The sequence below is a fragment of the Saccharopolyspora mangrovi genome (genome assembly GCF_035320975.1).
Taxonomy (GTDB): Bacteria; Actinomycetota; Actinomycetes; order Mycobacteriales; family Pseudonocardiaceae; genus Saccharopolyspora; species Saccharopolyspora mangrovi.
Map to the genome: position 1 here is coordinate 197,661 of NZ_JAWLNX010000005.1, position 57,671 is coordinate 255,331.

At 71.1% G+C, this 57,671-nt stretch carries 38 protein-coding genes (2 of these 38 cut by a window edge); 18 read left to right on the forward strand and 20 right to left on the reverse strand.

Features of this window, described 5'->3' with window-relative positions; genetic code table 11:
- Window positions 1-928, reverse strand: partial view of a PucR family transcriptional regulator gene (locus R4I43_RS09645; RefSeq protein ID WP_324265221.1) — the 5' portion only. 728 nt of this gene lie to the left of the window's left edge; the window shows 928 of its 1,656 coding nt (coding positions 1-928); its start codon is at window positions 926-928; its stop codon lies beyond the left edge, outside the window.
- Window positions 929-1,046: 118 nt separating this feature from the next.
- Here R4I43_RS09645 and pruA point away from each other — a divergent pair, with 118 nt between their 5' ends.
- Window positions 1,047-2,675, forward strand: a complete 1,629-nt coding sequence (gene pruA / locus R4I43_RS09650; protein WP_324265222.1) for an L-glutamate gamma-semialdehyde dehydrogenase — start codon at window positions 1,047-1,049, stop codon at window positions 2,673-2,675.
- A gap of 73 nt (window positions 2,676-2,748) precedes the next feature.
- Window positions 2,749-3,678, forward strand: a complete 930-nt coding sequence (locus tag R4I43_RS09655) for a proline dehydrogenase family protein (protein ID WP_324265223.1) — start codon at window positions 2,749-2,751, stop codon at window positions 3,676-3,678.
- Between the two features lie 224 nt (window positions 3,679-3,902).
- Here the strand turns inward: R4I43_RS09655 and R4I43_RS09660 are convergent, their stop codons facing one another.
- The gene (locus R4I43_RS09660) at window positions 3,903-5,594 is read right to left on the reverse strand and encodes a bifunctional metallophosphatase/5'-nucleotidase (protein ID WP_407691220.1); all 1,692 of its coding nucleotides are present in this window, start codon (window positions 5,592-5,594) and stop codon (window positions 3,903-3,905) included.
- A 241-nt stretch (window positions 5,595-5,835) separates the two neighbouring features.
- On the opposite strand from R4I43_RS09660, the gene R4I43_RS09665 reads away from it, so the two are divergent.
- Window positions 5,836-7,146, forward strand: a complete 1,311-nt coding sequence (locus tag R4I43_RS09665) for an FAD-binding oxidoreductase (RefSeq protein ID WP_324265224.1) — start codon at window positions 5,836-5,838, stop codon at window positions 7,144-7,146.
- On the opposite strand, the gene R4I43_RS09670 is transcribed toward R4I43_RS09665, so the two are convergent.
- On the reverse strand, window positions 7,139-7,972 hold the full coding sequence (locus tag R4I43_RS09670; protein ID WP_324265225.1) for a helix-turn-helix domain-containing protein: 834 nt from the start codon (window positions 7,970-7,972) through the stop codon (window positions 7,139-7,141). The genes R4I43_RS09665 and R4I43_RS09670 overlap by 8 nt on opposite strands.
- Window positions 7,973-8,073: 101 nt before the next feature.
- On the opposite strand from R4I43_RS09670, the gene R4I43_RS09675 reads away from it, so the two are divergent.
- Together R4I43_RS09675 and R4I43_RS09680 are read left to right on the forward strand one after the other, a co-directional pair.
- On the forward strand, window positions 8,074-8,766 hold the full coding sequence (locus R4I43_RS09675; RefSeq protein WP_324265226.1) for an SDR family NAD(P)-dependent oxidoreductase: 693 nt from the start codon (window positions 8,074-8,076) through the stop codon (window positions 8,764-8,766).
- Window positions 8,766-9,362, forward strand: coding sequence for a DsbA family oxidoreductase (locus R4I43_RS09680; RefSeq protein ID WP_324265227.1), 597 nt, complete (start codon window positions 8,766-8,768; stop codon window positions 9,360-9,362). Before R4I43_RS09675 ends, R4I43_RS09680 begins: the two co-directional genes overlap by 1 nt.
- 6 nt (window positions 9,363-9,368) lie before the next feature.
- On the opposite strand, the gene R4I43_RS09685 is transcribed toward R4I43_RS09680, so the two are convergent.
- Window positions 9,369-10,223 (reverse strand): helix-turn-helix domain-containing protein, encoded by an 855-nt coding sequence (locus tag R4I43_RS09685; RefSeq protein WP_324265228.1) that lies wholly within the window; start codon window positions 10,221-10,223, stop codon window positions 9,369-9,371.
- A gap of 109 nt (window positions 10,224-10,332) precedes the next feature.
- Between R4I43_RS09685 and R4I43_RS09690 the strand changes: the two genes are divergently transcribed.
- From R4I43_RS09690 to R4I43_RS09700, 3 genes are read left to right on the forward strand one after another with little or no spacing between them, the layout of a single operon-like run.
- The gene (locus R4I43_RS09690) at window positions 10,333-10,917 is read left to right on the forward strand and encodes a non-oxidative hydroxyarylic acid decarboxylases subunit B (protein WP_324265229.1); all 585 of its coding nucleotides are present in this window, start codon (window positions 10,333-10,335) and stop codon (window positions 10,915-10,917) included.
- Window positions 10,918-10,939: 22 nt separating this feature from the next.
- Window positions 10,940-12,364, forward strand: coding sequence for a non-oxidative hydroxyarylic acid decarboxylases subunit C (locus tag R4I43_RS09695; protein WP_324265230.1), 1,425 nt, complete (start codon window positions 10,940-10,942; stop codon window positions 12,362-12,364).
- A gap of 26 nt (window positions 12,365-12,390) precedes the next feature.
- Entirely contained in the window at window positions 12,391-12,621 is a 231-nt protein-coding gene (locus tag R4I43_RS09700; RefSeq protein WP_324265231.1) for a non-oxidative hydroxyarylic acid decarboxylases subunit D, read from the forward strand.
- Here R4I43_RS09700 and R4I43_RS09705 read toward each other — a convergent pair.
- Together R4I43_RS09705 and R4I43_RS09710 are read right to left on the reverse strand one after the other, a co-directional pair.
- Window positions 12,618-13,244 carry a maleylpyruvate isomerase family mycothiol-dependent enzyme gene (locus R4I43_RS09705; protein WP_324265232.1) on the reverse strand — a complete coding sequence of 209 codons (627 nt, stop codon included), beginning with the start codon at window positions 13,242-13,244 and terminating at the stop codon, window positions 12,618-12,620. The genes R4I43_RS09700 and R4I43_RS09705 overlap by 4 nt on opposite strands.
- Before the next feature lie 80 nt (window positions 13,245-13,324).
- Entirely contained in the window at window positions 13,325-14,083 is a 759-nt protein-coding gene (locus R4I43_RS09710; protein ID WP_324265233.1) for an alpha/beta hydrolase, read from the reverse strand.
- Window positions 14,084-14,153: 70 nt separating this feature from the next.
- Between R4I43_RS09710 and R4I43_RS09715 the strand changes: the two genes are divergently transcribed.
- Genes R4I43_RS09715 through R4I43_RS09725 form a run of 3 tightly spaced genes read left to right on the forward strand, consistent with a single transcriptional unit; the run spans window position 14,154 to window position 15,135 of the window.
- Window positions 14,154-14,336, forward strand: a complete 183-nt coding sequence (locus tag R4I43_RS09715; protein WP_324265338.1) for an ATP-binding cassette domain-containing protein — start codon at window positions 14,154-14,156, stop codon at window positions 14,334-14,336.
- Window positions 14,337-14,375: 39 nt separating this feature from the next.
- Window positions 14,376-14,540, forward strand: coding sequence for a hypothetical protein (locus R4I43_RS09720; RefSeq protein ID WP_324265234.1), 165 nt, complete (start codon window positions 14,376-14,378; stop codon window positions 14,538-14,540).
- Between the two features lie 40 nt (window positions 14,541-14,580).
- On the forward strand, window positions 14,581-15,135 hold the full coding sequence (locus tag R4I43_RS09725) for a GNAT family N-acetyltransferase (protein WP_324265235.1): 555 nt from the start codon (window positions 14,581-14,583) through the stop codon (window positions 15,133-15,135).
- A gap of 220 nt (window positions 15,136-15,355) precedes the next feature.
- Here R4I43_RS09725 and R4I43_RS09730 read toward each other — a convergent pair whose 3' ends face one another.
- The 13 genes from R4I43_RS09730 to eccD all read right to left on the reverse strand — a co-directional run bounded on the left by R4I43_RS09730 (window position 15,356) and on the right by eccD (window position 44,546).
- Window positions 15,356-16,255: a macrolide 2'-phosphotransferase gene (locus tag R4I43_RS09730; RefSeq protein ID WP_324265236.1), complete on the reverse strand. Its 900-nt coding sequence runs from the start codon at window positions 16,253-16,255 to the stop codon at window positions 15,356-15,358.
- Between the two features lie 26 nt (window positions 16,256-16,281).
- Complete coding sequence (locus tag R4I43_RS09735) at window positions 16,282-19,680, reverse strand: right-handed parallel beta-helix repeat-containing protein (RefSeq protein ID WP_324265237.1); 3,399 nt, start codon at window positions 19,678-19,680, stop codon at window positions 16,282-16,284.
- Window positions 19,677-20,642, reverse strand: a complete 966-nt coding sequence (locus tag R4I43_RS09740; protein WP_324265238.1) for a hypothetical protein — start codon at window positions 20,640-20,642, stop codon at window positions 19,677-19,679. The genes R4I43_RS09735 and R4I43_RS09740 overlap by 4 nt, the downstream gene beginning before the upstream one ends.
- Window positions 20,639-24,136 carry a hypothetical protein gene (locus tag R4I43_RS09745; RefSeq protein WP_324265239.1) on the reverse strand — a complete coding sequence of 1,166 codons (3,498 nt, stop codon included), beginning with the start codon at window positions 24,134-24,136 and terminating at the stop codon, window positions 20,639-20,641. Before R4I43_RS09745 ends, R4I43_RS09740 begins: the two co-directional genes overlap by 4 nt.
- Window positions 24,137-24,228: 92 nt before the next feature.
- Entirely contained in the window at window positions 24,229-36,618 is a 12,390-nt protein-coding gene (locus R4I43_RS09750; RefSeq protein WP_324265240.1) for a WXG100-like domain-containing protein, read from the reverse strand.
- A 79-nt stretch (window positions 36,619-36,697) separates the two neighbouring features.
- Window positions 36,698-37,030: a hypothetical protein gene (locus R4I43_RS09755; protein WP_324265241.1), complete on the reverse strand. Its 333-nt coding sequence runs from the start codon at window positions 37,028-37,030 to the stop codon at window positions 36,698-36,700.
- Window positions 37,020-37,457, reverse strand: coding sequence for a YbaB/EbfC family nucleoid-associated protein (locus R4I43_RS09760; protein ID WP_324265242.1), 438 nt, complete (start codon window positions 37,455-37,457; stop codon window positions 37,020-37,022). Before R4I43_RS09760 ends, R4I43_RS09755 begins: the two co-directional genes overlap by 11 nt.
- A gap of 45 nt (window positions 37,458-37,502) precedes the next feature.
- A complete protein-coding gene (locus R4I43_RS09765) occupies window positions 37,503-40,376 on the reverse strand; it encodes a hypothetical protein (RefSeq protein ID WP_324265243.1) in 2,874 nt (957 codons plus the stop codon).
- Window positions 40,377-40,441: 65 nt separating this feature from the next.
- Window positions 40,442-40,825, reverse strand: a complete 384-nt coding sequence (locus tag R4I43_RS09770; protein WP_324265244.1) for a hypothetical protein — start codon at window positions 40,823-40,825, stop codon at window positions 40,442-40,444.
- 135 nt (window positions 40,826-40,960) lie between these two features.
- Window positions 40,961-41,248 (reverse strand): WXG100 family type VII secretion target, encoded by a 288-nt coding sequence (locus R4I43_RS09775; protein ID WP_324265245.1) that lies wholly within the window; start codon window positions 41,246-41,248, stop codon window positions 40,961-40,963.
- 65 nt (window positions 41,249-41,313) lie between these two features.
- Entirely contained in the window at window positions 41,314-41,625 is a 312-nt protein-coding gene (locus R4I43_RS09780; RefSeq protein WP_324265246.1) for a hypothetical protein, read from the reverse strand.
- A gap of 65 nt (window positions 41,626-41,690) precedes the next feature.
- Window positions 41,691-43,097: a type VII secretion protein EccB gene (gene eccB / locus R4I43_RS09785; RefSeq protein ID WP_324265247.1), complete on the reverse strand. Its 1,407-nt coding sequence runs from the start codon at window positions 43,095-43,097 to the stop codon at window positions 41,691-41,693.
- A gap of 27 nt (window positions 43,098-43,124) precedes the next feature.
- Window positions 43,125-44,546, reverse strand: coding sequence for a type VII secretion integral membrane protein EccD (gene eccD, locus R4I43_RS09790; RefSeq protein WP_324265248.1), 1,422 nt, complete (start codon window positions 44,544-44,546; stop codon window positions 43,125-43,127).
- A 329-nt stretch (window positions 44,547-44,875) separates the two neighbouring features.
- Here eccD and eccCa point away from each other — a divergent pair, with 329 nt between their 5' ends.
- The 4 genes from eccCa to R4I43_RS09810 all read left to right on the forward strand — a co-directional run bounded on the left by eccCa (window position 44,876) and on the right by R4I43_RS09810 (window position 53,861).
- Complete coding sequence (gene eccCa / locus R4I43_RS09795) at window positions 44,876-48,802, forward strand: type VII secretion protein EccCa (RefSeq protein ID WP_324265249.1); 3,927 nt, start codon at window positions 44,876-44,878, stop codon at window positions 48,800-48,802.
- Complete coding sequence (locus tag R4I43_RS09800; RefSeq protein ID WP_324265250.1) at window positions 48,799-49,953, forward strand: S8 family serine peptidase; 1,155 nt, start codon at window positions 48,799-48,801, stop codon at window positions 49,951-49,953. The genes eccCa and R4I43_RS09800 overlap by 4 nt, the downstream gene beginning before the upstream one ends.
- Window positions 49,954-50,014: 61 nt before the next feature.
- Window positions 50,015-52,846, forward strand: a complete 2,832-nt coding sequence (locus tag R4I43_RS09805; protein ID WP_324265251.1) for a helix-turn-helix transcriptional regulator — start codon at window positions 50,015-50,017, stop codon at window positions 52,844-52,846.
- A gap of 508 nt (window positions 52,847-53,354) precedes the next feature.
- Window positions 53,355-53,861, forward strand: coding sequence for a sigma-70 family RNA polymerase sigma factor (locus R4I43_RS09810; protein WP_324265252.1), 507 nt, complete (start codon window positions 53,355-53,357; stop codon window positions 53,859-53,861).
- Window positions 53,862-53,948: 87 nt separating this feature from the next.
- Here the strand turns inward: R4I43_RS09810 and R4I43_RS09815 are convergent, their stop codons facing one another.
- The gene (locus tag R4I43_RS09815; protein ID WP_324265253.1) at window positions 53,949-54,944 is read right to left on the reverse strand and encodes a LacI family DNA-binding transcriptional regulator; all 996 of its coding nucleotides are present in this window, start codon (window positions 54,942-54,944) and stop codon (window positions 53,949-53,951) included.
- 164 nt (window positions 54,945-55,108) lie between these two features.
- On the opposite strand from R4I43_RS09815, the gene R4I43_RS09820 reads away from it, so the two are divergent.
- From R4I43_RS09820 to R4I43_RS09830, 3 genes are all read left to right on the forward strand, one after another.
- Entirely contained in the window at window positions 55,109-56,488 is a 1,380-nt protein-coding gene (locus R4I43_RS09820; protein ID WP_324265254.1) for a sugar porter family MFS transporter, read from the forward strand.
- Window positions 56,485-57,114 (forward strand): nucleoside/nucleotide kinase family protein, encoded by a 630-nt coding sequence (locus tag R4I43_RS09825; protein WP_324265255.1) that lies wholly within the window; start codon window positions 56,485-56,487, stop codon window positions 57,112-57,114. Before R4I43_RS09820 ends, R4I43_RS09825 begins: the two co-directional genes overlap by 4 nt.
- Window positions 57,115-57,438: 324 nt before the next feature.
- Window positions 57,439-57,671 carry the 5' end (the start) of a PucR family transcriptional regulator gene (locus tag R4I43_RS09830; RefSeq protein ID WP_324265256.1) on the forward strand. 1,222 nt of this gene lie beyond the right edge of the window, so the window shows 233 of its 1,455 coding nt (coding positions 1-233); its start codon is at window positions 57,439-57,441; the stop codon falls past the right edge of the window.

Genomic DNA, 57,671 nt, shown 5'->3' on the forward strand with positions numbered 1-57,671 from the left:
CGGCCACCGAACGCGCGTCGACGCGCCCCTCCAGCAGTCCGGCCAGCAGGTTCTCCCGCAACCGCGGTCCGGCGGTGGCCTCCGAGCGCTGCCGGATCAGCTGCAGCGCGGCAAGCCGGGCGGCACCCAGCAGCGCGCGCTCGGAGCGCTCCGACAGCGGTCGTCGCCCTTCCTGCACCCAGATCGAGCCGAGCGGCTGGCTGCCCGCGTGGATGCCCACCGCCATCCGCCGCCGGATGCCCAGGTCCGGTCGATCGTCGATGCGCACCACGTCCTCACCGGCGCGAAGACGCTGGTAGACGCCCCACTCGCGGAGCATCGCCAGGTACGGCTCGGGGCCTTGGCGGCCCAGGATCGACAGCCGTCGCAGCTCGTCGACCTCGTCGTCGGAGCGCGAGTAGGCCAGCACCCGGCTCGCGGTGTCCTCGATGCTGACGATGCCGTCGGTCATCGCCGCGACCGTCTGGGCCAGCGAGAACAGGTCGCCCAGCGCCTCGCCGACATCGGCGTCGCTGGTCAGCCGGACGTTGTCGATCGCGGTGTGCGCGTAGGCCTCCAGTCGCTCCCAGCGAACCTCCGGCCGCACGCCCAGCAGGGCGACGCCGCCCGCGATCGCGGTGTCGCGCAGCGCGCGGGCCTCCGGCTCCGAGCCGACCTTGACCGCCACGACCGGGGCGCCGTCGCGCGCGGCGGCACGCACCAGCGGCGCCGCTGCCCGGCCACGTGCGCCGATGACCAGCACGAAGTCGCCATCGCGACCGCTGCCGGACTCCTCCTCCGGGTCGACAATGACCACATCGCACACCTCGACGTCCAGGCCTCGTGGCGCGGCGAGCACGTCCACCAGGGGGTCGCCGACCGCGGCCAGCAGCTGCCGCAGCGGCACCCCCACCCCAGCCACTCCGACCGAATCGACATCACGCGGCATTTGTCCAACTCCACAAACCGGACACTTCAACGGTAGCCAACTGGACAAGCTCCAGTCGTCGGACAAACCCTAACCTCCAATCAACACACTCTCGGCGTCTCAAGGAGGCGGAACAGGCATGGACGCGATCACCTCGGTGCCGGTGCCCTACAACGAGCCGGTCAAGGGCTACGCGCCCGGATCGCCGGAACGTGAGTCGCTGCAAAAGCGCGTGGCCGAGCTGGAGTCCGAGCGCATCGAGCTCACCCAGACCATCGGCGGCCGGCAGCGCATGGCCGGCGGCGACCCCTTCGACGTGGTGCAGCCGCATGACCACGCCCACGTGCTCGGCACCGCCGCGCAAGCCACCGGAAGCGACGTCGCCGACGCGGTGGCCGCCGCCAAGCACGCCGCCGCGGACTGGGCCGCGACCCCCTTCGACGAGCGGGCCGCGGTCATCCTGCGCGCCGCCGACCTGCTGGCCGGCCCCTGGCGCGACACCATCAACGCCGCCACCATCCTCGGCCAGTCCAAGTCGGTGCAGCAGGCCGAGATCGACGCCGCCTGCGAGTTCATCGACTTCCTGCGGTTCAACGTCCACTACGCCCGCCAGATCATCGCCGAGCAGCCCCGCTCGGTGCCCGGCGAGTGGAACCGGATGGACTACCGCCCGCTGGACGGGTTCGTCACCGCCATCACCCCGTTCAACTTCACCGCCATCGCCGGCAACTTGCCCACCGCGCCCGCGCTGATGGGCAACACCGTGGTGTGGAAGCCGACCCCGTCGCAGCAGTTCGCCGCGCACTTCACCATGCGGCTGTTCGAAGCCGCCGGGCTGCCCCCGGGCGTGATCAACCTGGTCACCGGTGACGGACACGCCGTCAGCGACGTCGCCCTGACCGACCCGGGCTTCGCGGGCCTGCACTTCACCGGCTCCACCGCCACCTTCAAGAAGCTCTGGCGCACCATCGGCGAGAACCTGGACTCCTACCGCAGCTACCCGCGCATCGTGGGCGAGACCGGCGGCAAGGACTTCATCGTCGTGCACCCCTCCGCCGACCCCGCACCCCTGGCCACCGCCTTCGCCCGCGGCGCCTTCGAGTTCCAGGGCCAGAAGTGCTCGGCGGCCTCCCGCGCCTACGTGCCGCGCTCGATCTGGGAGAGCGGACTGCGCGAGGAACTCGCCGACCTGACCCGCACCATCCGCTTCGGCGACGTCACCGACTTCTCCTACTTCGGTGGCGCGGTCATCGACGCCCGCGCGTTCGCCAAGCACAAAGCCGCACTCGACCGCGCCCAGGCCACCGACACCATCGAGGTCCTCGCCGGCGGCGGCTACGACGACTCGACCGGCTACTTCGTCGAGCCCACCGTCCTGGTGGGCACCGACCCCACCGACGAGGTGTTCACCACCGAGTACTTCGGGCCGATCATCGCGGTGCACGTCTACGACGACCCCCAGTACTCCCAGATCCTCGACGTCGTGGACTCCTCCAGCCCCTACGCGCTGACCGGCGCGGTCTTCGCCACCGACCGCTCCGCCATCGACGAGGCGCACCGCAAGCTGCGCGGCGCGGCCGGCAACTTCTACGTCAACGACAAGCCCACCGGCTCCATCGTCTCCCGCCAGCCCTTCGGCGGCAGCCGCGCCTCGGGCACCAACGACAAGGCCGGTTCGCTGCTCAACATCCAGCGCTGGACCAGCCCCCGGGCCATCAAGGAGACCTGGGACGCACCTACCGGCCACACCTACCCCCACATGGGATGAGCGTGACGGGGCGCCCCGGCCCGGTCGGGGCGCCCTCGGTTGGATGAATCAGCTTGAGCGTGGGGAGATTTCGGTGTTGCGCAGTGCTTTGCTGGCCGCCGGTCGCTCGCCTTCGGTGCGGCGGCTCGTGGAGGCCAACCCGTTGACCAAGCCCGTGGTGCGGCGTTTCGTGCCCGGCACATCGCCCGAGGACGCCGTCCGCGCGACCCGGGAGCTGAGCGAACAGGGCCTGTTCGTGACGCTGGACCGGCTCGGCGAGGACACCCTCGACGCGAGCCAGGCCGACGCCACCGTCCGCGACTACCGGCGGGTGCTCGGCGTGCTGGCCGAGCAGGGACTGGCCGACCGGGCCGAGGTGTCGGTGAAGCTGTCCGCGGTGGGCCAGTTCCTGTCCAAGGACGGTGAGAAGATCGCGCTGGACAACGCCCGGCTGATCTGCGAGGCCGCGAGCGCGGTCGGCACCACGGTCACCTTGGACATGGAGGACCACACCACCACGGACTCGACCCTGGGGATCCTGCGCGATCTGCGCGTGGACTTCCCGTGGGTGGGCGCGGTGCTGCAGGCCTACCTGCGGCGCACCGAGCAGGACTGCCGGGACCTGGCCACGGCCGGTTCGCGGGTCCGGTTGTGCAAGGGCGCCTACGCCGAGCCGGAATCGGTGGCCTTCCAGGACAAGTCCGAAGTGGACCGCTCCTACGTGCGGTGCCTGAAGGTGCTGATGCGCGGCGAGGGCTACCCGATGGTCGCCACGCACGACCCGCGCATGGTCGCCATCGCCGGTGACCTGGCGGCCCGCTTCGGCCGGGCGGAGGCGGACTTCGAGTACCAGATGCTCTACGGCATCCGCCCGGACGAGCAGCGGCGCATCGCCGCCGAGGGCGGCAAGCTCCGCGTCTACGCCGCCTACGGCGACGAGTGGTACGGCTACTTCATGCGCCGCCTCGCTGAACGCCCCGCCAACCTCGCCTTCTTCCTCCGCTCCCTCGCCACCCAAGGCTGACCCCACCGCGCGAACCGCGGCGATCAACCCCTCGGCCGCGGCGACCACCCCGTGCGACAACGGAATACCCCGGTAATCGCGGACCTGATTACCGGGGTATTGCGCCACCACCCGGAAAACCGCCGCAATCGGGTCCCTGATTACGCCGGTAATCCGGTGCCGGATTACCGGCGTCATCGGGGTTCGGGGACCGGCGGGGTTCCGTCGTGGTGATCTGCTGCGGGTTACGGGAGGGCGGTGATCCGGTCTGCCGGGGGTGGGGCGATGCCGGGGTGGGCGTTGAGGTGGGCGAGGAAGGCGTCGAGGTCGACCGGGCCTCCGACGATGTCAGTGCCCTTGGTGAACTCGGTGAAGCCGTCGCCGCCTCCGGCGAGGAAGTTGTTCACCGAGATCCGGTAGGGCGCGTTGGGGTCGACCGGCTGGCCGTTGATGCTGATCTCGGTGACCTTCGAGCCGATCGGCGCGCTCGCCGAGTAGCTGTAGTGCAGACCCGCCGAGACCTGCAGCACGTTGGTCTCCTCCGGCGTCCACTGCTGCTCCAGGACGGCCTTGAGCTGGGCTCCGGAGAGCGTCATGGTCTGCATGATGTTGCCGAAGGGCTGGACCGCGAACGCCTCGCCGTAGGTCACCACGCCGTCGCCCTCACCGGCCGGTGAACCGGGGAAGAGCAGGTCGGCGCGGAGGCCGCCGGGGTTGGTGATGGCGACCTGCGGCGAGTTCGCGGCGGTGGCCTCGAACTGCGCGTCGGCGATGACGTCGCCCAGCGGTGACTCGCCGGAGGGCGCCCCGGCGCGGGGCAGGTCGCCGGTGATGCTGCCGACCGGGCGGTTGGCGATCGGGGCGGCCTTGGTCGCGGCTTCGTCGATCAGCGCCTGGGCCGCCGGGTCGGCGGGCACGTCGCGGGTCACGATCTCGTTGCGCGCCTTGATCCCCGCGCGCACGACGTCCTGGGTGCGGCGGTCCACCTCCAGGTCGGCGACCGACAGCAGCCGGCCGTAGGAAGCCCCCTGCAGGAGCTGGCGCGGGTTGCCCGCCGGGTCGTTGATCGTGCAGTTGTACTGCGAGTGGCTGTGACCGCTGAAGATCAGGTCGACGTTCGGCGAAGACGCCTTGGCGATCTCGGCGGCCGGGCCCGGGGTCAGCTTGCAGTCGTCGGGACCGCCGCCGTCGGTGCCGTCGCCCTGGTGCAGCAGCACGACCTGCGCCTTCACGCCGATCGCGTCGAGCGCCTGGGAGGTGCGGTTGATGGCCTCGACCTCGTCGCCGAACTTCAGCCCTTCGATGGCTCCGGGCGCGACCACCGACGGCAGGTCCTCCAGCGTTGCGCCGATGATGCCGATGCGGGTGCCGTTGACGTTCTGCACGTCGAAGGGCTTGAGCGCGGGACGCCCGTCCTCGTGGGTGACGTTGGCGCCCAGCTGCTCGAAGTCCGCTCCGGGGAACGTCTCCCGGAACTGGCAGCCGTCGACGGGGTGGCACCCGCCATCGGACATCCGCTCGAGCTCGGCGAATCCCTCGTCGAACTCGTGGTTTCCGACCACCGAGGCCGACACGCCGACCTGGTTGAGGAACTCGACGGTGGGTTCGTCGTGGAACAGGGCGCTGTTGACCGGGGAGGCTCCGACGTTGTCACCGGCCGAGAGCACCAACGAGTTCTCGACCTCGCCGCGCAGCCGCGCCACGTGGGTGGCCAGGAACTGCGCGCCGCCCGCCTCGACCGCGCTGCCGTCGGGCAGGGTGACGCGGCCGGACGAGCCGGCCGGGGGTTCGAGGTTGCCGTGCAGGTCGTTGAACGTGATCAGCCGGACCTGCGTGGTTTCCGGGGCGGCCGACGCGGCCGGAACCGCCACCACCGCGGCCACGGCCAGCACGGCTGTCCCCAGCGCCGTCAGACGGCCGAACCGAGCTGTCTTCACACCGTTTTCCTTCCGCTGCTTGTCCCCGGTCCCACTGCCCCGACGAGCCGGGGAGACGTCAGCGGCATCCTCCTCCGTCGGCAGGCCCGAAACCAGGACGAACAGGTGAATGTCTGGAAGCCGTCACCGCACGGCTCGGCACCGACCCCCACCAGGCGAGAAAGCACGGGGAAAGCCCAGTTCCGCACGATGGACTCCGATTTGGACCAGCCGACTTCGTCCACGGGGGGAGCGATCGGAAATGGATTCGGGCACGCCGGATCTCTCCACCTTCCCCGAACTGCCCGGACGCGGTGTTCTGGTCACCGACGGGGACGAGCTGCACGCCTCGGACCTGGGCAACGTCGTCGACCGCAGGCCCGCCGCGATCCTGCACCCGCGCTCGACCGCCGACGTGGCCCTCACCGCCGCCTGGTGCGCGCGCAACGGCGTCCCGCTGCGCGCGCACGGCACCCTGCACACCACCGGCGGCCAGGCGCTGTGCCCGACCGGCGGGATCCAGGTCGACATGCGCGGCCTCGACCTCATCCACGCCGTCACCGACGACTTCGCCGACGTCGAGGCCGGGGTCCTGCTGCGCGACGTCGTCTGGCAGGCCTGGTTGCGCGGGCTCCGGTTGGCCTCGGGCCCGACCGGGTACCTGCAGCTGAGCACGGGTGGAGTGCTCAGCGTCGGCGGGATTTCCAGCGTGCACGGCGAGGGAGCGATCATTGACCGGGTGCTGGCGGTCGAGGTGGTCACCCCGGACGGTGCCGTGCACTGGTGCGCCCCGGAGAGCGGAGGTCAGCTGTTCCGGGCCGCGCTGGGCGGGCTCGGCGGCGCGGGGATCATCACCCGCGCCCGGCTGGCGCTGACCCCGGTCCCACCGGTGGCCCGGGTCTACGACGCGGACTTCCCGTCGCTGCAGGAGGCCGTGGACGTGGCCCGCGTGCTGGTCCGGCGCGACGAGGTCGACGACGTGCTGATCCGCTGGTTCCCCCCGCGGCGCGACCGCTACCGGCTGCGCTTCACCGCCTACCACCACCCGGACCGGCCGCCGGACGACGCGCACCTGCTGCGCGGCCTCGGGGTGGTGCCGCAGACCTGGGACGTGTCCTACTGGGAGTTCGCGATCAGCACCGACCGCCGCTACGAGCCGTTCGTGACGGCCGGGTGGAACCGGGTGCACAAGGTGTGGGCGGACTACTTCCTGCCGGACCGCGCGCTGGACGAGTTCCTGGCCGCCACCATGCCGGAGATCACCGAGCGCGACCTCAGCGAGACGAGCATCGGCCTGCTGTTCCCGCACCGCCGCTCGTCGTTCACCCGCCCCCGCCTGCGGGTCCCGGACGACGACCTGGTGTGGCTGTTCGACGTGCTCTCCGACGCGGCGGGCCAGACCGACCCGTTCTGGCTGCCGGATCGGCTGCGCCGCAACCAGCGCTGGCACCGGCGAGCCGAGGCCCTCGGAGGCACCCTCTACCCGATCGGCACCGACCTCGAGCCGACCGCTCACGGGCTCGTGCTCACCCATCCCGACCGGGCGGCTTCCGACAGCTCCTGCCTCAGGTGAGCGTCTGGACGCCCAGCACGTCGAGCAGCCGCAGCCGGTTCGCCGCCTCGCCGTCCGGGACCGTGTAGGCGGTCAGCCGCAGATCGCTCGCGGGCACCTCCAGCACGTCGCAGTCCACCGGGATCGGGCCGAGCTCCGGGTGGTCGACGATCTTGGAGTGGGACACGTGCTCGCCGACCTCGCGCGAGTTCCACAGCTCGGCGAAGCGCGGGAACCCGCGCAGGTCCTCGATCAGCTTCCGCAGTTCGACATCAGCCGGGAAGCGGGCCGCCGCGCTGCGCAGGTCGGCTGCGGTCCTCTCCTCGAACATGGTGGTCAACTCTGGTGTCGGGCGCACCCGCGTCGGCAGACCCGCGTGGTGGGCCCACACGACGTTGCGCTCCCGCACCGGCGACGCGGACGGATCGCCGAACAGCGCCGCGTACAGCGGGTTCCAGGCGGTGAGGGTCCATCCCGCGTCGAACACGCCGACGGGGACGCCGCGCAACTGGTCGAGCAGCCGCTGCAAGCTCGGGGTCAGGTGCGGTGCGCTGCGCCCGCTGGTGGGAACGGGCTGCCCGGCGAGCACGAACAGGTGGTCGCGTTCGGCCCCGGTTAACCGCAGCGCTCTGGCCAGTGCGCCGATGACCTGCGCCGACGGGTTGGCACGTCCCTGTTCGAGGCGGACGACGTAGTCAACCGAGATGCCGGCGAGCAGGGCGAGCTCCTCGCGCCGGAGCCCCTTGGCCCGGCGTCCGAGCCCGGCCGGGAGTCCCGCACCGGCCGGGACGAGCCGGTCCCGCCAGCCTCGCAGCGTCGCGCCGAGCTCACCGGGTTGTTCGGTCATCGCTCCAGTATCGCCTGCTCCCGACCGGCGCGGGTGGTACCGGCAGTCCCAGGAAGCGCGCTGCATCGGGTCCGACCGGCCCGGCGGCGCAGGGTGGAGGCATGACGACGACGCTCATCACCGGGGCCAACCGCGGCCTGGGCCTGGAAACCGCCCGGAGACTGGTCGAGATCGGGCACACCGTGCTGCTCGGGGCGCGCGACCCGCAGCGCGGCGCGGAGGCGGCGGCCGCGATCGGAGCGGTTCCGCTGACCATCGACGTGACCAGTGAGAACTCGGTGCGCGCGGCGGCCGAGAGCCTCGACGAGTTGGACGTGCTGGTCAACAACGCGGGCGTTCCCGGGTCGGTGCTGCCACCGGGTGAGGCCTCCCCCGAGGACCTGCTCGCCGCCTACGAGATCAACCTCTTCGGCCCGGTGCGGGTGCTCAACGCGTTCCTGCCGCTGCTGGAGTCGAGCCGGAACCCGGTGGTGGTCAACGTCAGCAGCCGCCTCGGATCGATCGCCGCCGCGGCGAAACCCGACCCCACCGCGGATGATCCGCACTGGATCCCGGTGCCGGTCTACTCCTCGGCGAAGGCCGCGCTGAACATGATCACCGCGCAGTACGCCCAGGCGTTCCCCGCGATGCGGGTCAACTCCGCGTGCCCCGGTTTCACCGCCACCGATTTCAACGGCCACCGAGGTGTGCAGACCGTCGCCGAAGGCGCGGAGATCATCGTGCGGATGGCCACCATCGGCCCCGACGGCCCCACCGGCGGCTTCCACTCCCGCCACGGCGAGGTGGCGTGGTGATGCGCCGGCACGTGGAGGTCGTGCTCGATTTCGTGTGCGTGCACTCCTACCTGGGGTTCACGCGATTCCTGCGCGCCGTCGAGGAGCACCGGCGAACCGGTGGTGAGGTGGTGGTGCGCTTCGCGCCGTTCCAGCTGCGACCGCAGGCATCACCGGGAGGCGAGCCGTTGTTCGAGGTGCACGAGCGCGAGCGCGGAGCAGCGGTCGCGCGCGAGATCGCGGAGTCGACGTTCGGCGCGGAGGACGGTCTGCGGGTGGACCTGCGGCGTGCGATCTTCACCAACACCTTCGACGCGCACCGCCTGCTCGCCGCCGCGTCCGAGCAGGACAGGGGTGAGGAGATGGCCGAGCGCCTCTTCCGCGCCTACTTCACCGACGGGCTCAACATCGCCGACCCGCACACCCTCGAGGCCCTGGCCGACGACGTCGGCGTCGCCCCACCGACCGGTGGGGCCGATTCCCTGCGCGCCGAGCTCGACCGGGTCCGCTCGCTGGGCGTCGAGATGCCCCCGGTCTTCCGCTTCGACCACGGCCGCGCGGTCAGCGGAAGTTCGGACGTCGCGCGGTTCCTCGCGGAACTGGCCGAAGCCGCGTAGTCGCGGTCAGGCCGGGGTTCCTCGGGCTTGGGACCTGAAGGTCAGGGGTGTTCTGCCGTCGTGCTTGCGGAAGAACTTGTTGAAGTCCCCCGGTGTGCTGAACCCGAGGTGGCGGGCGATGTCGGCTGAGGCCCGGTCGCTGTGCACCAGCATGCGCTTGGTCTCCAGGACGATGCGGGCGTCCAGGTAGGACTTGGCCGTGCGGCCGGTGGCGGACAGCGTCGCGCGGGTGAGGGTCCGGGTGCTGTAGCCGAGGTCGGCGGCGTAGTCGGCGACGCGGTGGGTGCGGGTGAAGTCGCGTTCCACCGCGGCGCGGAAGCGCTCGAACGGCCCGTTCGCCGGGTTGGACGCCGGGGGCGTCGAGCGGGCGTGGGCCAGCCGCAGCAGCAGCACCTCCAGCAGCATGCGCAGCGACCTGTTGTGCGCTTCCAGCGTCATCGAGCCCAGGTCCGCGTAGTCGGAGATCAGGTGCCGAAGCGCCAGGTCGACCGCGTTGCGCACCGGTTCTCCTGGCAGCACCGGGGTTTCCGGCGGTGGTGGGTCGATGGTGACGAAGCCGGGGCTCCAGATGACGATGGTGCCGCGCGAGCGCGTCAGCGCGCCGTACTGGTGCACCTGGCCGGGCCGCACCCACAGCCAGCCGCCGGGTGGGATGACGTGCTCGGTGAAGTCGACGGTGTGCGGCAGCGCGTCGGCGTCGGCGTGGACGTGGATCAGGTGGTGGAAGTCCGGGCGCTGCGGCCCCGCCAGGTCGATCTGACGATTCCTGGCGCGCGAGCGCAGCTCGGCGAAGTCGATGACGTCCATGCCGATCGGGGCGTTCAAGCCGGGCCGGTAGGCGACGTCGGTGATCTCGGTCATCAGCAGGCTGTCCGATTCTTCCCATCGCTTGTCGTCAGCATACCCCTTCACCTGCGTTGTCGGCGCTTAGCGTGGAGTCATCCGCGCAAGATGACCGAAAAGGAGAAGCGTGCGACTCGTCGTGGGGATGACCGGAGCGACCGGGGCGCCGCTCGGTGTGCGACTGCTGGAACAGCTGCGCGAGCTGCCCGAGGTGGAAACCCACCTGGTGCTGAGCCGTTGGGCGCGGGCCACCGTGGAGCTGGAGACCGGGCTGGGCGTCAGGGAGATCGGCAAGCTCGCCGACGTCGTCTACAACCCCGATGACCAGGGGGCGAGCATTTCGTCGGGCTCCTACCGAACCGACGGCATGGTGATCGTGCCGTGCTCGATGAAGACCCTCGCCGGCATCCGCGCCGGCTACGCCGACGGGCTGGTGGCGCGCGCGGCGGACGTGACGATCAAGGAGCGCCGTCCGCTGGTGATCGTGCCGCGCGAGACGCCGCTGAGCGAGATCCACCTGGAGAACATGCTCGCCCTGTCGCGGATGGGCGTGCGGATCGTGCCGCCGATGCCCGCCTTCTACAACAACCCGACCTCCATCGACGACTTCGTCGAGCACATCACCGCTCGCGTGCTCGACCAGCTCGACCTGCCCGCCCCCGCCGCGCAGCGCTGGGAAGGCCTGCGCGCCGCCAAGCTCAAGGTTTCCTGAGTTCCACGAAGGAGAAGTTCTGATGGCCTACGACGACCTGCGGTCGTTCCTGGACGCCCTGGAGAAGGAAGGGCAGCTGCTGCGGATCGGCGAGGAGGTGTCCCCGGAGCCGGATCTCGCGGCGGCCGCCAACGCCGCGGGCCGCATCGGCGAGGGCGCCCCGGCGCTGTGGTTCGACAACGTCACCGGGTTCACCGACGTCCGGATCGCGATGAACGTGCACGGTTCCTGGCGCAACCACGCGATGGCGCTGGGCCTGCCGAAGGAGACCTCCACCCGCGAGCAGGTCGAGGAGTTCGCGCGCCGCTGGGACGACTTCCCGGTCGCCCCGGTCCGGCGGGAGGACGCGCCGTGGCGGGAGAACAGCGTCTCGGGCCAGGACGTGAACCTGTTCGACGTGCTGCCGCTGTTCCGGCTCAACGACGGTGACGGCGGCTTCTACCTGGACAAGGCGGCCGTGGTCTCCCGCGACCCGGACGAGCCGGAGAACCTCGACAAGCAGAACCTCGGCATCTACCGGATCGAGGTGATCGGCCAGGACCGCCTGGCGCTGCAGCCGGTGCCGATGCACGACATCGCCCAGCACCTGCGCAAGGCCGAGGAGCTCGACGAGGACCTGCCGGTGGCGATCACCCTCGGCAACGACCCGGTGGTGCCGATCGTGGCGGGCATGCCGATGGCCTACGACCAGTCCGAGTACGAGATGGCCGGCGCGCTGCGCGGCGAGCCGATGCCCATCGCGACCGCGCCGCTGACCGGTTTCGACGTGCCGTGGGGTTCGGAGGTCGTCATCGAGGGCTTCATCGAGTCGCGGGTGCGCCAGATCGAGGGTCCGTTCGGCGAGTTCACCGGGCACTACTCGGGCGGCAGGCGGATGCCGGTGGTGCGCATCGAGCGGATCTCCTACCGCACCAACCCCATCTTCGAGTCGCTGTACCTGGGCATGCCCTGGACCGAGTGCGACTACCTGGTGGGGCCGAACACCTGCGTCCCGCTGCTCAAGCAGCTGCGCGCGGAGTTCCCGGAGGTCCAGGCCGTCAACGCGATGTACACCCACGGACTGCTGGTGATCATCTCGACGGCCAAGCGCTACGGCGGTTTCGCCAAGGCGGTGGGCATGCGGGCGATGACCACACCGCACGGACTGGGCTACGTCAGCCAGGTGATCCTGGTCGACGAGGACGTGGACCCGTTCGACCTGCCGCAGGTCATGTGGGCGCAGTCGGCCAAGGTCAACCCCGCCGACGACGTGGTGGTCATCCCGAACCTGTCGGTGGTGGAGCTGGCTCCGGCCTCGCAGCCGGCCGGGGTGACCAGCAAGATGATCATCGATGCGACGACTCCGGTGAAGCCCGACGTGCGCGGCAACTTCGGCACCCCGACCAAGGACCTCCCCGAGACCGCCGAGTGGGCCGACCGCCTGCGCTCCCTGCTCGCCGGCCGCTGAAACATCCTGCGCAGAAAGGAAAACCGATGCAGACGATCTGCCCCCGCTGCGCCGACCCGGAGATCCGCACCGTGACGACCTCACCGGTGCCGGGCGTCTGGGAAGTGCGGCAGTGCCCGCGCTGCCTGTACATGTGGCGCACCACCGAACCGGCCCGCCGCACCACTCGCGAGCACTACCCCGAGCAGTTCCGCCTCACCCCGGAAGCCATCGCCAACGCCTCCGAGGTCCCCACGATCCCGCCGCTGCGGGGTTAGAGCCTGGCAGCGAGGGTGGTCTTGCCTTCGCCTTCCAGTTCGATGAAGGCTGCTGAGCGGCCGGCCAGCGTCATCAGCAGCGCTTCGGCCGGCCCTCGCACCTCTGGGCCTTCGCCCCGGCTCCAGTCCAGGTCAGTGGCCACCAGCCGGAGTCCGGCCCCGCGCTTCTTCGCTCCGACGGGTGGGGCATTGAACGCCAGGTCGAGCACCGCGCCGAGGCGTTCCGGCGGGACCTCGCGCGGGTGCCCGAGCGGGCGGCGGATGTCCTGGTGGTGGATCAGGGCATCGGTCAGGACGATCATGCCGCCCATGACGGTGATCGGGCCGGTGGGCTTGAGGTGGGCGCGCAGCCGTCCGAGCAGCTCGTCGGTGCTGCGGGCGCGGGACTCGGCAACGCCGAGATCGTTGATCGCGCCCGGCTTGAAACCCGCTCTGGCGGCCCTCTTGAGCACCCCGGACCAGGTCAGGTCGTCGTAGCTGATCGCGTGGGCGACCACGTCGCGCACCCGCCAGCCCGCGCACAGGCTCGGCTCCTCCCACTGCTCGCGGGTGAGCGTGGCGAGGTAATCGGCGAGGTCGGTGCGTTCGGCGACGGCCATGTCCATGATGTCCGCTCGGCTCATCGGCTCCTCCAGTCCCGGTGCGCAACCCGCACCGGGAGCCTGTCACAGCCGGGGTGAGCGCACGTCCGGTTCGGGTGGGTTCACGGTAGGCCCGGTCCCCGACAATCCACGTCGCGCGTCGGAAGCGACCCGGTGAGCAGGTATTCCGCGGCCGCGTCGTCCACGCAGGCGTTGCGCTGGCTGGCGAACGCGCCGTGCGAGTAGGAGTCGTGCAGGGTCACCATCCGCGCGCCGGGCAACCTGGCCTGCATCCGTCGGGCGCCGTCGAGCGGAGTGGTCGGGTCGTGGACGGCCTGGGTGAGCAGGACCGGCGGCATCGCCGGGTGGCCGAACCGCGCCGTCTCACCGGGCTTCGGCCAGTACGCGCAGGTGGCGGCTTCGAGTCCGGTGAGGACCGGTTCGGGGTCGGCCGCGCGCAACGCCCGGGTGGAGCCGATGACCTCGCTCTCGGTGGGACGTCTGCTGTCGGCGCACTTGACGGTGCGCAGGGCGGCCTCGTAGTTGCGCGATTCCGGGTCAGGTTCGGGAAGGGCAGGGCTCAGCGGTGTTCCGTGGTGCAGGCGCGCGGCGAGGTCGCGGGCGAAGGGCTCCCAGCGCTCGGTGCGCGAGAGGGTCTCGTAGACGAGGTTGTCGAACTCCGCGGGCCCGAATTCGCCGGTCAGTCCGGCGCGCGCAGCCGAATACCGTTCCCCCACCTGCTGCTTCGTGTCGCCGAGGCCGAACTCCGGGTGGGCGGCGATCCATTCGAAGAGGACGTCGCGCTGGTCGAGCACCCCGAAGGCCTGCCGCACGTCGAAGTCGTGCCAGCGGTCCGGGCTCACCACGCTGTCGAGCACCATCCGCCCGACCCGGTCCGGGAGCTGCGCGGCGTAGGCCGCGCCGAGGTAGATGCCGTAGGAGCTGGCGCAGCTGGGGCTCGGCGAGTCGGCCGCGATGCGGGCCCCTGCGGGCCTGTCCGGCGGGGAGCCGCAGCGCGCCGCCCTGGTGCGCGCGGTGCTGGCCGAGCCAGGCGTGCTGATCTGCGACGAGATCACCTCCGGCCTGGACGCGAGGCGACGCGCGGACCTGCTGGACGTGCTGGCCAAGCTGTAGCACAACACCGGCTGCGCCCTGCTGGTCATCACCCATGACGTGACCGGTGTCGCGGGTCTCGCGCACCGGGTGGTGGTGCTCGACGACGGCCGCGTGGTCGAGCGCGGGCTCACTGCCGACGTCCTCACCGCCGCAGCACGAGACCACCCGTCCCTGCTCACGGCGGATCTCGCAGGCCGGGAGACATGGCCAACCGCTAATTGAATATGATTTTCAAAGTCTATTTCCGATGAGGGAGGTCGCCGTGGTCCAGCTCGAGGAACGACAGGCCGGTCGCTACGTGGTCCGCGAGGCCACCCGGGCGGACGCCGCCGGCGCGAGGTCGGTCATGCTCGACACGTTCTACCTGGAGTTCGGCCACGGCTACAACGCCCGCTGGCACGGCGACGTCATCGACATGGACACCGCCTACTTCGACAACTCCAGGCAGGCACTGTTCGTCGCCGCGCTGGACGACGAGGTCGTCGCGACCACCGCCGTCCGCTCCGACGGCCCGCAGAGCCCGCCGCACGCCCCGTGGCTCGCCGAGCGCTACCCGTCGGGCACCACCGCGCAGATCTTCCGCGTCTACGTCCGCCGCGAGCACCGGCGCCACGGGCTGGCCCGGGAGCTGGTCGACATGGCCTGCAGGTTCGTCGCACTCACCCCCGGCTACGAGACGATCTACCTGCACACCAACGCCTCCGTCGACGGCGCGGAGCCGTTCTGGCGCAGCATCGCCAAGGAGATCCACGACGGCCGCACCGATCCGGCGCACAGCCCGGCCGTGCACTTCGAGATCCCGATCCCCGTCGTGTGACCAGCAGCGACCCGAGGTGCGTCACTCCACGGACGAGTGATGAAACGCTTTCCACGTCAATCGGTTTCGGAGCGTGACCGATTCGTCCACACCATCTAGCGATGGCGATTCGCTAGCGTTTTCGAACGCGGCGGGTCACGCTTGAAACACCAGTTCGACGAGCGGATTTTCGTTCGGCGACTTGCTGTTTGACAACTGCAGAGTGGGAAAACACAGGCGCTCACCCGAGAAGGCGCTGCTGCGCGATCTCCAGGAATCCACCTCGTCCCGATTCGACCGCGTACACGCCCAACGACACCGAGAAGCGAAACTCCGAGAGGAACCGAACATGCGACACGAATTCAGCTCGCACGCTCCCACCGGCCTGCGCATACCCCGCGAGCAGCCGAGACAGGCCGCGCTCGCCGAACGCGTTGTGCGCGGCCACGAAATCCAGCGCAGGGTCGTCGACCGCGGCGTCCGTCCAGTCCAGAACACCTGTCAGACGACCGGTTTCGTCCACCAGAGCATGCCCTGGGTGCAGGTCCGCGTGGACCAGGCGCAGATCCGCGGCCCCTGACCAGTACGCATCGTCGTGGATCCAGGATCGCCAGCGCGCCGCCTTCTTCTCGGGCACCTCCAGCATGTCCTCCGCCAGCCTCAGGTGATCGTGGGCCTCCTCCCGGAGGTCCCGATGTCCTGAGACGGGTATGCCCAGTCCTGCGGCCTCACCGACCTGGGTGCGGTGCAGTTCTGCGATCACCGCGCCCAGGTCGGTGAAGAACTCCTCGGCCGGTTCCCGCCACCACTGGTATTCCAAGGTTTTCGGGTGTTCCGGCCCCAGCGGCCGCCCCGCGAGCCTGCGGTAGGCGATGAGCTCCGGTGTGCAGATCTCCCAGTCGGGCACGTCCACGGCCAGCCGCGGACGCAGGTGCTCCAGCAAGCGGCGCTCGCCCTCGATCAGCTCGCTGACCTCGCGTCGCCGTGGTGCGCGCAGCACCCAGCGCGTCCCGTCGGCATCGACGGCGTGACCGACCCGGAAGTCCCACCCGGTCTCGTCGATCTCCAGGACGCGCACCCGGAGACCGTGCCGTTCCGCGAGCTCCACCAGCACGTCATCGACGCTAGCCGACCCGTCCACTCCATTTCCGGACCTTGCGCCGGACCTCAGCCGCTGGCCACTTCGCCTGCGGCTAGGACGTCGTCGGGCAGGAGCAGGCAGAGGTCTTCCAGGGTCGGGGAGGCCGTGCGCCGCAGTCGCTTGGCGTGGCGGGTGACCGCCGCGTCCATGACCTGGCGGGCGTAGCGGCCGTTGCCGAAGGACGGGCCTCGCGGTGTCGCCACGAAGTGCGCCCGCAGCGCCGCGACCGTCGGCCCGGTGCACTCGTAGCCGGCCGCGGCGGCGTGCTGGGTGACGATGGTGACCAGTTCGTCGTTGCTGTAGTCGGCGAAGCGCACCCGCTGCGAGAAGCGCGAGGACAGTCCCGGGTTCGCCGCCAGGAACTCCTCCATCTGCCCTTCGTAACCCGCGGCCACCACCACGACCTCGTCGCGGTGGTCCTCCATCAGCTTGACCAGGGTGTCGATGGCTTCCTGGCCGAAGTCCGAGCTGGAGCCGCGCTGCGAGGACAACGTGTAGGCCTCGTCGATGAACAGCACGCCGCCCCGCGCCCGGTCGAACGCCTCGGTGGTGCGGTGCGCGGTGTGGCCGACGTACTCGCCGACCAGGTCACCACGCCCGACCTCGACGACCTGCCCGCGCTGCAGGATGCCCAGCGCGGCGAGGATCTCGCCGTAGAGGCGGGCGATCGTGGTCTTACCGGTACCGGGCGGTCCGCCGAAGATCAGGTGCCTGCTCAGCGACGGAACCGGGAGCCCGGCGGCCTGGCGCTGCTTGGCCGAGGCAAGCAGGTCGACCATGTTGCCGACCTCCGACTTGACGTCGGCCAGGCCGACCATGTGGTGCAGCTTGTTGAGCAGGCTCTCCACCTTGGCCGTGTCGGCGTTGGCCGCACCCGCCCCCACGCCGCTGCCCGGCAGCGCGCCGATGTCCTCCGGCAGCAGCCGGGTCATGGCCACCGGATTCAGCTCGGGGTCGTCGGCGAGGCGGTATGCCTGCCGGCCGATCATCTCCTCGAACACCTTGCGCGCGGTGCGGCCGTTGCCGAACGCCTCGTCCCTCGGGTACTTCGCGAAGTGGCCGAACACCGCCTCGCGGGTCTCGAACTCCAACCGGTAGTCGTTGGCGCGGCACATGCCCTCGACGATGGTGACCAGCTCGTCGTTGCTGTAGTCGGCGAACTCGATCGTCCGCGAGAACCGGGATCCCAGGCCCGGGTTGGTGGCCAGGAACTTCCGCATCTCCACGGTGTAGCCGGCCACGATCACGACCACGTCCTCGCGGTGGTCCTCCATGAGCTTGACCAGCGTGTCCACCGCTTCCTGCCCGAAGTCGGCGCCACCGCCACCCCCTCCGGAGAGGGCGTAGGCCTCGTCGATGAACAGCACGCCGCCGAGCGCCTTCTCGAAGCACTCGGTCGTCTTCAGCGCGGTGCCTCCGACGACGCTGGCCACCAGGTCCGCGCGCCCCACCTCTACCAGCTGGCCGGTGCGCAGCACGCCGAGCTCCTTGAGGATCTGGCCGTAGAGCCGGGCGACCGTCGTCTTACCGGTACCGGGCGAGCCCGCGAACACCAGGTGCCTGCTCATCGGCGGCATCGGCAGGCCGACCGCCGCGCGCTTCTCCGCCATCTGTTCCAGACGGGTCAGGACCTCTACCTCGCGCTTGACGTCGGTCAGGCCGACCAGCGAGTCGAGTTCGCTGAGGAGCTCGCCCAGCCTGCCTTCGGAGCTCCGCTCGGCCTGGACGAGTGCGGCGGGTTCGCGGCCGGAGTCGCTCGACGGGGCCTCGCCCGCGCTGCGGGAACTGCCGAACCGCTGCGTGTCGTCCGGCTCGGGCGCCGCTTCACCCGAATCGCTCTCCGGGTCGCCGTTCTGGGCGCTGGTGATGCCGCTGAGCCGCACGTTGTCGCGGCGGACCTGCAGCCGCACACCGGCGCCACCGTTGTCCTTGGTGACGGTGTCGCGGACGCTGATCGACTCGGTGGAACCGACGACGATGCCGTCGGCGGCGTTGCCGGAGATCTCGCACCGGTCGAGCACACCGGAGGAACCCGCGGCCCACTCGAGGCCGTTGCCCTCGCAGCCGCGGATGCGGGTCTGTTCCAGGGCCACCGAGGAGGTTCCGGAGGCCTTCACGCCGTGCTCACCGGCGTCTGAGAGGTCGCAGCCCCGCAGCACCGACTGGCCGTCGGAGACCAGCACCGCCGTCCCGCCGCTGCCCGCGACGGTCACGCCGCGCAGCTCCGCCGAGCTCTGCTCGGTGGTGCGGACGCCGACTCCCCCGGCTGCGGTGATGGCGACGTCCTCGATCTCGATGCCTGCCTTCTCGGCCAGCAGCACCGCATCGCTCGCCGCCTCGGCGATGGCTCCGCCTGAAACGGTCGCCTTCGATCCGCGCACCTCGATGCCGGCACCGGCCGGGTGCCGCAGCGTCAGCTCCCGGAAGGTCCCGGAACCGTTCTCCGTCACGACCACACCGGCCGCACCCGCGCCCGTCACGTCGAGGCCGGAGAAGGACGGCGAGGCACCGGCGATCCACACACCGGCGTCACGGGAGTCCAGGACGGTGCACTCGCTGAACTCGCCCTTGGAGCCTTCGAGCACGTGCACGCCGTACCCGGCTGGTTTCTCGATGCGCAGCCGGTGGATCTCGGGCTCGCCCTGCTGCACCAGGACCACGCCCTGCGCTGCGGGTGAGGTGATGGTGCAGTCCTCGATGAGCGGTGTCGACCGGGAGGCGATCAGCAGGCCGACGCCCGAGGTCTCGACGATGCTCGTGCCGCTGAGCCGGAAGGAGCTGTTGCCCTCGACCACCACGGCGGGGTTGCCGGAGCGGACGATCCGCGAATCGCGCATCGCGCCCCGGGCCCGTTCGGCGGCCAGCACGGCGCTGCCTTCGGCATCAGCGATGGTGCAGCCGACGAACTGCGGATCGGCGTCGGTGCGGATCACCACCGCAGCGGCCTTGACGTCGCTGATCGTGCAGTTGCCGAAGTGCCCCTCGGCGCCGTCGATGGCGATCACGCCCGCGCCCGCGGGGTTGGTGAACTCGGTTCCGTTGGCGCTCGCCTCCGCTTGGCCGTGCGCGTAGAGCGCGGCTGCGGAGGAGGCCTCGACCCGGCATTCCTCCAGCCGCAGGCGCCCGGTGGAGACGTCGATCGCCGAGGTTTCCGCCCCGCTGTGGACGAGGACCAGGCCGGACAGGACAGCGGTCTCGGCGGCCATCACGATCGCCGGATCACCGGTGGACTCGATGCGCACGCCCCCTGCCGCACCCGCTGCCGACAGCGTGACATCGCGGCTGAGCACCACCGACTCGGCGTAGGTCCCGGGCTGGATGGAGATCACGTCGCCGGTGGTGGCCGCGGCGATCGCATCGCCGATGGTGCGGAACGAGTCCGGGGCCGTCGCGGAGACCGACAGCATCGATCGGGTGTTGGTCATTCTCGCCCCAGTTGTTCTTCTGCCGGTTCTGGTTTCGACGGCGCGGTGAGCACGCCGATCGCGCGGTGCAGGCCCAGCCTGCCGAGTTCGGGAGGTTCCGGAGACGCGATGATCACGTGCGCGACCAGGTCGGGATCTGGTGCCAGGTGGTAGCGGTCGAGGTAGTAGCAGACCGCGTCGTTCCAGATCCAGGTGCCGTCCGAGCGGAAGTTCAGCGGCAGGGTGCGGTTCGGGTCGATCACGTCGGGCATGACGCGCTCGGTGGCCAGCGCGATCGGCGCCGAACCGAGGTAGTCGAGCAAGCGCCGCCGCTGCTCGGCTTCGGCGCGCGGGTGGTCGGGCCGGAAGAACGGATTGCCGATGGTGTCGGCTCCGTCGAAGACGCGCGCCAGCCGGGCGGGCGGTGCCGGGTCCCAGACCAATGCGGCAGTCGCCAGCGCGGCCTCGTGGTAGGTGGTCGGAGTGGCACCGGCGCGGAAGACCTCGACTCGCGGTTCCGCGCCGGCTTCGGTGATGCCGTGCTGGATCTCGGCCGTGAGCTCGATGAGGTCGGCGTCCTCTTCGGACTCGACGAGGTAGACCGGTTCGGTGCTCTCCGCCGACACCCGGCCGCTCCGCCACAGCGCCCGCACTCCCCCGACCCGCTCGGCGGAGCGCACCGCGGCCGCGTCCGCGGCGTCCGGCGCTCGTTCGCTGAACCGCCACGGTGGCGGTTCGGCGGCTCGCGGTGCCTCGACCAGCGCAGCGGGATCGATGGCGTTCGCTCGCGCCAGAGCGGTGAGCAGTTCGATCTCGGGCTCGGTCAGCGCCAGTCCTCGGCCGACCACGGCGATGAGCGAGTCGGCGATCTCGTCGAGCTCGTCATCGGCCAGGCAGGTGCGCAGCACGGCGAGTTCGCCGTCCGGGAGGCGTCCCGCGAGCTGCAGCAGCAGCCGGTGCATCTCGGGTGGTTCCGGGCTCACCTCTCGATCCCCGCGGCTTCGGCGAACGGGTTCGCCGGCTCACCGAGCAGCACCGAGTACCGCTCGTGATCGGGTGCGGTGGTCTCGGCAGCGGTCCGCTCATCACGGCTCTTGGCGGCCTCGGTCAGCCGTTCCAGCACGCGCGCGTCGTGCTTCTGACGTGCCTCCTCGGAACGCTGCTTCTTGCCGACCTCGGTGAGCAGGACCCGTCCCGCATCGGCTTCCACGGCCAGCACCCGGTAGGACGTCGCGGGCGGGAACACCACGTCGGCGGAGTTCTCGTCGGCGGCGAGCCCGCCGAGGCGTCGCGCCGTCACCGACCAGATCAGCAGTTCGACCGCTCCGGGCACCTCGGCGGACTCGTCGGAGACGCCGAGCATCGGGGCGGGCTCGACCAGTTCGCTGCCGACGACGTAATCCGCGACGGTCTCGGCCTCACCAGGGCCACCGCGCACGACCATGCCCTGCAACGAGGGCAACCGACGCAGGCCGCCCGCCAGGCAGGAGATGAACGGGTAGTGCGCGGCGGCGTTGCCGGTGCGGATCGCATCGACGAGTTCCCGCTGGTCGGAGGTGGCGAACACGTGCACGGCCGCGAGTTCGGTGAGCATCGCGTCATCGACCGGCATACCGCCGCGCAGTCCAGGCCGCTCTGCGAGCAGCCTCGTCACCGAGCGCGTGGCCGCGTCGTACTTCCAGCCCAGCGATTTCTTGAACTGCTGGCGGTCCGCCTCGGTGCTGGAGTGGTCCATCAGCAGCAAGGGCTTCAGCACGGCCGCGGCGACCTGGTCGTCGCTCTCGGCCTGCTCGGTGTCGGCTTGCTCGTCGGCGCCTACCTCGACGCCTGCTGCGTCGCTCGTTTCCGTTGCGGCCGCGTCTTCCATCGCGGCGGTGTCCTGCTGGAAGGAATCCGCTTCTGTCGAGACGACCTGTTCCACGGCCACGTCGAGCTCGGCGAGGTTGACCGCCGTCGTCTGCGCCACGGCGGGCTGAGATTCCGCGGCGGGAGCCGTTTCGCCCTGGGACGATCCGGTTTTCACTGCGTCGGCTCCCGACGCGCCGGTCGTGCTGGGCACCACGTGCGGCACCTCAGGTGCCTTCGGCTCGGTGGCCACCGCGGTGACCGCAGCAGGCAGCGGGGCCGGTGCGTGAACCGGCGGTGCGACCGGCGCGGTAACCGCTGGTGCCGGGGAGGACGTCCGGTTCGCGGCCGCGGCAGGCGCGACCGGTGCTGGGCCGTGGGCGGCTGGTTGCGCTGCGGGCGCCACCGGCGGGGTCACGGGTAGTGCGGCAGGTGTTCCCGCCGGTGCGATCGACGCGAGTGGTGCGACCGGTGCCGGTGGTGGTCCTGCGGCGGACGCAACGGGTGCCGGGGGCGCGGGTTTCGGGGACGTCAGCTTCGGAGGCGTCGGTTCCGGGTGCTCTGGGGCCGCGTCTTCCTCGGCCGGTTCGGAAACGGGCTCGGGTTCCTCGGGCTTCATCGGCGGCAGCGGCGTGCTGGAGGCAACGACCGGGATCTGCACGGACGTCGCCGTGACGGGCACCGCGACGGGGCTCGGGCTCGCCGGTTTCGTTTCCTGGTGCGGCTTTTCCGGTGTTGCGGGGTTCTGCGACGCTGCTGGAACTCCCGCCTCGGCGGCGGACGCAACGTGCGGCAGCGCCACCGGCTCGACCCGTTCTGCTACCGGGGTCGGCGCCACCACCGGAAGTTCCGCCGACTGCGGTTGTGACAACTTCGGGAGCGGCGTGGCCGGTCCCAGCGAGGTGGGCGCCGGAGGACCGGCGGTCACGTCCGCAGCCGCAACCTCCGGAACGGCTGGTACCGCCGGCGCCGCTGCGCCCGGTTCACCGGGACGCCATCCGTCACCGACGGGCCGCATCCGGCCTTCGGCGTCGACGGTCACCGGGAAGACGATGCGCAGCGGTTCGGTCGACTGGTGACGTAGCGGTTGCGGTGACTCGGCGGAGTGCGCGGCCTCCGGCTCAACCGCCGGAACACCGGGATCAGGGGAGACGGGTAGCGCCGACGCCATCGGCAGCTGCGACGTGACCTGCGCTGCGGTCGGGTCGGCGCGGCGGGGTGCTGACGAAACGCCGCTCGGAGGAGCGGGGACCCACGCGACCGGATGTCCCGTGACGCCGGCCGGCAGCGCACCGGCACCGGATTCCCAGGGGTGCGAGCGCAGCGGCGCGTTCGGGGTGACCGAGATGGCCGGTCCAGGTCCTGCGGTTCCGAGCACGTGCACGTCCACCTGCAGCGACGCGGCGAGACGCCCCAGGTGGTCCGGTCCGGTGTGCGGCGTCGCGATCAGCCGGAGGCGTTCGCGGGCGGCGGCGGGCAGGTCGTTGGCGAGGCGTTCCACCGCGAGGAGGACGCGCTCGGGCGGCGGACCACCGGCCGAGCTGACCACGAGGTTGACCGCATCCGGTGAGATCGGCAGTCGCGAGGCGACCGGGTCGACCGGCACGCGAACCGGACGGACGAGCAGTCCGGCGGCCAGGACGTCGACGAGCCAACCGTCCTGCAACCAGAAGGTGCCGGCGCCGGCGCCGGTGAGCCCGGACACCGGTGGCAGCCAGTTGCGCGGGATCGGCGGGGCTCCGGGCTGGTAGGTGCTCTCCAGCACGAACGGCAGCCAGGTGGGTTCACCCGAGGCGTCGTGGACCAGCCACGTCTGCCCACCTTCCGGCAGGTACTGGGGCACGGCGTGGCAGCCGTGCACCGCTTGCCCGATCAGTTCGGCGAGCTGTTGCGCGATGGGCCGCACGCTCACCGGTTCGGGCCCGTACCCGATCAGGCCGAACGTCTCGCGCAGCGGGGTGGGCAGGCCACCGACGAAGGCGGCGAGCGCTTCAGCGGCGGGCAGTGGTTCGCCGGGCGCTCCGACGACGATCGCCAGCCGGTTGCGGGACAGCGGAACCCGGAAACCGATGTCTCCGTGTGGTCTGGGCGGCTGCCCGGCGGCGCGCACCCAGACGCCAGCTGGGATGGGTGTGATGCTGATGCGCGGGTCGATCGGCCGGGTTCGCAGGCTGGCGGACAGCCCGTCCTGCCACTCCGGGACGGGATAGCGGGGTCCGTCGTGCAGCTTCGACGATCCGGGCCGGAAGCCGACCCAGCCGGTCTGCTCACCGGCGGAGAAGAGCTCGCCGCCGGGAAGCATGACGAGTTCTCCGTCGGGGGCGAGGACCTCGACGTCGAGCGCCTCGGACAGCCTCAGGGCCAGCGGCCGGGAACCGTTCGGGGCGGCGAGGCCCGCCCGGGGCGAGAGCAACCTGATCGCGGGTAGGCCGACGCCTTCGGGACGCAGTTCGGCGCGCAGCCGCGCCAGCACCTCGGGTTCGAGCTGGTCGAAGACGGACAGCGCGGTCTCATCGACGTAGACCTGCGTGCGCCCGTCCGCCAGGGTGAACGGCGGCGCCATCGGCGCACGCGCGTCCTCCGCGCGCACGACCACGCCTGCACCCGTTCGTTCTACGACCAACGCGCCCATGTGCTGCCTGCCTCCTCCCTCTGGCCCCGCTTCTTTCACGGATGGCGAGCGCGGAGGGGTTCAACTGTTGATGAGCCGTCGCCGAGCGGGTTTCACCGTCGGCGGTAGGACGACGAAGGCGGGTGGTCGTCGTAGTCGTCTTCGTCGTAGGACGGGGAGCGGCGCCGCCTCGAAGACCGACCGAGACCGAGATCGGTGTCCCGGGTGAAACCACTACCGGGGTCGGCGTGCGGGTCGTAGCCGCGATAACCCGGGACGAAATCTCTGTTCTCCACATTGGACAACCGAGGGGTCGTTCCCGGCAGGATCGTCCGACGCCCGTCCGGCCCTTGGTGAAAATGGCCGCTCACGGTCATCGCCGAGTGGATGTTGCGCCGGTCAACGTGCCGAACCGAGTCCCATTCCGACTGGTACTGCATGCGGTCCAGCAGGTCTCGCGGCAGGTTCTGCGACGCCATGTGGATCATGTTGCCGGACGACTCGATCTGGTAGATCTGCCCCGACATCGGCACGTACCAACGACCGTGGTGCCGGACCGGCTCACCGCCGTCGGGCACCACGAACTGGTGCGCCGCCGCCGAACTCGGCGTCACCGACACGTACCCCGAATTCCGCGCCGCATCACCACCGTGCACGTGACTGACCAAGTTGTAGTTGGTTCCCCAGGCCGTCATCCCGTCGCGGAAGATCACTTCCGGCGGGCGCGTGTCGCCTCGGTACATCCACTGCGGGCGCGGCGGGTTCGAGCGCAACTGCGGGTTGTCCAACCGCACCAGACCGGCCGGCTGCGCCGGAACCGCCCGGGACGAACCGCTCGAATACGACGGTGCGGCCACGTACGTCGAGTACGACGGCGCGTGCCGACTCGACGACGAATGATGCGAGCGGTGCGACCGGGAGGACTCGTGCGAGTAGCGGTAGCGGTCGTCCGGTGAAACACCGGGCGAGACGTCGGACGGGTTGGTCCCGCGCTGGGTGCTGGGCGTGCTGCTGGGTACGGGCGGGATGACCCCGTCGGTGGCCAGTGATCCGGGCAGGTGCGGCGAGGCGATCTCCATGATCTGCCGCATGTGCCGGTCGAGGATGCGGTAGTCGCCACCGGGCTGGTGCACGTCCATCAGGTCACCGGGCACCGGGCTGTCCGCGGTGTCCAGCAACTGCCGCGGATGCGGGTAGGCGTCCCGCACCCCGAAGAAGTGCATCACCTCGTGGGTGAAGTCCGACGGGCTCGCTCCCGCGGCCCAGCGGTGCTGGTCCATCGGGTTCTTCCGGTCGTCGGGCACACCCGGGACCACGTCGACGATGCCGTCCGCGTCGGCCGGGTCGTCGACGAAGGTGACCTTGCCGTGCGCTCGGACGTCGGGGCCGGGCAGCACGTTCTCCGGTTGGTTGAGCAGCCGCTCGATGCCAGCGGCGGTGTTGGCGCGCACGGTCGCGAGGTCCGCCAGGTTGACCCCGTCCGCGGCGCGCAGGAGCAGCTTCGTCTCGAAGTTCCAGCGCCCCGGCTCCGGGGTGAGCGTGTAGCGGATCTCCTGCCGGATACCGCTCTCCGGACCGCGCTGGATCGTCTGGCGACCGCCCTCGCTGTCCAGGACGAACGCGTTGTCCAGCGGCTTCCACCGCTCGGATTCGACGGTGAAGGTCGGGGCTTGCTGCGGGCTGGGCCGCGGCTCCGCGGCCGGGGGCGCGGTTTCCGGGGTGGCGCTGTCGGCGGTGACCGGGTTGTCGTCGCGGACGACGCGCGGCCGTGATCCGTCGGGCTGGAAGCTGCGCCACTGGAGCTTGCCCCGGCCGTTGTCGACCAGCGCCACGACCTCCTTGCCGAGGTCCCTGGCGACCCGGGTACCGCTGTCGGCGAACTCGACGCCGCGCCCACCGGGCTCCGGGGAGGGAACCAGCACGACGCGGTTCGCGCCGGGGTCGATCTGCGCCGCCACGGTCTCGGTGCTGACCGGCCCGGCCGGGGCCTGGATCCGGGGGCTGTCGGCGATCGAACCGGGCACCCGAACCGAGCCGGGGCTGCTCTGGCCACCGGGTGCGGGGGCTGCTCCCGGTGAATCGGCCTGGCCTGGCGGAAGTCCCGGTCGCCGGTCGTAGTAGTACCTGTCGCTCGACGTCGGGTAATACCGGGACGACGACGAGCTCGTCACCGGGTAGTAGGACGACGACGTCGCGTACGTCGAGGAGGCCGGCACCGACCGGATCGACTCGTGCGACGACCGGCTGGGCCGTGGAGGTGCGAGTCCGAGATCGGTGTTGCGGCTGAACCCGCTGCGCGGATCCGCGTGCGGGTCGTAACCCCGGAAACCAGGTACGTAGCCGCGGTTCTCCACATTGGTCAGCTGAGGGGTCGTGCCTGGCAGGATCGTGCGCCGCCCGTCCGGCCCCTGGTGGAAGCGGCCGCTGACGGTCATCGCCGAGTGGATGTTGCGCGGGTCGACGTGGCGGACGGAATCCCACTCGGTCTGGTACTGCATGCGGTCCAGCAGATCCCGAGGCAGGTTCTGCGAGGCCATGTGGATCATGTTGCCGGACGACTCGATCTGGTAGATCTGCCCCGACATCGGCACGTACCAACGACCGTGGTGCCGGACCGGCTCACCGCCGTCGGGCACCACGAACTGGTGCGCGGCCGTCGCGCTCGGGGTCACGGACACGTAACCGGAGTTGCGGGCAGCATCGCCACCGTGCACGTGGCTGACCAGGTCGTAGTCCCGACCCCAGGAAGTCATGCCGTCGCGGAAGATCTCCGCAGGCGGCCGGGTGTCGCCCCGGTACATCCACTGCGGGCGCGGCGGATTCGCCCGCAACTGCGGGTTGTCCAACCGCACCGGACCGGCCGGCTGCGAGGACGGGACCGCCGTTGAGGACGACGGGGTCGTGTACGACGACGAGTGGTGCGAGCGCGGCCCGTGCGACGACCGGGACTGCTGCGACCGCCCTCCGTAGGGGTCGTGATGCCCGCCGTGGTGCCGTCGAGGGCGGTCGCTGGGCGGGACCGCCGGCGAGACGTCGGACGAGTTTGTCTCGCGCTGCGAGTCGAACGTGGTGCCCGACGCCGAGGGGATCACGCCGTCGGTCACCAGCGATCCGGGCAGGTGCGGCGAGGCGACGTCCATGATCTGCCGCATGTGCCGGTCGAGGACCCGGTAGTCGGTGCCGGGCTGGCGCACGTCCATCAAGTCACCGGGCACCGGGCTGTCCGCGGTGTCCAGCAGCTGCCGCGGATGCGGATAAGCATCGCGCACCCCGAAGAAGTGCATCACCTCGTGGGTGAAGTCCGACGGGCTCGCTGCGGCGGCCCAGCGGTGCTGGTCCATCGGGTTCTTCCGGTCGTCGGGCACACCCGGGACGACGTCGATGGTGCTGTGGGAGTCGGCCGGGTCGTCGACGAAGACGACGTTGGCGCGCGCCTCCACGTCGGGGCCGGGCAGCACGTGCGCCTGCCGGTTGACCAGCTGCTCGATGCCGGCGGCGGTGTTGGCGCGCACGTTGGCGAGGTCGGCCTGGGTGACGCCCTCAGCAGGCCGCAGGTGCAGCTTCGTCTCGAAGTTCCAGCGGCCGGGCTCCGGGGTGAGCGTGTAGCGGATCTCCTGCCGGATGCCGCTCTCCGGGCCGCGCTGGATCGTCGGCTGCGCGCCGCTGTTGTCGAAGACGAAGGCGTTGTCCAGCGGCTTCCACCGCTCGGCCTCGACCTCGAACTTCGGCAGCGGTTCATCGGCGTCCAGGGGGTGCTCGGCCACCGGCTGCTGGGCGGGAGCAGGCGGGACCGCGGGCAACCGGTCGCGAATGGATTCGGCGATCTGTGCGCTGGCGGGATCGGCGAAGAACTCCTCGGCGCGCCGCGAACCGAAGTCGTCGATGCCGGTCGAGTAGGCCACCGCGGCGAGGATCTCGCGGTCGGTGTTCTGCTGCGTCACCCCGAGGGAGCGGACGTCGATCTCGACGCTGCGCCCGGTCTCCTGCGTGTTGGCGGTGGGCTGGCGCGGTTGCCCGGTGCGTTCCAGGGCGGCCGGGACGAAGTGCGCGTCGCTCTTGGAGTTCCCGCTGCCCGGAGCGGAGCGGGCCGGTCCGTCGTGCCCGCTGAGCCGGTAGTTCCCGTGCAGGTCGGAGCTGATCTGGTCCGACAGCGCGCCGCCGACGACGTCACCGTCGTCGGTGATGTGCCGCTGCTGGGCGTTGCCGCCGGGGGCAGCCGGGAATCCGGCCATGCGGTTGGGCTGGCCGGTGTAGGGGTTGGTCTCGGGCGTGACGCCCAGCACCATCGTGTGGTCGTCCAGCCAGGGCAGGGCGAAGTACTTCTGCTTGCGCCACTGGCCGTCCTGCCCCTGCTCGAGCAGGTTCCCAGAGCGGTCGAAGTGCCTGCCGCGTCCATCGGTCCTGGTCTCGTCCGGGCGGATGCCGTTGTCCTGCACCGCGTTCGGCGGAGCACTGGGCGCGAGGTCGGTGTTCTCGCGCCGGAGGTCGTGCAGCGCCAGCTCGTTCTCGGCGATCTGCCGCCCGACCTGGTCGAGCTTCTCCACGTCGGGTGCGGTGACTTCAGCGGCGGCGCGGTGGATGATCTCGACCTGTCGCGCGTCCGGCCGCGGACCACCGTCGAGGTGCAATTCGGACATGGCGCGAACTGCGTCGGCGATGCCGTTGAGCCGGTTGATCAGCTTGCCGTGCTGCGAGTTCAGCTCGGCCAGTTGGTCCTCGAGAACCTGGACCTGCTGGGCCGCCTGCTCGGGATCCTGCGCCGTGCCCGCCGGTTCCCGATCGGCCACGTCCTGGGGTGCGGGTGCCTGGTCGGAGTTAGGGGTGGTCGCGGGTGCGGTCAGCGGTGGGGTTTCGAACGGGGCGTGCTCGCCGTCGCGGACGTCGAACTCCACCGTTGTGCCGGTGAACCCGTTGGCGCCTTCGCGGCGGTGCTCGGACCAGAACGGCGAGAAGTGCGGCTTGGAGCGGATCACCACGTCGTAGTGCGGTATCGCGGTGTAGCGGCGCCACTCCTGCTGCCGGGTGCGGGTGTTGTGGCTCTGCTCCAGCGCGGCGGTCGAGGTGTCGGAGTCGGAGACGGCCCGCGAGGCCGAGTTCTCGGCGTTGCTCCAGTTCGCGTTGTGGATGGCCATCATGCCGAATCCGGCATCGGCACCTCGGGTGTTGGCTTCGCTGGAGGTCTGCCCGGACTCCTGCCCGTGCTTCTCCTCGTGCTGCGCCTCGGTCCAGGAGTGCATGAACCGCGGGTCGGTCAGCCGGGCCTTGACCTGCACCTCGTAGTCCACGGCCAGGAACCGGTCGTGCACCCGGAAGGTGCTGGTGTGTCCGTCGTCGCTGAGCAGCTGCCGGTCCGCGCCGATGTTCGGCACGATCATGTCCGGCGAGAACAACGCGTCGATCTTGCCGCGGTTGGGCGTCCCCGCTCCGAACCAGCGGTTCACCAGGTCCTTGTGACCGCGCGCGTCGACGATGGCGTCGACGGTCTGCTGGGTCAGCTGCGGGTCCCGGGTGCTCTTGGCCAGCTGGAACGACGGGGTCTGCCGGGCCGCGCCGGTGATGTCGCGCCCGGTACCGGCGGGCGTGTGGTTCGCGGGCTGGTCGAGCAGGAACTCGGGGAGGTTCAGGTCGACCTCGCCCCGCGTCTGGGACAGCTGCGGTGGCAGCGTGACCTCGCGCAGCTCGGGGTTCCGGTAGGCGCTGGAGCCGACCGCGCCTTCGGTGAAGGTCGACAGCAGCAGCGGCGGGACGCGGAACTTGTGCACCGTGAAGTTGACCTCCACGGGTGCCCGGACGCCCACGTGGTTGCCGGTGTCGGAGCGGTCCTGGCGGAAGGTGTCGACCTCGTTGGCCTGCTCCGCGCTGCTCTCGGCCGACCAACCGGCGACCGGCATGGGGGCAGCGGTGCCGCCCGCTTCGGTGGTCGGCACGATCGGCCACGCGGTGAGCGACAACGCGGTGGCCACGCCGCGCGAGGAGTCCTCCCCTCGCCCGCGCACGCCGAGGGTTTCCACGTAGCCACCGGTCTCGGCATCGCCCCGGTCGATGATCTCGGCGCCCGGTTGCTGCTCGGCGGTCGCGGTGAAGGTGTAGTAGTGCGAGCCGAACCACCGCGACCGGAACATGGTGCGCTGCCAGCCGCCGTTGAGCATCTCGCGGACGTCGGCGGGGTTGTCCAGCGCGCGCAGCGCGTTGGTGGCGTCGAACAGCGGTGCCGGGCGCCCGGAACCCGGGGTCCAGCCCGGGAAGAGCTCGGGCGCGGCGTGGTAGAGCGCCCGGATCGCGTCGTCCGACAGGCGCTCCGGCGTTTCCCGCTGCTGCGCCTGGCCGTCCTGGTCGTGGGTGGTGTCCTGGTTCTGCGCGGTGGCGTCCGGCGCGTCGCGGGTGAACCCGGAGACGACGACCGAGCGGTCGAGGCCCTTGCCGAGGTCGCGCAGCAGCGGCAGGTCCTCGGTGAGCCGGGCGTCGGGGTGCGTGGTCACCGGGTTCTGCGGCTTGGCGTAGAGCAGCCCGTCGGGGACGACGATCTCCACGCTGTCGCTCTGCGCCCCGGTCGGGTAGGGGCTGATCGCGTCCCAGCGGTGGTTGGGCTGGCCGAACAGCTGCTGCCAGGCGTCGGCCCGGACCTTGAGCACCAGGTCACCGGTGTAGAGCTGCATCGGCGCCTTGACCTGCGAGGACGCCTTGGTCGAACCGCTCAGCGAGTCGTCGTTGCCGTGCCCGGTCGACATGGACACGCCCGCGCCGGCGTCGGCCATCGAGCCCCAGAAGTTGAGTCCGATCTCGCCCTCGGTGCCCCTGCTGGTGCCGTCGGAGACCGACATGCCCGTCTTGTTGGTGGTCTCCCACGTCGAGTTGCCGGGCACCGGGCCGAGCGGCCGCTCGTTGTGCACCCGCATCTCGAAGGCGCCGCGCTGAACGCGGTCGAAGAACCAACCGGCGTGCGGGCCCTCGTCACGCACCTGCGGGGTGTGGAACATGCCGGGGAGCCGCGTCTTCCACCACTGCGGGTCCACGTCGAGCAGGTGCGCGGGGTCGCTGTGCCGGGGGTCGGTGCTGCCGCCGTGCGCGATCCAGCGGCGGAACCGCTCGAACTTGCCTTCCTTGGCGCTGCGCGCGGCGTCGCGCTGCATCTCGTGGAAGGCCTGGTTGGCCTTGTCGTAGAGGTCGACGACCGAGATCACGGCGGTGTTGTTCATGTCGACGCGGTTGCCGTCGTCGAGACCGCGCCCGGCGGTCGGCTCCGGGTCTCCCGGGTGCCAGCCCGCGTCGGCGTCGAGCATGAAGCTGGCCACCCGGTAATCCGCCTGGCCGAGCACCTGCATCGTGGTGGCGGGTGTCTTGCGGCTGAACGGGTTCCGCGCCGAGGTGTCGGTGGCCTTGAGGTCCCATGCGATGTCGCGGGTGATGCGGTCGGCCTTGCCCTCGTACTTGATGCGCTGCTCGGATTCGAGGCTGTCGCCGTGGCCGCTGGACTTTCCGCGGGTCCAGCTCCCGCCGAGACCGCCGATTCCGCCGACGTAGCTGTTGGCGCCGTAACCGGAGGGCCGGATCGTGGTGCGGGCCATCACCGCGAGCAGTGCACCGACTCCGAGGCTGGTCTTGAAGCCGGTCTTCCAGCCGCTGCCGCGTTTGCGGGTCGCGCTGAACTTCACGTCGTTGTCGAGCGTGCGGCGTCCCGTCACCTCGCCGAGGCCGCCGGTGAGCTCGAAGCTGAACTTGCGCCCGCCCGCGGTGACGTCGACGGTCACCGGCTTGCCGTCGCCGGTGAGGTCGTCGAACTTGGTCATCACCTTGTAGGGGCCGAGCCCACTGAGGTCGCGGTTGACCTGGTTCCAGTCGACGGTGCCCGGATCGGCGCCGAGCGCGGTGAGCCGCTGCTGGATGTGCTGTCGCGCCTGGTCGCGCAGCTGTTCAGTGCCGCGGACTCGCACGACGTTCTTGAACATGCCCTCGCCGTCGATCACGGTGCGGATGCGTTCGCGCTGTTCGGCGTCGGGCACGGCGGTCGGGGTCGCGGTGGCCGGCGTGCCGCCGGGGTTGAGCGCGTCGTTGAGGACCTGCTCGAACTCGGGGACGTCCTCGTTGCGCACCCACACGTAGGTGGCGCCGTCGGTGGGCGTCACCGCGACCGGGTCGGATTCAGCCTTGCCACCGGGCCGGGAGGTGATCTCGGCGGCCAACGACAGGTCGATCCGGTAGCGCTGCGCGCCGTCGGATTCCAGCGACTTGTCCTTGTTGGTGCCCGCTTCCCGGCCGGTCTGGGACTCCTTGCGGCTGGAGGTCAGCGAGAGGACCCCGATCGGGCCGACCTGCAGCGGGCTGATGTTCCCGTCGATCTTGGCCTCGCCGGAGGTGAACAGGCCGCGGAGCCGGATTCCGCCGATAGCCCGGGATCCGATGCTGTTGGAGACTCCGGTGTCCTTGGTGTTGCGCAGGATCTCGCCGGTGCGGATCGGCTGCGGGTCGCCGACCTTCTCGAACCCGCGCACCTGCGGTTCGACCTTCACCTTGACCTGCGGGTGCTTCGACCAGTTCTTGCCCGGCATCCGCAACCACTTGGGGTAGGTGGTGCGCTGGCTGATGTCGATGCCGTTGACCAGGCCCTCGGAGGTCTCCTCGACGAACTGCGAGGAGTCGACCTTGTCAGCGATCCCACCGCTGAGCGTGGTGTCCTTCTTCGCCCAGTCCGGCAGGTTGGACATGACGTTGCGGTTGAGCCGGCCGATGCCGGCGTAGCCGTCGAGGTTGGCGATCAGCTGCTGGACCTCGGCCGGGACCGGGACCGGTGCACGCGGGGCCGGCGTGTTCTGCGTCGTGCTGTCCTGGTCCTGCGGGTGGGTCGACGTCTGCTGATCGTTCTGGCTGGCCTGCACGGCTGGTGCCGTCGTGGTCGGGTTCGTGCCGGCCGGTGCGGGTGCCGGACGGGGCTTCTCCAGCACCGTCTCCGGGTAGGCGAGCCGGACCGTGGGGTCGAAGCGGGAGCTGCCCCTGTTGCCGTCGGACTCCCACTGGACCTCGAAGTTGACGTCGAAGGCCTTGTGGTGGCCGCCGAGCTTCGCGGTGCGCTCGCGGGTGTTGCCGGTCTTGTCCGAGACGCTGCTGGTGCGGCTCTCGCCCCAACCGAGGAACGGCATGACGCGCAGGTTCAGCGAGGTCGCGGCGACCTCGATCGCCGAGTCGACCCAGCCGACGACGACGTTCTGCCGGAGCTTGCGGGACACGGCGTGGTTGGAGATTGACCGGCTGGCGCCCTCGTGCTTGCTGCTCTGCGACGGGGTGTTGTGCACCTCGGTTTCGGAGGCGGCGACCGGGGCGACGGTGCCGGGATCCATCCGCACGTGCACGCTCTGCGCACCGTCGCGGGTGGGCACCTGGAAGCTGCGACCGCTGGCGAGGATCTGCAGCAGCCCGAGTTCACCTCGGGTGTTCACCAGGTGCTGGAACTGCTGCCGGAGTCCGGCCTGCACCGTCGGGTCGACGTCGATCTTGGAGGCGATGTTGGCGGCCAGCGGCGCGTCGCGGCCCGGCGACCAGACGCCGTCGCTGGGCAGCAGCCGGGAGTTGCCGGAGATGATGCCGTCGCGGGTGAGCTCCGCCGGGCGCGGCGTCTCCTCCACCTGCGCGGTCATGTCGGCGGCGAAGGAGTCCGCGGCGCGGGCCGTCTCCGGCAGCACCGGCGGGGAGGTGACCTGCGACGGGTCGGTCAGCGTCAGGTCGAGGGGCGCATCCTGGTCCAGCGCCGCGAAGATGTCGTCGTTCGCGGCGGTGTCGGTGTCCGTCCGGTCCTGGTCCTGCTGGCTCGTGCTCCGGTCGTTGGAGTCCTGCACCGGACGCTGGTCGTTGGAGTCCTGCGCCTGGCCCTGGTCCTGAGTGGACTGCTGGTGCTGCGCGGCGTCCTGGTCCTGGGACCGCTGGGCGTCCACAGCTCCGTCCGGCCGGGATTGCGAGGTGTCGACGGCGTTGCCGCTGGAATCGACCGCGACCGTGGCGTCGGAGTTCTCGGGCGTCGGGGTTCCGGGGATTTCCGGGACCGCTGTCTGCGAGGTCGCGGTGACCTCGGCGGCCGATGGCGAGGCAGTGCTGCTCGCACCGCCGTTCGTCGTGCCACCGCGCGTGTTCGACGGGTTCGAGTTCGACGGCGACTGGTTCTGCGACTGCTGCGCGGCCGAAGTCGTCGAGGCCTGCGAGGTCGAGCTGGTCGGCTCCGGCCCGGTCTGCCCCGTGCTGGGCATGCCGTTGACCGGCTGCTGGACGGGCGGAGCGCCGGTGCCGGTCGACTGGGCCGACTGCTCGGTCTCGCCCCGCTGCGACTGGTCGCGCTGCTGGGCCTGCGAGTCGGAGGTGCCCGAGCTCGCGTCGTCCGCCGGGTCCTGCTGGACCTGGCCGGGATCGGCCTGCGACTGCGGTGCCTGCTGCGTCGGACCGGACTCCACCTGACCGGGCTGGTTCACCTGCGCGCCGGAACCGACGGTCGTGCTCGACTGCTGCGTCCCGGCGCCGTCCTGACCGAACTGCTGCGCCGCCGTGTCCGGCGTGGTGCTCGCGATCACATCGGCGTCCGATGTGGACTGCTGCGGAGCCGCAGGGTCCTGCTGCGGCGCGTTGTTCTGCGGGAGGGGCTGCGCCGGATTCGTGCCAGCGTCCTGCGCTGCGGGAGAAGCAACGTCCCCGGGAACGCTCGGGCTGGTCTGCTGCCCACCGGCGCCCACCGGCGCCTGCGCACCGACCTCCGGCGAGGACGATTGCCCGCCGAACACCTGGCCGGTCGGGGACTGCGGATCGCCTTGCCCGATCATCGAGTCCGATGTGGACGAAATCGGGCTCTGCTGACCTGCGGTCGGCACCCCTGGCGAGATGTCCGGTTCGGAGGAGTTCGACGGCGAGAGACCCGGTGATGCATCACCGTTCGACGACGACCCCTGCCCCGAGGCGACCTCCGGACCGCCGGTGCCCACCGAGCCCTGGCCACCTCCGGCACCGACGCTGACGGTCTCCGCAGGTCCACCGTTCTCGGACCCGGTCTCGGAGCCGGGCTGCGAGGGGACCTGGGTCTGCGACTCGGTGATCGAGCCGTTGCCGGACTGCGCCGCCGGACCAGCCTCGAACTTGTTGCCCGATCCGCCGGAGGCACGGTTCGACTGCCCGGGGACCTGGCTCTGGGACTGCCCCAGCGAGCTCGGGTTCGCCGCCCCGCCCACGCCGCGGTCACCGCCGCCGGTGTTCCCGGAGCCGCTGGCTCCCCCGAGCCCCCCAGCGGCTCCGGCGACCACGCCGTCGCCGGAGATGCCTTCCGCGTCGCCGTCGATGCCCGAGGTGTCGAGGTCTCCGTCGCCGTCGAGCAGCGGCGAGGTGTCGGAGTCACCGCCATCGCCCTCGCGCTGCGCGGCCAGGAACGGGTTCTCGCCGCTGCCCGGGGTGAGGTTGCCGTACATGCCGGCGCCGATGACGCTGCCCAGGCTCCCCGCCAGATCGGCGGACATGCCCGCCGTGAAGGAGTACGGGTTGGCCTGGAAGCCCTTGCCCGTCATCGCGCTGTAGAGGCCCTCGGTGAAGAACTCGTGCAGGCCCTCCTCGACCGCGTCGGCCAGCCCGCGGCCGAACTTCTCGGCCCACATGCCCTTGAGCGTCATGCCCGCGTAGTTGCCGGGCGTGTGGGCGCCGAGATCGCGAGCGACGTGGGTGTTCATGTGGTTGGAGACCTGGGTGGCGAACTTGGCCAGCGAGGGCGCCTTCGGGAAGTCGTCGGCGAAGTTCTTGGCAGCGGCCTCCGCGGCGGCCTTGAGGATGTCGTTGTCGACCTGGTCGCCGATCCCCTTGACCAGGCCTTTCGCCAGCATGTTGCCCATCGCTCCACCGAGCGCGGCGAACGGCAGGGCCAGCGCGCCGCCGACCGCGCCCACGGCGGCGGCCTGCTTGGTGGCGTCCTCGTCCCAGTCGTCGCGGGTACCCCTGGCCATCTGGATGCCCTGGGCGGCGGCATCGATGGCGACCTGGAAGGCGATGCCGAAGATCTGCGCCTGGATGACGCGCATGAGCAGCCGGCCCCAGATGTTCTTCAGCAGGAACCGGACGATGGCGTAGCGGCCGGCCAGCCACGCCATGCTGGCGCCGAAGGTGGGACCGGCCATCGCGATGGCCCAGGCGATTTCGGCGAGCAGTTCGATCAACGACAGCAGGCTGACGAGCTTGACGTACTCGGTCTGCACCGAGAGCTGCTTGAGGAAGCCGGCGATCTGCTCGTAGCCGGTGGCGGCGGTTTCGATGTAGCCGTTGCTCTCGACGTACGGCGCCATGCGGTCGGCGAAGCGCATCGCCGCCTTGCCGTAGAACTCCGAGCGGATGAGCTTGATGGCCTGGGCGAGTTCGGGGGTCAGCTCACCCCGCAGCCTGTTGGCGGTGTTGCGCCACGACTCCGACAACTTCCGAAGTTGATCTTCGTTGATCTGCGGCCACTTCTCACCGGTCAGGACCATGAAGAGGTTTCCGACCTCTTCCGGAACCATGATCGCCATAGTCAGCCCTCAGCCCCTCGTCCACGCGCCACTGGGCTCGGCGCGACCGCAGGCCACGCCGAGCCCGCGCTCATGACTTCCTGCCGCTCTGGCTCACCTCGCTGGTCGCGGTCTCGTTCATGTCGTCGAAGGTCTTGCCGACGTCGACGACCTTCTCGCCGTCGGTGCCGATGCTCAGGCCGAGCATGCGCAGGAACTCCAGCCCGTCCTTCTCCCCGGGCTCGTACTTCGTGCGCAGCGTCTTGGCGATGTCGTCGTCACCTTCGATGGCGAAGGCGTTGCAGTCGTGGGCGAGGTCGGCGTAGATGGAGTTCGCGGTCTCGGCGATGCGGGTCAGGTCGACACCTCCCCGCTTGAGCGCCTCGATGTCCGCGGCGACCAGGTCGTTGTCCTCACTTGCCACGATCGGCCCCCTCACCGTCGTCGGCGGCGTCGGCCATGCTGTCGGCTTCGCGCACCGCCTCGTCGAACATCTCGTCCAGGTCGAACTCGCCGTTGACCATCTCGGTCAGCGCCGAGCCGAAGCCCGCGGGCGCCATCGCGCTGTAGGCGGCGATGGACTTCTGGTTGGCCTCGTCCTGGGCCTGCCGAACCAGCTCGACGATCTTGCTGGCCAGTTCGGCAGGCGCCATCGTGCGGTACCGGGTGCCGGAGAACTTCAGACCGGTGAGCCGCTGCCGGTGGTCCACCGTCGCGGATATCGAGCGGTCCTTGCTGGAGACCGTCGTGGTCTCCTGCTCGGCCCGCTCCTGCGCCTGCCGGATGCGCTCCTGCTGCTCCCGGAGGTCTGCCAGTGCGTTTTCCATCTGGTTGAACAGGGGAGATGACATCGCCGGTCACTCCCTCCTTCCCGGTACCTGCCTGGTCGGACTGGCTCAGCCCTGCCCTGACGTCGTCGCCTGGGTGGTCTGCTCCTGCTCTGCTGGGGTCGGCTGCTGCGGCTGGCGCGGCGGTCGCACCGGGCCTGCGGCGACCTGCTCGTCGACGTCGAAGTCCGCTTCGTCGGGCAGACCGATGACGCCCATGCCCGCGTCGGCGTTGGTGCCCCAGACGTCTTCGTCCTCGGACAGCCAGGTCTGCCGCTCGCGTTCGTTCTTGTCGTCCTGCTGGCCGCCCATGCCGCCCATCATCGGCGGCATGAACGGCATGCCGCCCATCCCCTGCTGCGTGGACGGGCCGTTGAGCTGCGTCATCCCCGGTGGCAGCGGCGAGGATTGCGAGCCGCCGAGGCCCGAACCCGCACCTGGACCCATGCCGAAGCCGGTCGTGCCGCCGCCCGCACCACCGCGCTGCTGCTCCGGACCGGTGCCGGAACCGCCGAGGCCGTCGGCCGAACCGTCCGGTGCGCCGAACCCGTCGGAGACGCTGTCGGCCGGGTCGGACACGCCGTCGAAGCCACCGGAACCGAGACCGCCTGCGCCGTCGCCGAATCCACCGGCACCGCCGTTGGCGGCGTCGCCGAGGCCCGCCCCGGAACCGAGATCGGCACCCGAGTCCGAGCCGAGGCCACCGGGGTCGAAGCCGCCCAGGCCCCCGTTGGCCGGGTCGCCCAAGCCCTCACCGGCGCCGGATCCGAGGCCGCCCGGATCGAATCCGCCCTGGCCGCCGGGCAGGTCGCCGAAGCCGCCTGCGCCACCGTTGGCGGGATCGCCGAGGCCCGCACCGGAGCCGAGGCCGCCATCGGCACCGGGCAGGTCACCGAGGCCGCCGGCACCGCCGTTGGCCGGATCACCCAGCCCCGCACCAGCACCCAGGCCGTCGTTGCCACCGGTACCGAAACCACCAGCACCACCATTGGCCGGATCACCCAGCCCCTGCCCAGCACCCAGGCCAGAGTCCGCACCACCCGGCAAACCGGTGTCACCGAAACCACCAACACCCCCGTTCGCCGGATCGCCGAGGCCTTCACCTGCGCCGGGGATCGGGTTGCCGTGGGAGTCCAGGGGCACACCGGCCATGCCGCCGGGTCGGTCCTGGTCCTGCTGGCCCGCCGCGTCGCCGAATCCGCCGGCGCCGCCGTTGGCGGGGTCGAAGGAGCTCTCGGTCAGGCCGCTGTCGACCAGACCGGGTTGCTGGGTGCCGTCGCCGAGTCCGCCCGCACCGCCGTTGGCGGGGTCGTCGTTCTGGCCGAAGTCGCCGAAGCCGCCCGCACCACCGTTGGCCGGGTCGCCGTTGGCGGTGGTGCCGGGCTTGTTGCCCGTTCCTCCGCCGGTGCCGCCGCCCAGGCCGAGGCCGCCGGGGCCGACGACCGGTGGGGGCGCGCCACCGTTGGCGCCGTTGTCCCCGGTTCCGAGACCGGAGTCACCGCCGAGCCCGTCGCCACCGCCGAGACCACCGGCGCCACCGTTGGCGGGATCGCCGCCGAGTCCGCCCAGGCCGTCGCCACCACCGGGGCCACCGGCACCGAGTCCGTCGCCACCGCCCAGGCCGCCGACGCCACCGTTGGCCGGATCACCACCGCCGGGGCCCCCGAGGCCGTCGGCTCCCCCGCCGAGCCCGTCACCGCCGCCGAGACCACCGGCGCCGCCGTTGGCGGGTTCACCGCCGCCCAGGCCCTCCGGGCCGCCACCGGCGCCGCCGAGACCGTCGCCGCCGGGTGGCGGGACGTTGGCGTTGCCACCGGGCGGGGGCACGTCGGTGTTCCCGCCGGGGGGCGGCGGGATGTTGGTGTTGCCGCCCGGGGGCGGTGGCAGGTTCGTGCCACCGCCGGGAGGCGGGGTTGTCGGCGGGGTGTGCGGGGCGCTGGCCTCCGGCTCGGTGAGCTCCTTGATCGCCGACTGCGTGTACTTGAGCTCTTCCTCGAGGGGCTTGAGCGCTGCTGCCGCCGCGGTGTCCAGCGCCTTGAGCTCGGTGAGCGCGGCGTTGGTGATCTCCGTGTTCATCTTGTCCCACGGACCGGCGGTGACCAGGTTGCCTTCCTTGAAGCTGGCCAGCGAGGTGTTGATGTACTCCTGGGCTTCGGAAGTGCTCTTGCCGTCGAGCTGGTAGTTGGGCGCGCCCTGGACGAGGCCGACCCCGTTGGTCAGGAAGTCGTAGAGCTGGTTCTCGTAGTCCACCCGCTTGTTGTTGGGCAGGTAGAGGGCGCGGTTGCGGAAGTCGTAGAACGCCTCGGCGAGGCCCTTGATCGCCGCTTCGATCTTGTCACCGAGGTTCTTCAGCGCCACCGAGACCGCGACGCCGCGGTCGATGGTGAGCTGCTCGTGCATGCCTTCGAGCTTGTCGGCGTTCTGGTCCATGCGGCCCTGGATGACGGAGGCGGCCTTGCCGCTGAACCCGGATTCCTCGGAGTCCAGCGACTTGGCCCAGGAGCGGAAGTCCTTGCCCGTCCCCTCCAACCACACCTCGTACTTGCCGACGAGGTCCTGGGCCTGGCGCAGGGTCGGCAGGTCCAGGGTGCCGCTCTTGCCCGACAGCATCTCGCCGACGATGACGCCGGCGTCGTTGATCGCCTGGGTCCACGCGTCGGCGGCGGCGGTGTTGCGGTTGACCCGGTAGTAGACCCGGTCGAAAGCGGTGTAGGTGAGGTCTTCGGTGGGGGCGACCCGGTTGGTGAGGTCTTCCTTGAGCTTGTCGCCGGTGAAGTCGGCGTCCTTGCCGCCGGCTCCACCGTCGCCGCCGCCTGCGACCTCGAACCACTTGACGCCTTCGGCCTTGGACTTCAGGTCCGGCCCTTTTCCGGTCAACGCGCTGAGCGCCTGGAAGAACGTCCAGTCGCTGCTGGGGCCTGACAGGTCCGCGTTCTCGGGCATGGGCTTTCTCCTGCTCCTGGGCTGATGCCGTCAGCTGAGGTCGATCAACGAGGGGATGGACCGACTCAGGCGGCCGGGGTCTGCGTGCCGGAGAGGTCCGGGTAGTCCTGGACGAACTCGGTCGCCGAGTAGGTGGCGAGGTCGTCGGTGTCCTCGAAGACGCGCTTGGCGTCGTTGAGGGCGTCGGTGAACTTGCGCCAGTCCTTGCTGGTCTTCTCGTTCATCGTCTCGGCGGACTTGCCGAGCGCGCCGAGGGATTCGTTGAGCGACTGGATCGCCGGCCACTCCGGGTTCCCGGCGTGGACCCGCTCGCCGAGGTCGGCGGCGAGGCGGATCCCGGAGCTGGCGCCCAGGAACTGCTTGCGGAGCTCACCTTCCCGGGTGTCGACGTCCTTGATCAGCTTCTCGTACTGACCGCTGTCGAACTTGGTCTTCGTCTCGTCGGCCACGAGCTCTCCTTCTTCACGGGGGAACGGGGATTCGGGTGCGGGCCGCTGCGCGTTGCGGCCCGCACCCGAACTTCAACCACCTGCGGGGTTCTCAGGACGGGAACTCAGCGAGCCGTTCCCGAGAACGGGCCCGGATCAGGCCATGATCTGGGCGCTGCGGTTGTCACCGTCCTGGAACGCCTGGGCGGCGTTGTTCGAGGAGGTGTGGCCGCTGCTGAGGCGGGTGTTCATCTCGGTGTAGGCCTGGTTCCACTTCTGCTGCTTCTCGGCCCACAGCGGCGCGGCCTTGCCCTGGGTGGCCTCGCCCATGTTCTTCAGGAAGCCGTTGAGCTCGTCGAGGATGTTGCCCATCTGACGAACGGCCTGCTGCAGCCCCATGTTGACTTCTTCGTAGGCCCCGTGCTGCACGCTGAACTGCGTCATCTCAATCTCCGTTCTGCGTAAGAGGATTGCTCGCCGTACCCCGCGAGCACTGGTGGATCAGACGATCAGAGGTTGGCGCCCGAAGCGGAGTCCGCTGCCTGCTGGGCCGCCTGCAGGGAGGCGTTGCGGACGTCCATCACGCGCTGGTTGAGCTGGTTGAGCTCGTTCTCGATGCGCGAGAAGTCGCCTGCCCAGACGCCGAACTTGTCGACCAGCATGCGGCCGGAGTCGGACACGTTGGCCTGGCCCAGCGAGGACGCCTGCGCCTGGACCTGGTTGTTGAGCTGGCGCATCTGGGACAGCGACTGGTTGGTCGCCTCGATGATCTGCTGCAGCTGAGAGTCGTTGAGGCCGTACTGAGCACCTGGTGCGGTCATCGGTTTCTCCTTGCGATGTGCGGGATTCGACTTGCGTAGTGCGGCCGACCGGGGCGGTCGGCATGTCATGGTGCTGCTTGCGCACCACCACCTGCGGCTCGCTCCGGTGCGAGGACCGGTCCGGTCGGCAGCAGCGAGAGCAGGTGCGCTGGAACCGGAACCGCGTCGGTCAGCCGATACCCGAGGGCTTCGGCCGCGCTCTGACCGGGCACCGGGTACTTGGCGCCCGAGTCGGTCACCAGGTAGAGGCCGGCGCCTGGCACGCCGGGCGCCGGCAGCGTGCGGGCGAGCACGCCTGCGCCGGGTTGGACGTCGATGCGATCGGCGGTGAACTCGTCGCTCTCGATGCCGGGTCCGCCGACCACGACTCCGCCCGCAGCGGGCCCGATGGCCAGCGTCGACCTGGCGCCGCGCGGTCCGGGTTCGACCTTCGCGCAGGGCGCGCCCGGGCCGGCGGTGGGCAGCAGCGCCGGTGGCTCGTCCGGCAGCTGCGACATCAGCGGGGACGAGGGCACTTGCCCCGCCGAGGCCATCGCCGCGGGTGAGAGGGCGCGGGGGCTCGGCTGCCCGCCGCCTGCCGGGTCGCCCATCGCCAGCGCCGCGGTGGTGCCGTTGACCGGCATCAGACCGCCGGTGGTGAGCATGTGCAGCGTCTGCGGCCGGCCGACGACGCTGACCGAGAACACCTGGCCGATGCGGGTGGGCTGGCCGCCGAGCGGCGGACCGGGCTGTCCTGCACCGGGCAGCTGCAGCGGCCCGAGGTCGGGACCGGCCGGCACGGCGTTGATGAAGGCGTCGCGCACGGGCAGCGCTGTGGAGACGTCGTAGCCGAGCACGGCGGCGACCCACGGGGCGCTGAGCTTCATCCGCTTGTCCCGCCACACCAGGTACTGGTCGCCGCTGGTGGATCGCACCAGCACGGCCTGGTCCTGCTGCGCGGGTTGGGCGTCTGCGGCGTCGCCGACGTGCAGCGCGACCGTGGGGTGCGGGGCCCCGGCGGCGTCGCGGGTGGTGGTGGCGCAGACCAGCCACGCCTGGCCCGCACCTCCCGCGCCGCCTGCCGGGATCCCGTCGGGGGCGCCGATGATGCCGATGGGAGTGCCGCGGGGGACTACGCTCAGCGTGGAGCGGGGCACCTCGGCGACCTCGCTCGCCCCGAGCAGCCGTGCCGACGCGTAGTTGAGCACCGGGCGCAGCGTGCCGTCGGTAGCCAGCACGTACTGGCTCCCGGTTTCCTTCTCGACGATGAGCTTGCCGGGCCGGGACCAGTCTGTGGCGCCGCCGAAGCCGAGGACACCGGCGACGGCGAAGCCGGCGACGATGAGCATCGACAGCATCAGGCCGATCACGTAGCCCAGCGGGGTCCGCCGCAGCGGCGGGTCCGGCGCGTCGGGTTCGCCCTGCACCAGGGCGGAGACGACTCGCGCGGTCATGAACGAGTGCGCCTGGACCTGATCACTCCGCGAGTGCACGACGACCTCCCCTCGGGCGGTTCGACGTCACGACCATGAGGCCCTCACGACTGCGTAGAGGTTCAGGGCGGCGAGGGTCATCGGGATGATCGCGATGGCGAGGGTGGTGTGCGCCCAGTCGCCGGCACGGCCCCAGTGCGGCAGCATGCGGCGACCGGGCAGCCTGCGGGCTCCGGCGAGCAGCAGCCCGGCGACGAGCACCAGCCCGCCGATGACGGCGATCCGCCCGGGTCCGGGGATCAGCAGGCACAGGGCGGTGATCACCGCGGCGAGCCCGACGAAGCCGGGCACCATGACGGCCACGCGCTGGCGGGAGCTGACGAACTCGCGGGAGTGCAGCAGGAGCAGGAACGAGGCGATCGCGGCCAGCGTCGGCGAGGCCCAGCCGGGGGTGAACGCGAGGATGCCGAGGCAGCCGGCGATGACGACGCCGAGCCCAGCGCACAGCGCGGTGAGGTTGAAGTCGGCCGCGGCGGTGCGGTCCATGAGCTCGCGGCCGGGTTCGGGGTCGATGCCTTCCTGGAACTGCTCGGCCGAGGTCGGCAGCGGCGGCACCTTCAGCCCCGCCAGCCACGCGGCGATGCGCGGAACCCGGGTCCCGACCAGCAGCGTCACGGCCAGCACGACGGCCGCCGCGCCACCGGCGGAGAGCATGTCGAAGGTGTTGAGCAGCCCGACGAGGGCCGTCAGGCCGGTGGCCAGCACCGCCGCGAGGTACCCGGCTCCGAATCCGCCGCCGACCAGGAACCGGCCGAGCACGATGGCGCTGGTGCACACGGCGGCGGCGGTCAGGCAGGGCGCGACGAGCTGGGTGTTCATCGCGATGACGGGCCGACCGATCATCGGCAGCGCCCATCCGGCTGCGGCGGCGAACGCGGCGCTGCCGGTGAACAGCACTTCGGCCGCGGCGCGGTCGCCAAGCGCCCGGGAGGACAGCGAGGCTCCGGCGAGCAGGATCAGCGCGACGCTGCCCGCGGTGATCGCCACCCACTGCCCGGCACCGATGCTGGGCAGCAGCACCAGTCCGAGCGCGAGGGAGGCGCCGAGCAGCGCGAGGAACGCTCGACGGGTGTTCTCCGGCCGCCACAGGTCCTTGCGCTGGTTGCGGATCCCGGTCGCCACGCCGTCGGCGAGGTCGTCGAAGTCGGCCGGCGGCAACTGGTCGTTGCGGGGCCGGAGGTGGAGGATGTCGCCGTCGTAGAGGCCCAGTGCGGCGGTGCCGAGATCCTCCTGCAGCGCGGGCTCACCGAGCCGCTGCAGGACCCAACCGTCGTGCTCCAGTCCCGCGTTACCGAGCCCGCCACCGAGGTGGTCGAGGAAGGTGGGCAGCAGGTCCGCGAGCGGAATGTGTGCGGGCACCGCGAGCTCGACGCGCGAGCTGGGGCCCTGGATCGTCAGTCGACACACCTCGCCTGCGGCGACCGCAGGCTGAGCCGTCGTTCCCGTCATACCCACCACACGGTGCCCGGCCCACGAACAGTTCAACCGTTCTGACGAATCACCTCATCGCTGCGACACGCCCGTGCACCAGCGGTCCTCACTCCCCGCGTTCGCCACCTCCCCCAGATCAGCCGAACTCTCCCGGACCAACGCGCGCATCGGGGTTTCGGACGCCGACCGGGATTTCGGGTGATGAATTCGTTGCTCCGGGTTCGCGGTTCCGGTTTGACCCGATCGGAGGCCGTCAGCCGTGTAGAGGGATGAGGGGTAGCAGAAAGGATCTGATCGCATTGAGTGTGACGCCGTTTCGGCGACCGGCCAGGCAGAAGCCCCCCACGATGCCCGATGGGGAACTGTCCTTGCAGGAGCCGCCCGTCATACCCGAGCAGGTCAGTGGCGGCTTCGGCGGTCTGTTGATGTACCTGCCGATGGCGCTGGGTTCCGGCGCCATGATGCTGATGTTCATGGGCCGCGGCGGTTCGGGCGGTTTCGGCGGCATCGGGCTCATCGTGGTGGCGCTGATGGCCGTGTCCATGCTGGCGATGGGTTTCGGCCAGATGGGTCGCAACATCGGCGAGCGCAAGCGCCGCCTCAAGGGCGAGCGCCGCGACTACCTGCGCTACCTGGGACAGATGCGCAAGCAGGTGCGCCAGGTCGCGCTGGACCAGCGAAAGGCGTTGTCGTGGCGGCATCCTGACCCGTCGGGCCTGTGGTCGGTGGCGATGAGCGGGCGGCTGTGGGAGCGCCGCCTGTCGCACGCCGACTTCGCCGAGGTGCGCATCGGCCGCTCGGCGCAGCGGCTGGCGATGAAGATGACGCCGGTGCAGTCCAAGCCGGTCGAGGACCTCGAACCGCTGTCCGCACGGGCGCTGCGCCGGTTCATCAAGGCCTACACCACTGTGGACGATCTGCCGACGGCCCTGTTCCTGCGCGGGTTTTCGCAGGTGCAGATGCGCGGTGACGCCGGTGCGACGCGCGGTTTGCTGCGCGCGGTGCTGGCGCAGCTGGTGACCTTCCACTCCCCCGACGACCTCAAGATCGCCGTGTGCGCCAGCCCGGACCGGGCGCCGGAGTGGGACTGGGTGAAGTGGTTGCCGCACGCCCAGCACACCAGCCAGCAGGACGGCGCCGGGCACGTGCGGATGCTGACCAGCACGCTCGCCGAGCTGGAAGCCCTGGTCGGGCCGGACCTCAACGACCGGGGACGGTTCGAGGCGGGCGCGAGCCCGACCCGCGACGAGCCCTACGTGGTGGTCGTCCTCGACGGCGTCGGAACCCCGGCCGAGTCCCGCCTGGCCGGTGCCGGTTACCGCAACGCCACCGTGCTCAACCTGGACATGTCCGGTCCCGCCCAGCGCACCACGCTGCGGCTGGAGCTCTCCGACGAGCAGATCGAGATGATCCGCCTGAACCGCTCCGGCGCCGAGGTGCGCACCGAGCTGGGCACCCCCGATTCGCTGAGCCTGTCGCAGGTCACCTCGCTGGCGCGCACGCTGGCCCCGTTCCGGCTCAGCGCCACCACCGACATCGTCGAGCCGATGGTCACCGACTTCGACCTGGGCGCGCTGCTGGAAGTCGGCGAGATGGACCAGCTCGACGCCGCCCGCACCTGGGCCCGAACCTCGCAGCAGGACCGGCTGCGGGTGCCGATCGGCATCGCCGAGAACGGCACCAAGATCGAGCTCGACATCAAGGAATCGGCGCAGGGCGGCATGGGGCCGCACGGCCTGCTGATCGGCGCGACCGGTTCGGGCAAGTCGGAGCTGCTGCGCACGCTGGTGGTCGCGATGGCCATCACGCACTCCTCCGAGGTCCTGAACTTCGTGCTGGTCGACTTCAAGGGCGGCGCGACGTTCCTCGGCCTGGACGAGCTCCCGCACACCTCGGCGGTGATCACCAACCTGGCCGACGAGGCGCCGCTGGTGACCCGCATGCAGGACGCGCTGCAGGGCGAGATGGTGCGCCGCCAGGAGCTGCTGCGCTCGGCGGGCAACTACAGCTCGCTGCTGGAGTACGAGAAGGCCCGCGCCCACGGCGCCCAGCTGGCCCCGATGCCGAGCCTGTTCCTGGTGGTCGACGAGTTCAGCGAGCTGCTGGCCTCGCACCCGGACTTCGCGGAGCTGTTCGTGATGATCGGTCGGCTGGGCCGGTCGCTGGGCGTGCACCTGCTGCTGGCTTCGCAGCGCATCGACGACGGCCGGATGCACAAGCTGGAGAGCCACCTGTCCTACCGGATCGGCCTGCGCACCTTCTCGGCGATGGAGAGCCGCTCGGTGATCGGTGTTCCCGACGCCTACCAGCTGCCGAGCGCCCCGGGCAACGGCTACCTGCGCTCGGACGTGGCGACGCTGTCGCGGTTCAAGGCCGCCTACGTCTCGGCGCCGTTCAAGCGGCGCACCGCCGAGCAGCGCAAGGCCGAGATCAGCCGCCAGGTGGTGGCTTTCGGCGCGGCACGGCTGCCGGACGCGCCCGCCGAGCAGGTCCCGGAACCCGAACCGGAGACCGAGGAAGAGGGGGCGACCGAGACTTTGCTGCAGGTCGCTGTCAGCCGCCTCAAGGGCCAGGGCCCGCCGGCGCACCAGGTGTGGCTGCCGCCGCTGGACGAGCCGCCGACGCTGGACGAGCTGCTGCCACCGCTGGTGCCCGACGCCGACCACGGCCTGACGCCGATCAGCTGGCCGGGCCGCGGCAAGCTGCAGGTGCCGGTGGGCGTCATCGACAAGCCCTTCGACCAGGCCCGCGAGCTGTACATGGTGGACCTGTCCGGGGTCGGCGGGCACGTCGGCATCGCCGGTGGCCCGCAGGCGGGCAAGTCGACCATGCTGCGCACGCTCATCGCCGGTCTCGCGCTCACCCACACCCCGGCCGAGGTGCAGTTCTACTGCCTGGACTTCGGTGGCGGCACGCTGCAGACCCTCGGCGAGCTGCCGCACGTCGGCGGCATCGCCGGGCGCATGGACAAGGAGCGGGTCAGCCGCACCGTGGCCGAGGTGCAGGGCGTGCTGGCCAAGCGCGAGGAGATCTTCGCCGCGCACGGCGTGGAGAACATGTCCGAGTACCGGGAGCTGCGCCGCAAGGGCGAGATCCCGGAGGACTCCTTCGGCGACGTGTTCCTGGTGGTGGACAACTGGGGCACGCTGCGCAGCGACTTCGAGCAGCACGACCAGACGATCCGCTCGCTGGCCTCGCGCGGCCTGACCTACGGCATCCACCTGGTGCTGACCACCAGCCGCTGGGCCGACATCCACAGCCAGCTGCGCGACCAGCTGGGCACCCGGCTGGAGCTGCGGCTGGGCGACTCGATCGACTCGGTCATCGACATGCGCGCGGCGGCCGGCGTTCCGCGTCAGCCGGGCCGCGGTCTGACGATGGACAAGCTGCACTTCATGTCCGCCGTGCCGCGGCTGGACGGCCTGCGCCGGGTCGACGACCTGGCCAAGGGCGCCCGGATGCTGGCCGAGGCGGTGGCCGACGACTGGGACGGCGAGGACGCCGCCGGGGTCCGGATGCTGCCGTCGGTGCTGCCCGCTGAGCGGCTGCCCGAGCCGCAGGGCAAGCTGCGGGTCGCGCTGGGCTGGGGCGAGGCGGACCTGCAGCCGGTGTGGCATGACTTCTCCAGCCAGCCGCACCTGACGGTGCTCGGCGACACCGGCAGCGGCAAGACCGCGCTGCTGCGGCTGATCGCCGACGCGATCCCGAAGACCTACGCGCCGGGGGAGGCCGAGCTGATCCTGGTCGACTCCCGCCGCGTCCTGCTGGACGCCGTTCCCGACGCCTACCGGCGGGGTTTCGCGTTCTCGGCGACCGCGGCGAAGGACATCGTCGGCACCGCCGCCGACGAGCTGCGGGAACGCCTGCCTGGCGCGGACATCACGCCGCAGCAGCTGCAGCGCCGCGACTGGTGGTCGGGCCCGGAGGTGTTCGTCCTCGTCGACGACTACGACCTGCTGGCCAGCACGATGGGCGGCCCGCTGGACTCGCTGCTGGACCTGCTGCCGCAGGCCGCCGACATCGGTCTGCACGTGATCCTCACCCGCAGCGCCGCCGGATCCTCCCGGCTGTCGATGGACTCGGTGGTGCGGCGCATGCAGGAGTCCAACACGCCGGACCTGGCGTTCTCCTGCCCGCCCACGGAGATGCCGCTGCTCAACGGCATGCGCGCGCAGGTGCTGCCGGCGGGCCGGGCGCACCTGGTGACCCGCCGCAGCGCGACGCTGATGCAGGCGGGCTGGCTGGAGCCGCGTCCGGCGGGAGCCGACCGGTGAGGGCGGTGGCGGCAGCCCTGGTCGCGGCGGCGCTGCTCGGTGCGGCGCCGCTGCCGGCCGCGGCGCAGCAGCAGTGCGCGCAGCCGGCGAACCACGTGGTGCCGCAGGCGGGTTGGGCCCTGCAGCGCCTCGCGCCGAGCCTGGTGTGGGACCTGACCAGCGGTGAGTCGGTGACGGTCGCGGTGATCGGCACGGGCGTCAGCGCCGCCGCCCCGGCGTTGTCCGGGGCGGTGCTGCCCGGGCAGAGCCTCAGCGGCGGCGCGGGCGACGACGACTGCGCGGGACGGGACACCTTCATGGCCGGGGTCATCGCGGCCCGCCCGGCGGCGGGCACCGGGTTCACCGGTGTCGCGCCGGGCGCCCGGATCCTGCCGATCCGCATCACCAACGATCCCAAGGAGGTCGACGCGGGCAAGCTGGCCTCGGCGATCCGCTCGGCGGCCGACGGCGGCGCGAAGGTGATCGCGGTGTCGGTCGGCACGGCCGCGGCCGACAGCGGGCTGCGCGCGGCGGTGTCCTACGCGCTGAGCAAGGACGCGCTGGTCATCGCACCGTCCGATGTGGACGTGGGCCAGGACGCGATCCCCTACCCCGCCGCGTTCCCGGAGGCGTTGCCGGTCACCGGCATCACCGGGGAGGGCGAGCCGATCCAGCACGCCGCCGGGCCGCCCGCGCTCGTGGCGCCGGGCAACGAGGTGGTGGGCATCGCCCCGCGCGGCAACGGGCAGCTGGTCGCTTCGGGCGGCGGCATCGGGGTGGCGTTCGTGGCGGGCACGGCTGCCCTGGTGCGCGCCTACCACCCGGAGCTGTCGGCCGCCCAGGTGCGAAACCGGCTGCAGGACACCGCGGACCACCCACCGGCCGAGCTGCCGGACCCGCAGCACGGTCACGGCGTGGTCAACCCGGTCGCCGCGGTGACCTCGGTGCTGCCCGCCGAGTCCGGCGAGAAGCCGATGGCGGCCGCGGCCCCACCGGTCCACCTGCCGCCGGTGCCGTTCGCCGACCCGCTCCCGCGCCTGGTGGCGCTGCTGGTCACCGGCGGCGTCGGCCTGCTGGTGGCCGTCGCCGGGCTCGGCGCGGTCCTCCTCCCCCGCGCCCGCAGGCGAGGCTGGCGCTCGGCCTGGCACGACGTCCCCCGGAACGAGGGCTAGGCGCCATGCAGCTGAAAATGATCGAGCCCCGGCTCTTTCGGGATGAGGTTGGGGCGCGTTGATGGGACCGGAGCTCTTCGGGCGGGATGCGGAGCTGGCCCAGCTGCGCGGGCTCGTCGGCGAGGTCGTCACCGGGCGCGGCACCGTGCTGTGGCTCGAGGGCGAACCCGGCATCGGCAAGACGGCGCTGCTGAGGGCCCTGATCGGCGAGGCCGAACGGCTCGGCTGCGCGGTGCACCACGCCACGGCCGACCAGCTCTCCCAGCGCTTCCCGCTGCGGGTGCTGCTGGACTGCCTCGCGGCGCACCCCGAGTCCGGTGATCCCGAGGTCCTGGCGATCCACGAGCGGCTTCGCCAAGCCGGCGACGACCCGGTCCCGGCGGTCGCCGAGCAGCTCCTCGTGCTCGCCGAGAAGCTGTGCGCGGCGGGCTCCCTCGTGCTGGCCGTGGACGACGTGCAGTGGGCCGATGAGGCCAGCCTGCTGGTCTGGCACCGGTTGAGCCGGTTGACCCAACGCCTGCCGCTGCTGCTGGTGGCCGCGGTGCGCCCGTCGGGCGGGCGCACCGAGCTGGGCGTGGTGCGCGGCGAGGACCGGGCGGCGGTGCGGATCCCGGTGACGCCGCTGGACGAGGTCGCCACGGCGGACCTGGCCGCGCACCTCACCGGGTCCGCCGAGGTCGGTCCCGCGCTGCTGTCGATGCTGGGCCGCGCCGCCGGGAACCCGCGCTACGTGCGGGAGATGGTGCTGGCGCTCAGCCGCGAGAACCACCTCGACGCCGACGCCGCGCGCTCCGAGCTCACCCCGGACATCACCGACGGGGCGCTGCCGCGCTCGCTGGCCGAGGCGATCGCCTCCCGGCTGGGTTTCGTCGGCAGCGACACCATCGGCCTGCTGCGGATGGCCGCGCTGCTCGGCCCCACCTTCTCGGTGACCGACCTGCGCACCGTCTCCGAGCGCCCGGTGGTGGCGCTGGTGGGCTGCGTGGAGGAAGCGCTGGCGGCGGGTCTGCTGGTGGAGTCGGGTTCGCGGCTGACCTTCCAGCACGGGCTGATCCGCCAGGCCCTGCACGAGACCACACCGACGGCGCTGCGGCTGGCGCTGCACCACCAGGCCGCCCGCGCGCTGGCGTCCTCCGGCGCCCCGGTGGAGCGCATCGGCGAGCAGCTGCTGGCCTCGATCTCCGTCGAGGACGCCGAGATCGACGACTGGGGCCTGGACTGGCTGGTCGACAGCAGCCGGATGCTGGCCCACCGCGCGCCCGGCTGCGCCGAGGAACTGCTCGGCAGCGCGATCCCGCTGCTGTCCACCCACGACCCGCGCCGCGAATCGCTGCGCACCGCAAGGGTTCTGGCGATGGTGCAGCTGGGACGCCCGGAGCAGGCGCGCGAGCTCAGCGAACGCGCGCTGGAGGACACCCGCGATCCCTCCTGCGCGGCCGAGCTCAGCTGGTACCTGGCGTGGTCGCTGGCCGTGCTGGGGCTCGACGACCTGGCCACCGAGGTGGTCGAGAAGGCGTTGCGGACACCGGGTTTCGACCGCCCGTGGCTGGCGCGGATGCACGCGGTGCTCGGCCAGGTGATGCTCTCGCGCGGTCACTTCGAGGCCGCCGACGCGGCCGTGGAGCGCGCGTTGGCCGAGGCCCGGCCGGCGCGCGACGGCTTCGCGCTCGGCCTGGCCCTGCACGTGCGCGGCGCCGCGCTGGCGCGTCGCTGCGACCTGGCCGGGGCGGTGGTCTGCTACGAGCAGGCCGGTGCCGCGCTGGGCGACGCGCCGGAGAACACCGACCTGCGGCTGACCGTGCTGGGCAACCGGATGGTGCTGCTGTTCGGGCTCGGCCAGTCCGAGGAGGCCGAGGGCGCGCTGCACGAGATGCTCGCGATCGCGGAGTGCTCCGCGACCCCGTCCCGGCTGGCCGCGGTGCGGCTGTCGGCGGCCAACCACTACTACACGATCGGTCGCTGGGACGACGCGACCGCTGAGCTGGAGGCGGCCACCGAGCTCGCCGACCGGCTCGACGAGGCGGGACGCCGCTGGTTGCACGGGCTTTCGGCCCTGCTGGCCGGCCACCGCGACGACCAGGTGGCGCTGCGCCGCAGCTTGCAGGCGGCCGGCTGCGACGAGAACCCCGCCGCGCGCTCCTCGGCCGAGTTCCTGCTGCTGGCGGGGGCGATGTGCGCGGAGGCCGACGAGGAGCCCGAGCGGGCGGTGCGGTTGCTGTCGGAGGCGTTGACCGAGGGCAAGCGGTTCGGCACCCGCTACCTGTGGCTGCCGCACCTGGTTCGGCTGGCGATGGAGTCCGGCGAGACCGAGATCGCCGGTCGCGCCACCGATGCGTGCGCCGAGGACGCGGCCGTCGGCGCGGTGCCCAGCATCGTGGCCGCTTCGCAGCACTGCCGCGGGCTGCTGGAGCGGGATCCGACCACGTTGCGGGCCGCGATCGAGCTCTACAGCAAGACCAACCAGCCGCCCCGGTGCGCGCGGGTGCTGGAGGACACCGCGGTGGTGCTGGCCGAGCGCGGGGAGCACGCGCAGGCGCGCACCACCTACGGCAGGGCGGTGAAGATCTACCAGGCGCTCGGCGCCACCTGGGACCAGCGGCGCGCGGACGCCCGGATGCGTCCGCACGGGGTCCGGCACGCCCGGGGACGGCGGCGCAGGGCCACCAACGGCTGGGAGTCGTTGACGCCGACCGAGCGGCAGATCGCCCGGCTGGTGGCCGATGGGCTGGCCAACCCGGACATCGCGGCGGCGCTGTTCTCCTCGCGCCGCACGGTCGAGGTCCACGTCTCGCACATCCTGGCCAAGCTGGGAGTCCGGTCCCGGGTGGAGATCGCGGTCGAGGCCACGCGCCACGACGGCGACGAAGTGCGCAGCGGCTCGAGATCCGCGTGAGGCCGGGGCCGCGGCGGCCGGGACCAGGACGGACGTCGCGGTTCCGCCGCCGCTCCCACCCGTTGAGCCGAACCGGGGCCGCACTCAACGCGATGCGGCAGCGCGCAATTCTGACGCTACGTCACCCATCACGAGGCCGTCATCGTTCGTTCACATCACCTTTATTCTTCGGACCGACTGGTTGGTTCGGCGCATGGGGATGAAACCCGAAAAATCGCCCATCGAATTGCTCATCTGAGCGACCCCCGATCGACCCGCAGAAAATCTACGTGAGCTCCCGGATTACCCCCGTTCGAGTTAACGGGCAAGCTCGTCGCTGCCATCCGGAATCCCCGTTTCCGATCGCTCCCGCAGCTTTGTGAACGATTCACCGACGGGGCAGACAACCGAATGAAGAAGCCACATGACGCTAGTCGGAGATCCGCGATCCGCGATCGCATTCGAACGGGCACACGCCACCTCGACGAGCAGAGGCGGTGAGCACCGAGTTCGGCACACTGACACGACTTTGAAGTCGCTCTACGACGACTACTACTTGCGGCTGCTGTCGTACGTGAACAGAATCCTCGCCGACCCGCACCACGCCGAGGACGTCGTGCAGGAGACCATGCTCCGCGCCTGGCAGCACGCGGATTCGCTGACGCCCGAACACGGTTCGGTCTGGGGCTGGCTGACCAGGGTCGCGCACAACATCGCCATCGACCGCATCCGCGCGCGCCGCGCGCGCCCCACCGAGGTCGACGAGTCGGCGGGCAGCTCGTCCTCGGACTACGACGCCGACCACGCCGACGCGGTGGTCAACCGGGTCGTGGTGGCCACGATGGTCAGCAAGCTCGTGCCCGCGAACCGGTCGGTGCTCTACGAGGTCTACTTCGCCGACAGCACCGCGACCAAGGCCGCCAGCTCGCTGGGCATCCCACCGGGAACGGTGAAGTCCCGGCTGCACCACGCGCTGCGCAACCTCAAAACGACGATGGAACCCCGGTCCCGGGACACCTCCAACTCCACAACGTGAGAGCGCTCCCGCAGATCGCTTCGCCCCGACGAATTGCGATGTGACGATGGGATGAGGAATGTCCCACCCCGGCGCGCGGGAATCGCCTCAGCCGCATCCGCAGGAATTCCTGTGGACCAGATTCGACCCCAACCTGTGCGTTTGCGGCGATGAATCGGGATCGGCTATTCGGCGCAACAACAATCGGGCCGCGGTGGTGCCGATCTCGGCACTGGGCTGGGCGATGACGGTCAGCCGGGGCGAGAACCAATCGGCCCACGGGAAATCGTCGAACCCGACCAGCGCCACGTCCTCGGGCACCCGCAGGCCGGCTTCGCTGATGGCCTGCATGGCGCCGATGGTCATGCTGTTGTTGGCCGCGATGACCGCCGTCGGTGCGTCCTGCCGGGCCAGCAGCCCGGCGGTGACCCGCGCCGCGCGGTCGCTGGCCGAGGCGCCCTCCACCACCAGCTCGTCGTCGAAGCCGATCCCGTTGCGCGCCAGGCCGTCCCGGTACCCCGACAGCCGCTCGTCGGTGGTGGTCAGCCCGCTGAGGCCGGAGACCATCGCGATCCGGGTGTGGCCCAGCTCGGCGAGGTGGTCGACGAGCCGCGCGGTGGGCTCGGCGTTGTCCGGCCCGACCTGGTCGTAGCGCTCGTCGCCGAGCCGGTCGGCCAGCACCACCGGAACCCGCTGCGAGTCCAGGTACTTCAGCGCCCGCTCCGGTTCCGCCGAGGGCGCGAGGATCACCCCGTCGACCTGCCGCTCGCGCATGCTGCGCACCACGGTCAGCTCGTGCTCGGGATCGTCGCGCGGGTCGGCCAGCAGCAGCGTGTAGCCCTGCCGGACGGCCTCGGACTCGATGCCCTGCAGCACCTGGCCGAAGTAGGGGTTGGAGATCGCCGACATGACCACGGCCAGCGAGCGGGTGCCGCCGGTGGCCAGCGAGCGCGCCAGCGTGTTCGGGCTGTACCCGGTCTCGGCGATGGCGGCCTCGACGGCCAGCCGGGTTTCCTCGCGCACCGCCCGGGTGCCGTTGATGACGTGCGAGACCGTCGCGGTGGACACTCCCGCGACGCGTGCGACGTCGGCCATGTTCGCCATCGACAAGCACTCCCTCGGGCTCGATCGGGTGACGCGAAGCATACCTGGCAACCGCTTGCGCAAGCGCTTAACTCGGATCTACAGTGCCGATCACTCAAAGCGGAGTCCGCGCTGCGGCGCGCACGTCGACCCGCATCGCAGCGGGTCCGGGGAGGGCAACACCCATGACCACAGCAACGGGCCCGGAGACATCCGCGGCACCTCGCGGCCGGCGCGGAGCCGTGCTCGGCGCGTCGACCATCGCCGCGCTCGGCGGTCTCCTGTTCGGCTACGACACCGGCGTGATCTCGGCCGCGCTGCTCTACATCGCCCCGGAGTTCGCGCTCTCCGACGGCATGCAGCAGTTCGTGGTCGCGTCCCTGCTGCTCGGCGCGATCGCCGGCTCGATCGGCGCCGGTCCGGTCGTCGACCGCATCGGCCGCAAGGTCACGCTGATCGCCCTGTCCGCCGTGTTCTCGGCGGGCGCGCTGCTGTCCGCGCTCGCACCGGACACCACGGTCCTGGTCGTGGCGCGGGTCCTGCTCGGCCTGGCCATCGGCGGGTCGTCGCTGGTCGTGCCCACCTACATCGCCGAGATCGCGCCGCCGACGCTGCGCGGCCGACTGGTGTCGATGAACCAGCTCATGATCACCATCGGCATCTTCGCCTCCTACCTGGTCGGCTACGCCTTCGCCGAGAGCGGCGGCTGGCGCTGGATGGTCGGGCTGGCCCTGGTGCCGTCGGTGATCATGCTGGTCGGGCTGTTCACGCTGGCCGAGAGCCCGCGCTGGCTGCTCGCGCGCGGCCGCGCCGAGGACGCGCGGCGGGCCCTGCTGCGCACCCACTCGCCCGCCGACGCCGAGGCCTCGCTGGCCGAGATGTCCGAGGCGATGCGCGAGGAGAGCAAGTTCAGCTACCGCGACCTGCTCAGCCCCAAGCTGCGCCCGGCGGTGCTGCTCGGCTTCGCGGTGGCGGCCACCAACCAGCTGGTCGGCGTCAACGCCGTCATCTACTACGCGCCCACGATCCTCAAGCAGGCCGGGATGGGCGACTCCGCGGCGATCCTGTCCTCGGTCGGCATCGGCGCGGCGAACATGATCTTCACGATGATCGCGCTGCTGTTCATCGACAAGGTCGGCCGCCGCCCGCTGCTGCTCGGCGGCACCAGCGTGGTCATCCTGGTGCTGTTCGGGCTCGGCGCGCTGTACCTGCTGCCCAGCGTGCACGGGCTGGGGCTGCTGCTCACCGGTGGTCTGATGCTCTACGAGGCGGCGTTCGCGGCGAGCCTGGGCCTGGCGATCTGGCTGATCAACAGCGAGGTGTTCCCGACCGCGGTGCGCGGCAAGGCCGCCGGCGTCGGCACGGTGACGCACTGGGGCCTGGACTTCCTGATCTCCATCTCGGTGCTGACGCTGATCAACGCGCTGACCCCGACCGGGTTGTTCTGGATCTACGGCGTGCTCGGCATCCTCGGTCTGGCCTACCTGTGGCGGAACCTGCCGGAGACCAAGAACCGCACGCTGGAGGACATCGAGAGCTCGCTGCGCAAGGGGAACCAGGCATGAGCCCCCGGCACCACGGCGACCTGCCCGGCCTGATCGACCGGGCCCGCGCGCTGGCCTCGACCGGCGAGCGCCGGGTCCTCGGCATCGCCGGCGGCCCGGGCTCCGGGAAGGGAACGCTGGCCGAGAAGCTGGTCGGTGAACTGGGATCGGCGGCCGTCGTGGTGCCGATGGACGGTTTCCACCTGGCCGAGGAGGAGCTGCGCCGCCTGGGCAGGCGGGACCGCAAGGGCGCTCCGGACACCTTCGACGCGGCCGGGTACGTCGCCCTGCTGCGCCGCATCCGCGAGGGCGGCGAGACGGTGTACGCGCCCAGGTTCCACCGCGAGGTCGAGGAGTCCTTCGCGGGCGCCATCCCGGTCGATCCCGACGTCCCGCTGGTCATCACCGAGGGCAACTACCTGCTCCTGGACGAACACCCCTGGTCGCAGGTCCGGCCCCTGATCGACGAGACCTGGTTCCTCGACCAGTCCGACGAGGAGCTCGTCTCCCGCCTGGTCGAGCGCCACGTCCACCACGGCAAGACCCGCGCCGAGGCCGAGGAGTGGGTCCACCGCAGCGACATGCGCAACGCCGCGCGCATCACTCCCACCCGCACCCGGGCTGACCTGCTGATCGCGGAGTTCTAGCGGAAAGCGCTGAGGCGAGGAGGCTTCCCTCTCCTCCTCGCCTCAGCGTGGTGTTGGCTGCTCGCGAACACCGACCCCCAGGGTGACGTGGCGCGGCGTCAACCGACGGCCGTTCGGCGGGACCCCGGGCTGACTCCCTCGCGCGTGATCCGCGCACCCGTCCGTCCACTTCCGCGGCGACGGGATCAGGTTAGAGGCGCCGGTCGCGGGCGTTCCAGTTCCGCCTTGCACAGTCGGCGCCGAAATCCGGGAACGGGATGCTGCGTCACCGAGGCCACCCCGTAGGATTCTCACCCGATCGTGTGATTTCCGGGGGTTCTCGTGGTGCCGTCACCCGGCGACGAGCGGGACTGCCTGCAGCGGCTCCGCCAGATGCAGCGCGACGCCGCCGAACCGGGCGGCCTGCGACGGCTGCTCGACCGCTTCGCCGCGGAGGTGGACGGCCACGCGGCCCTGTTCGACCAGGCGGGCAGGCCCATCGCCCCCGGTCACCCGCCTGCCTCGCTCACCGCGGCGGTGCGCCGCCTCCAGCGCGAGGGAACCCGCTCCGCCGTCGC

Coding starts and splice junctions, on each gene's coding strand:
- pruA (WP_324265222.1), top strand. CDS start 1,047: ATGGACGCGATCACCTCGGTGCCGGTGCCCTACAACGAGCCGGTCAAG.
- R4I43_RS09665 (WP_324265224.1), top strand. CDS start 5,836: ATGGATTCGGGCACGCCGGATCTCTCCACCTTCCCCGAACTGCCCGGA.
- R4I43_RS09670 (WP_324265225.1), bottom strand. CDS start 7,972: ATGACCGAACAACCCGGTGAGCTCGGCGCGACGCTGCGAGGCTGGCGG.
- R4I43_RS09675 (WP_324265226.1), top strand. CDS start 8,074: ATGACGACGACGCTCATCACCGGGGCCAACCGCGGCCTGGGCCTGGAA.
- R4I43_RS09680 (WP_324265227.1), top strand. CDS start 8,766: ATGCGCCGGCACGTGGAGGTCGTGCTCGATTTCGTGTGCGTGCACTCC.
- R4I43_RS09685 (WP_324265228.1), bottom strand. CDS start 10,223: ATGACCGAGATCACCGACGTCGCCTACCGGCCCGGCTTGAACGCCCCG.
- R4I43_RS09695 (WP_324265230.1), top strand. CDS start 10,940: ATGGCCTACGACGACCTGCGGTCGTTCCTGGACGCCCTGGAGAAGGAA.
- R4I43_RS09700 (WP_324265231.1), top strand. CDS start 12,391: ATGCAGACGATCTGCCCCCGCTGCGCCGACCCGGAGATCCGCACCGTG.
- R4I43_RS09705 (WP_324265232.1), bottom strand. CDS start 13,244: ATGAGCCGAGCGGACATCATGGACATGGCCGTCGCCGAACGCACCGAC.
- R4I43_RS09710 (WP_324265233.1), bottom strand. CDS start 14,083: ATGGTGCTCGACAGCGTGGTGAGCCCGGACCGCTGGCACGACTTCGAC.
- R4I43_RS09735 (WP_324265237.1), bottom strand. CDS start 19,680: ATGACCAACACCCGATCGATGCTGTCGGTCTCCGCGACGGCCCCGGAC.
- R4I43_RS09745 (WP_324265239.1), bottom strand. CDS start 24,136: ATGGGCGCGTTGGTCGTAGAACGAACGGGTGCAGGCGTGGTCGTGCGC.
- R4I43_RS09750 (WP_324265240.1), bottom strand. CDS start 36,618: ATGGTTCCGGAAGAGGTCGGAAACCTCTTCATGGTCCTGACCGGTGAG.
- R4I43_RS09760 (WP_324265242.1), bottom strand. CDS start 37,457: ATGTCATCTCCCCTGTTCAACCAGATGGAAAACGCACTGGCAGACCTC.
- R4I43_RS09765 (WP_324265243.1), bottom strand. CDS start 40,376: ATGCCCGAGAACGCGGACCTGTCAGGCCCCAGCAGCGACTGGACGTTC.
- R4I43_RS09775 (WP_324265245.1), bottom strand. CDS start 41,248: ATGACGCAGTTCAGCGTGCAGCACGGGGCCTACGAAGAAGTCAACATG.
- R4I43_RS09780 (WP_324265246.1), bottom strand. CDS start 41,625: ATGACCGCACCAGGTGCTCAGTACGGCCTCAACGACTCTCAGCTGCAG.
- eccD (WP_324265248.1), bottom strand. CDS start 44,546: ATGACGGGAACGACGGCTCAGCCTGCGGTCGCCGCAGGCGAGGTGTGT.
- eccCa (WP_324265249.1), top strand. CDS start 44,876: ATGCCCGATGGGGAACTGTCCTTGCAGGAGCCGCCCGTCATACCCGAG.
- R4I43_RS09805 (WP_324265251.1), top strand. CDS start 50,015: ATGGGACCGGAGCTCTTCGGGCGGGATGCGGAGCTGGCCCAGCTGCGC.
- R4I43_RS09815 (WP_324265253.1), bottom strand. CDS start 54,944: ATGGCGAACATGGCCGACGTCGCACGCGTCGCGGGAGTGTCCACCGCG.
- R4I43_RS09820 (WP_324265254.1), top strand. CDS start 55,109: ATGACCACAGCAACGGGCCCGGAGACATCCGCGGCACCTCGCGGCCGG.
- R4I43_RS09825 (WP_324265255.1), top strand. CDS start 56,485: ATGAGCCCCCGGCACCACGGCGACCTGCCCGGCCTGATCGACCGGGCC.